Raw genomic sequence first — 57,671 nt, 5'->3', positions numbered from 1 at the left:
GGTTCGTCGGGCGAGGGGGCTGCTGCGGGGCAGGCCGACGCTCAGCGTGGTCGTGCCGGTCTACAACGTGGCGGAATACGTCGAGAAGAGCCTGCGCAGCATCCTGGACCAGCCGCGGAACGAGATCTCGAAGCTCGAGGTGGTCGTCGTCGACGACGGCTCGACCGACGGGTCGGCGCAGATCCTGCGGCGGCTTGCCGCCGAGGAAGCCTGCGTCACCGTCATCACCCAGCCGAACTCGGGAGTCTCCCGCGCGCGTCACACCGGGATCGACGCGGCGACAGGAGAACTGCTGACGTTCGTCGACCCTGACGACACCCTGCCGCACGATGCCTGGTCGGCGATGGTGCGGTCGCTGCGACGTACGGGCTCGGACTTCGCGGTCGGTGCGGCCGAGCGGGTCGCGGTCGAAGGCGGGGTGGAACGCAGGTTCACGACACCGCTGATGCGTCGCAACCACGCGGAAGAACGGCTCAGGTGCCGGATCGAGGACGCGCCGCTGATGCTCGCCGACATCTTCGTCTGGAACAAGATCTTCCGGCGGTCGTTCTGGACGGAGAACGCGATCGCCTTCCCCGAGCGCACTCGCTACCAGGACCAGGTCGCGCTCACCCAGGTGTTCCTCGCCGCCGACTCCTTCGACGTCATGACGGAGATCGTCTACGACTGGCAGGTCCGGTCCGACCGGTCCTCGGCGACGCAGCGGCGTGCGCAGATCGCGAACCTCGTCGAGCGGATCGACACCAAGCGCCAGACCGTCGAGCTCGTACGCGCGGCCGGCTCGGCGAAGCTCATGGAAACCCTGCTCGTCGAGGTCCTGCCGATCGACATGTGGGAGCACTTCCGCGCGGCCGTCCACCCGGACACCGAGGACCCGAGCCGCTACTGGAAGCTGCTGCGCGGCGCCGTCCTGGAGTTCTGGTACGACGCCGGCGTTCCGTTCGAGAACACGGCGGTCCCACGTGCTCAACGGCTGATGGCATGGCTGGTCGCCCAGGACCGTGCCGAGGACCTCGTCGCGCTGATCGCGATGATCGACAGGTACGGCGCCCGGGCGGCCTTTCGGCAGCATCCGTGGCGCAACGACCCGGCGCTGCCCCCGGATCTGGGCAACATCGAGCAGGTCGGTGGGAGTGCCCTGCTGACGCGGCAACCAATGCGTGGATAGGCTCGGCCCCGTGCGAGAACGTTTCCGGTTGACCCCAGGCGGTCGTTACCCCCACGAGCCTTGGTTCCACATCGGTTCATTGGGGGTGACCACGACGTGGCTCGTGGTCTTCGCGAGCATCGTCGGGCTGATTCTCTTCGCCGTGATGGGTGGACAGGGTGTGCTGGCCGGGCTGGCCCTGATCCAGCCCAACCTCGCCGAGCTCAAGCTGTGGACGCTGTTCACCTGGCCGTTCGCCTACCCGCAGTTCAGCATCTTCGACGTCCTGGCGATCTTCTTCTTCTGGTACTTCGGCTCCGACCTCGAGCGCAACGAGCTCGGCAAGGTTCGGTTCGCCTGGCTGCTGGTGGCGTTCACCGGGGTGCTCTCGTTCCTGGCTGTCCTCTTCGGCGCGGTGCTGGACCCGACGTACGTTCTCGCCGGTCTCGGGATGCTCGAGATGATGGTGGTGCTGCTGTGGATCGCGCAGTGGCCCGACCGGATGTTCATGTTCAACATCCCGGCCTGGCTCTTCGGTGTGATCCTCGTCGGCATCCAGCTGATCCAGTACCTCGGCTACCGCAGCTGGGTGATGCTGCTGGTCTTCGTCGTCGGCCTCTTCGTCAACGCCTTCGTGGCGCGTCAGTTCGGGCTGCTCGACCGGTTCCCCTGGATCCCGCAGGTGGCTGGCGGCCCCGGCCAGCCGAAGCCGGCGAAGCCCGCCAAGGCCAAGAAGCGTAAGTCGGGCCCGACCGTTGTCACCGGTCCCTGGGAGTCCTCGACCGTCTCCAAGGACGACCAGCGGATGGATGAGCTCCTCGACAAGATCCACGCCGAGGGGGCCGACTCGCTGACCAGCAAGGAGAAGAAGGAGCTCATGCAGCTGCGGGAGCGCCGACGCCGCGGCTGAGGCGGAGATCAGCCGAAGTTGAGTGCGGTCCACTCAAGTTTCGGCCGTATTCGCGGTGAATGCATGGTCGGAGGTCCCGGCTTTGGACGCGTGACGTTGACGCTTGTCGATAACGGTGTCACTCTTGTAGACGGCCCGGTATCGCGGGAACTTCTAGTGATTCCAACGAAGGAAACGTATTCATGGCGAAGGCGCTGATCGGTTACATGAGCAGCGACCTGCGGACTCCCGCCCACCTCACCGCCGAGAATGCTCGGTTGCGTGCACGTGTGCGTGAGCTCGAGGATCTCGTTCTCACTCTGAAGACGGAGAACGACGCTCTGGTCGCGGCTCACACCGCAGACCTGGACACCTCGATGCAGGAGATGCAGCCCGCCTGACCTGCGGGCAACTCTGCAACACCATGAGCGAGAGCCATTTCTCGTTCAGGGGGAACCGACTCTGGTATTCAGGGTCGGTTTCAGCCTTTTTCGGGGTCTCGACGAGCTCGACCACCGGGGTAGATGGTCGCCGAGCGTTCACCTCAGGTTCGGCCGATGGGCGTCGGGGACAACCCGGCGTCGCTACGCTCGCGCGGTTCGCCGCCGTCGGCGGCCCGTTTCGTGATCCCCCAGGAGCTCTCCGTTGTCCTCGTTGCGCCATCACCCGGTCCTGCGGTCCGCGGCTCGCCGCCTTCCCGCCCCGCTCAAGGAGCAGATCAGGGCGGCGCTGGCCCGCCGTGAGCGACGGGGCCGCAAGCCGGTCATCGGTCTCGCCGGGTTCTTCGGGGCGGGCAACTACGGCGACGAGCTGTTCCTGTCGGTCTACGAGCAGTACTTCGGCGAGGAGTTCGAGCTGCGGGTGCTGGCCGACAACATGACCAAGCCCTACTACGACCGGCCGCTGCCCGAGATCGTCGACGAGGTGGACGCCATCCTCATCGGGGGCGGGGACATCCTGCAGTCGTGGCAGGCGGACCCGCGCTACTTCAACCACAAGATGCTGGCCAAGCCGGTCTTCGTGGTCGGTGTCGGGGTCCCGATCTACCGCAACACCGAGATCAAGCCCCACATCATCGAGAGGCACAAGAAGTTCCTCGAGCACCCGAACGTGAAGTTCATCGGCGTACGCGACCAGCCGACCGCCGACTGGATCCTCGACAACATCTCCGCCGACCTCGACATCAAGGTCGCTCCCGACATGGTCTGCTCGCTGGACCTCCCTCCGGCGACCAAGCCCGAGGGGGCGCCGATCCTCGGCGTGGTCACCCGCTACCGGCCCAACCTGGACGAGCCCGACGACTACTCACGCGTCGAGGAGATGGCCGGCAAGGCGATCGCGGAGGGGTGGCGCGTACGCCACCTCATCCTCGGCACGATGGAGGTCGGTAGCCGCGACGTGGCCAACGCCGACGACCTCGACATCCCGGGCAAGGAGGTCGTCTACACCGAGGACCTCGACGAGCTCACCCGGGCGATCGGGGAGTGCACCGCGTTCGCGAGCATGAAGTTCCACGGCTCGGTGGTGGCCACGATGTACGGCGTGCCGTCGATCGTGATGATCGCGACCAACAAGAACCGCAACTTCATGAAGCGCATCGGGCTGGAGGCCAACGTCTCCGCCTTCGACGCCGCCGACCTGGCCGAGCGGTTCACCGAGCGCGTCATCCCGGACCCCGAGGCGGTCGCTGGTCTGCGTACGGCCGCGGACGCCCATCTGCGGGAGCTGCGGGCCGAGGTGAAGCGGACGTTGGGGCTCTGACTCCGACTGTCGTGGGGGCCGAGGTCCCCAGATCGGCAGGCCCGGCGGGTTATCCTCGACCCGCTGGGGTTCCCCTGAGCAGCGGCGATTAGATTTGCTGGCTCACCTCAGCCACGCTGATGTGTTGCGAACTGTGTACGACCACGTGGTCCTGAGCCGGGGGAGAAGCCGATGTACCTCAAGCGTCTGACGCTGAAGGGTTTCAAGTCGTTCGCCTCCGCGACGACCCTCGAGCTCGAACCGGGGATCACCTGCATCGTCGGCCCCAACGGCTCGGGCAAGTCCAACGTGGTCGACGCGCTCGCCTGGGTCATGGGTGAGCAGGGTGCCAAGAGCCTGCGTGGCGGCAAGATGGAGGACGTCATCTTCGCCGGTACGGCCGGCCGCGCCCCGCTGGGCCGCGCCGAGGTCTCGCTGACCATCGACAACACCGACGGGGCGCTGCCGATCGAGTACGCCGAGGTCACCATCTCGCGCACGATGTTCCGCAACGGCGGCTCGGAGTACGCCATCAACGGACAATCCTGCCGGCTGCTGGACGTCCAGGACCTGCTCAGTGACTCCGGTATCGGCCGCGAGATGCACGTCATCGTCGGCCAGGGCCAGCTCGACACGATCCTGCGCGCGACCCCGGAGGACCGCCGCGGCTTCATCGAGGAGGCCGCCGGCGTCCTCAAGCACCGCAAGCGCAAGGAGAAGGCGCTGCGCAAGCTCGACTCCACGCAGGTCAACCTGGACCGGCTCCAGGACCTGCTCGTCGAGATCCGCCGCCAGCTCAAGCCGCTCGGCCGCCAGGCGGAGGTCGCCCGGCAGGCGCAGACGGTGCAGATGGACGTACGCGACGCCAAGGCCCGCATCTACGCCGACGACCTGGTCACCGCCAAGACCGAGCTCGACAAGGAGCTCGCCGACGAGGGTGCGCTGCTGGCCCGGCGTGCCGAGGTCGAGGAGACCATCACGGAGGGACGGGAGCAGGAGGCCGTTCTCGAGGCGGCGCTGCGCGAGGACCTCCCGGCGCTGGCCGCCGCCCAGGAAACCTGGTTCGCGCTGAACTCGCTGCGCGAGCGGCTGCGAGGCACCCAGTCGCTGGCCTCCGAGCGGGTGCGCAACGCGGCCGGCTCCGAGGACCTGGAGGTGCGCCAGGGGCGCGACCCCGAGGAGCTCGAGGCCCAGGCCGAGGTGGCGCGCGAGCAGGAGGAGACCGCCGACGCCGAGGTCGAGGAGCTGCGCTACTCCCTCGAGGAGGCCGTCGAGTCTCGTAAGGAAGCAGAAGATGCGGCGGCCGAGGAGGAGCGCCGGGTCAAGGGGCTCGAGCGCGCCGCCGCCGACCGTCGCGAGGGGCTGGCCCGGTTGACCGGTCAGGTCAACGCGCTCAAGTCGCGGGCCGCTGCCGCCGATGACGAGGTCGGGCGCCTGACCGCTGCTCGTGAGGAGGCGCTGGCGCGCGCCGAGCGGGCCCAGCGCGACTTCACCGCCCTGGAGACCAAGGTCGCCGGGCTGGACGCGGGGGAGGAGGGCCTCGACGCCGAGCACGAGGCCGCCGCCGCGGCCCTCGACGACATCGAGGAGCGACTGGCCAAGCTGCAGGCCGAGGCGCAGCAGGCCGACCGTGACCGCTCCACCCTGGCCGCCCGCAAGGACGCGCTGGAGATGGGTCTGAACCGCAAGGACGGCGCCGGCGCGCTGCTCGGTTCCGACCTTCCCGGGGTGCTGGGGTCGGTCGCGTCGCTGCTGGCGGTGCGCTCCGGCTACGAGGCCGCGATCGCGGCGGCGCTCGGCACCGCGTCGGATGCGGTCGTCGTCGAGTCCGCGGAGCGTGCCGTCGGGGCGATCGAGCACCTCAAGGCCGAGGACCTCGGCCGCGCCGGGCTGCTCCTGGGCGGCTCGCCCGGGGAGACCGGCGGCTGGCCGGCGCTGCCCTCCGGCGCCGAGTACGCGCTGGACGTGGTCGAGTGCCAGCCGGTGCTTCGGCCCGCGGTGGCGCGGCTGCTCGACAAGGTCGCGGTGGTCGAGGACCTCGCCACCGCTCAGGCGCTCGTGGGGGAGGACCCCGAGGTCACCGCGGTGACCCGTGAGGGCGACCTGATCGGCGCCCACGTCGCCTCCGGCGGCTCCTCCAGCGTGCCCAGCCTGATCGAGGTGCAGGCCGCGGTCGACGAGGCCACCGCCCAGCTCGCCGAGGCCCACGCGGTCTCCGAGCGGGCCACGTTCGAGACCTCCCGGCTCGAGGCCGAGCGGCTGGCCGCGCAGAAGCGGGTCGATGTCGCGCTGGCCAAGCTGCACGAGTCCGACGCGACCCTGGCCGCCGTGGCCGAGGAGCTCGGCCAGTTCGGGGCGCAGTCGCGTGCGGCTCGCGGCGAGGCCGAGCGGCTGCTGGCCGCCGTCGAGCAGGCGCAGGAGGCGCGCGAGAACGCCGTCGCCGGGCTCGCCGAGCTCGAGGAGCGCCTCGCGATGGCCGAGGAGGACCCCGAGGACGAGCCCGACATCGGCGCCCGCGACGAGCTGGCCCAGGCCGCCCGCGACGCACGACAGCGCGAGATGGACGCGCGGTTGGCGCTGCGTACCTCCGAGGAGCGCGCCCGCGCGCTGGCAGGCCGCGCCGAAGGGCTGCTCCGCGCCGCCCGTCAGGAGCGTGAGCAGCGCGCCAAGGCGGCCGCCCGCCGTGAGCAGATGCGTCGCGAAGGCGAGGCCGCGCGAGCGGTCGGCACCGCGGTGGCGTACGCGCTGGACCGTCTGGAGCTCTCGGTGCAGCAGGCCGCCCGGGCCCGCACCGAGATCGAGGAGTCCCGCGCCGGGCGCGAGCAGGCGCTGCGCGAGTGCCGCTCGCTGCTGCGCAACCTCGGCAAGGAGCTCGAGGAACTGGTCAACTCCGTCCACCGTGACGAGATGGCCCGCGCCCAGCAGCGGATGCGGATCGAGCAGCTCGAGGAGCGGATCCTCGAGGAGCTCGGCCTCGACGCCGAGGCGATCGTGAAGGACTACGGCCCCGACCAGCTGGTCCCGCAGCACCCCGACGAGGACGGCAACGAGCGCGAGCCGATCGCCTACGTCCGTGCCGAGCAGGCCAAGCGGCTCAAGATCGCCGAGAAGAACCTGCGCGCGCTGGGCAAGGTCAACCCGCTGGCCCTGGAGGAGTTCGCGGCCATGGAGGAGCGCCACAAGTTCCTCACCGAGCAGCTCGAGGACCTCAAGCAGACCCGCAAGGACCTTCTCGACATCGTCAAGGAGGTCGACAACCGCGTCGAGCAGGTCTTCACCGAGGCCTGGGAGGACGTACGCGTCGCCTTCGACCACGTCTTCGCGCGGCTCTTCCCGGGAGGTGAGGGCAGGCTCGTACTTACCGACCCGGACAACATGCTCACCACCGGCATCGAGGTCGAGGCCCGGCCGCCGGGCAAGAAGGTCAAGCGGCTCTCGCTGCTCTCCGGTGGCGAGCGGTCCCTGGTGGCCGTCGCGTTCCTGGTCTCGCTCTTCAAGGCGCGCCCCTCGCCGTTCTACATCCTCGACGAGGTCGAGGCCGCGCTCGACGACACCAACCTCGGCCGCCTCCTGGAGATCTACGAGGAGCTGCGCGAGTCCTCACAGCTGCTCGTCATCACCCACCAGAAGCGCACCATGGAGGTCGGCGACGCCCTCTACGGCGTCACCATGCGCGGCGACGGTGTCACCACCGTCATCTCGCAGCGCCTCCGCGACGCCCAGCCTGCCTGAGGGTTCCCGCTCGTCGAGCCGAAAGCGGCGAGCGAGCAGAACGCTTGATCCTGAAGGGCCGACCAGCGGCGACTGCGAGACCGTCCTCAACATCGAGGAGGCATGGCTGCACCGACCTCGAACGGATGAATGGCATGCTTCCGTGAGCGCATGAAGCCGGGACACCGCGGCGCACGCGCGCTGACCTCAGCCGCACTCGCCGGGTCAGGGGTTCTTGCCTACGTGGCAGCGTGGCAACGCTGGTCTGGGGTGTGCCCGCGTGGCAGCTTCGACGAACCTGCCTGCCTCAAGCGGCAGGACCACCTCTACGACTACCAGTGGCCGGCCAGCCCGTGGCATCCGATCGGGCATGCGGCTGAGCTCTACGGGCTCTCGGTCCTGTTGCTGGCCGTCGCGGCGTTCGCACTGCCGTTTCTGCTGATGCCCACCTTTCGTCGCCTCATCCTGTGGCCACTCGCCGTCATCCCGGCTGCCGTGCTCGCCGGCACCGGCGTGCTGGTCTTGGCTTCTGGGATCGCGGGCAGGCCGGTCACCGTTCCGCACTTCGACCTGACGGCGCTCATTGTCGTTGGCGTGCTGTGGCCCACCGCGCTGATCGTCGCTGCCGCGATCGCAGCGGGTGGGTACATCCCGACTGGATGGCCCGAGGTTTCCGAAGACCGGCCGTCCACCGCACGGTCCGTGAGCACGGTGGTGACAGCGCTGCTGATCGCCGCGACGACTGTGCTGCCGACATACTTCCTCGTTGGTCCAATCGCTGCCGGCTATGTCTCCCACGACACAGCCCCCTGGTCTGAAGCTCCCGCTGGCGCGCTTCTGGTCCTTGCCGCCATAGTCATGTGGCCGGCGACGACGCGCGTCACGGCTCGGAAGTCGACCAAAGGTGTGTCGCGGCTGTCCGCTGAGCGCCTGAACGTGTCTGACTGACGCGAGCCGGACCTCTGTCCGGCGGTGAAGGATGGCGAGGACCGGCACCAACGCCGGCTCGACTGTCAGGAGACTTCGATGTTCATCGCCGTACTCGACCTGCGCACCGCACCCATCGACCGGCCCGTTGTCCTTGCCCATCTCGACAACGTGCGCGAGGAGATCCGTGCCATGCCGGGCAACCTCGAGTTCAGGGTGTATGCCGCTCGCGACGACGAGGAGGGCGTGGTCGTCATCCACGAATGGGACGACGAGCCGTCCTTCGTCGACTACCTCGCCACTGATGTGTTCGATCGCTCAGGCACGGTGCTCCGGCCGTTGCTCTCCGCACCTCCCGTGAGTCGCCGGTTCCGGGCCACTCTTCTCGAGACCGTCTGACCCGCAGCGTGGTCTAGGGTGAGCGTGTGCGAGGCCGTTCTTGACACGCGAGGCGTACGCGTTCGCGCGGGACTTCGCGGCAGCACCGGCAGCCGAGCTTCGCGTCGACCGGCACTATCTGCTCTGCGCCTCCCGGGGCGCCTTGCGGCTGGAGGCGCACGGCAGCTCGTGGGTGCTGCCTCCTGCACGGGCCGCGCTCATTGCTGCGGACGAGCCGATCTTGGTCGCCATCCCGCAAATGGTGAAGACGTCCTCCGTGCTGTTCGACGTCGGCTTTGTGCCGCCGCCGCCCGCACCACTGACCGTGTTCGACCTCAGCCCCTTGGGTCGGGCCCTGGTGTCGGAATGCGTCGATTGGCCCGACGCTGCCGAGCCGCTGTCATCGTACGCACGCAGCATGTTCGGCGCGCTGGCTGCGGTGGCGTGGCGGCTGGCGCAGGATCCCAGCCCCGTCACGGTGCCCGCCGGCCGGTCACCGGAGCTGCGTCGGGCGTTGGCGGTGACCAACGACCGGCTGGCCGAGGACGTCCGGTTCGAGGACATCGCCCGCGACGTGGGGCTGGCGCCGCGGTCGCTGGCCCGCCGGTTCGAGGCCGAGTGCGGGATGACCTGGACTGCGGTGTTGCGCCGGATGCGGGTGGTGCGTGCGATCGAAAGACTCGCTGCCGGTGAGGACTCCGTCGCGACCATCGCGCACAGCATCGGGTACACCTCCCTGTCAGCGTTCAACGCCGGCTTCCGTGACCTGACCGGTCACACCCCGACGCAGTACCGTGCGACCTTCCGTCTCTGACCGGTCGGACTGCGCCCGGGGCATCAAGACCTGGTCGCGGCGGAGTGATGCTCCTCCTGTCACCCCTGCTCGCGGCTCAGCGGCCGCGGCGGCAGGTGCGGGTGAGGCTGGAGGTCGACGCGGCGTACGCCGCAGAGTGCGCAGCGCACGTAGACGACTTGGCCCTCCGAAGTCTGATGGCTGGACTCGGTGAGCCAGCCGTGGTCGTGGGTGGCGTCCGCGCGCCGGGACTCCTCTGTTGCGCTGTCGGTCATGATCACCACTCTGCTGTAATGGTCTTATGCATCTCAACCCTTACGGTGAGTACGCCGTGCTGATGGCCGCTTCGCTGGCCGACGACTGGCCCGAGGACCGGGTCGGGATCGAGGCCCGGACGCGGGAGTTCGGGATGACGATGGACTTCGCTGAGTCTCCAGACGACCACAGGCGTACCCGGCTGGTGATCGATGAGTGGCTTCGCGTCGTCGATGCGTCGGAGCCGGGCGAGAGGGCGCGGTTGCTCAACGAGCTGATGGCGCAGGCGACTGCGTATCCGAGGCTGACCGATCACGGGCGGGAAGGGTGGCACATCCACTACCGCGACGACGTCAACGATTCGCTTCCCGACGTGCTGCGAGCGGTGATCAGCGTGGGCACGGCGCTGCACCTGACCACTCGGGGCATCCATCGCCTGAGCCGGTGTGCTGCCGGGGAGGCCGAGGGGGATCCATGCGCTGCGGTGGTCGTGGACGTCACCCGCAACGGACGGCAGCGCTACTGCTCGGTCCGCTGCGCCAATCGCGCCGCGGTCCGCCGGCACCGCGCCCGGCGCTCGCTGACCCCCCACTGATCAGAGCTGTCAGGTCGAGTCGCTGACGGCTGGGGCTGGCGCGAGGCACACTGACCCCATGAAGTCCGTGTCCGACGGAGGCCGCCCCGAGCTGCGGGTGCGCCTTGCGGCGGAGACCGCGAGCGTGCCTGGTGCGCGCAGATTCGTCACCGACGGGCTCGTGGAGTGGGGGCGCGGGCATCTCGTCGACGATGCCGCCCTGTGCGTCACCGAGATGGCGGCGAACTCCGCCCTGCACAGCGGCAGCCCCTATATGCACGTCCGTCTGCGTGACCTCGAGCCGGGCGTACGGCTCAGCGTCGAGGACGACGGCGCGCTGGTCCCGCTCCCGGCAGTGGCCCCTCCTCCCCTCGAGAGCCAGGGCACCACCGGGCGCGGGTTGGCGATCGTGTCGGTGCTGGCGGAGTCGTGGGGGATCGAGGAGCGCGTCGACGGGCGACGGATCTGGGCCGAGCTCGCCGGCGACGGCGTCGAGCACGACGTACGGCCTCCGATGGTGGAGTACGGCGAGCAGGCGATGCCGGAGCCGGCCGCCCTTCCCGCGGACTGGGTCACCGTGCGGCTCCCCGCCTGCCCGGTGCAGCTGGGGCTCCAGATCGACCAGCGCCTCGACGATCTCGTCCGTGAGCTCCAGCTCATCGACTCCAAGGACGGCCCGACCCCGCCGCGCGAGCTCGGCGAGCTCATCGAGCGGCTGGTGACGCGGCCGGCTTTCGCGCGGCACATGGGCCGGCGTACCGCCCTGGATGCAGCCGCTGCGGGCCTGGAGTATGTCGACATCGAGATGACGCTCCCTCGTGAGATGGCCCCGATGCTGCGTGAGCTGCTGGCCGCGGACAACCTGGCTGACGAGCTCAGCGAGACCCACCAGCTGCTCACCCTGCGCTCCACGCCGGAGATGGTGTCGCTGCGGACCTGGTTCACCGAGAGCATCGTCGGCCAGGCGGAGAACGACGCCGACCCGGTGCCGTACGACGAGTGGGCGAAGGCGCGAGACGGCGCTGGGTGACGGTTGATCAGGCCTTTGGGCCCGACGACGGTTTCCGCCGAGGCCGAAGGGCAAGAGCGGATTTTGACGAGGTTCCCGCGCTTGTCTACTCCACTGGGCGCGGGGACGCCATAGCCAGGCTCTGGGTACCTGTGAATGCAGGTGCGGCGATCTCCGAGTCTGGCGCGGGACAAGCCGCGATGCCGACCTCGAGCAGAGCGCCCAGCCGTCCGTCAAGATCGGGGCTGGCGCTCGCCACGACCCCATCGACGGCGCACTGGACCATCGTCGGCGCGCAACGCCTGGCGAAGGTCTTTGCGTCGATCCGGCTTCGGATCCCAAGACGATCGACCCAGGCAACCGCGCCAGGAACCATCGCGAGCGCGAGCTGGGTCTCCCGCCGGGTGGCCGCCAGATCGGGCTCGGCATCCGCGCACAAGCGCTCAGCTTGAAGCAGGCCGGCTGCCAGCGGGCGCTGCTTCGCTTCGGGGACGTCGGAGATGGCCTGCGCCGCTACTGCAACCGCGACCGCGAGCCACGTCCGGTCGTTTCCGCGTCGGCCCACGACCGAGGGGATGAGTGGTGCCAGCTGCTGCCGTCCGCCGTCGCTGGTGTGATCGTTCACCAGCCTTGCTAGATGGGCGAGCAAGGGATGAGTGCAGGACGGATGATCGCTCCACCGCTCACCGGCGAGCACCGAGGCGAGCTCCATGAAGCATGCGCCGCGTCGTGGCGTTCGATGCCGGCCAGGTGACAGGACCGGGATGCCGTCGGGAATGCGTGAGGGCTTCATCGCAACCTCCTACTCCGAGCATGCGCCGACGCGCGGCCGCGATCAACCCCGGCTCTCAGGGTCGGGTGTTACCAGCGCACCGACGTACGGTCTCCTGGTTTCGATGAACCGCGGTGCGGGTTGGCCCGTGTACCTGGTATGAGACCTTCTACTTTCTTCCTGGCTAGGGCCGTACTTGCGGCTGCTGCCACGGCACTCTTCGCCGCGGGTTGCGGCAGCGACGACGGCGCGGATGGATCGGACGCCGGCGGCGGATCAGCGCTCGTCTCTGTGGCCGAGGTCGACGACACCGACGTGCTCACCGATGCCGAGGGGCACACGCTCTACACCGCAGAGGTCGAGAAGGATGGACAGATCCACTGCGTCGACACCTGCGCGGAATTCTGGGAGCCGATCGTCGCGTCCGACGCCGACGTCGACGCGGCGAACTCCACGCTTGACGGCAAGTTCGGGATGGTGGAGCGTCCCGACGGATCGTCACAGCTGACGTACGACGGCCTGCCGCTGTACACCTTCGCCGAAGAGGGCGCCGGCGAACTCCAGGGTGACGGCTTCACGGATGATTTCCAGGGCACCCAGTTCGTGTGGGCGGCGGCGCGGACCGACGGGTCCTCGGCCCCGTCGGAATCGTCCACGCCGGATGACAACGGAGGCGGCTTTGGCTACTGACGTGTAGCCAAGGACGGACGTCCGCTCGAGGGCCACCAGGAGGGGTGGGTTCGATGAACCATCGGTGAATCCGTGATGAAGGCATTCGGGGAGGCCTTGTGAGTGGTCAAAATCGGTTCTTTTGCCTGCCTAGAATCCTCCGGTCACCGGCCAACCGGGGCACCGGCGAGACGTGGTCTCGGCGTTCGGGGGATCGTCACGGTTAAGTACTTTGAGGACCCCCCACATGCCTTCGACCCTGCTGTCGTTCCCCTACTACCGGAGCAACCCCTACCTCACGATGCTCACCGTGGCACCGCGGGCGGCGGGCTGGGACGTGGTCGAAGGAGTGCAGGGGCTGCACCGGCTCGAGGCGCGCGCGGAGCACATGGGGCGGGGAGACGTGCTCCACGTCCACTGGACCTCGCCGGTGACCGCCGGCTGCGAGAGCCTCGAGGACGCGTGGGCCAACGCGGCCCGGTTCGAGGACGTGCTGAGCGGCCTGCGCGACCGTGGCGCCGACGTGCTGTGGACGGTGCACAACTCGATCGCCCACGAGGCCGACTACGTCGATGTCGAGCTCGCGGTCGCCAAGGCGCTGGCGAGCTACGCGTCCCGGATCATCCAGCTCAACCCGGCGACCGTCGAGGAGACCGCGGCCTACTACGCGCTCCCGCCGGACAAGGTCGTCGACCTGCCGCACTCGTCCTACCTCGGCGTCTACCCCGACGGCGGTGACGACGCCGCCTCGCGCGAGCGCATCGGGGTCCCGCAGGGGGTGCCGACGGTCGGCTTCATCGGTCAGATCCGGGCGTACAAGGGCCTTGACGTGCTCTGCCGGGCGGTGGAGATCGCGGCCGAGCAGGTGCCCGACCTGACCTTCGTCGTGGCCGGCAAGGTGGTGCCCGCCTCCGACGTGGAGACGGTCGAGGCGATGCTCTCGGCGCCCAACATCGTCAAGCGGCTCGGGTTCGTCGAGACGGCCGACTTCTCCGACTGGATGCGGGCCAGCGACGTCGTGGCGCTGCCGTACCGGCGCATCCTCAACTCCGGTTCGTTGCTGGCCGCCGGCACCTTCGGCCGCACTGCCCTCATCCCCGAGGACACCCCGGTCGCGCGGCAGTTCGCCGACCAGCCGTGGGTGGTGACGTACGCGCCGGAACCTGATGAGCCGGTGGCTCTGGCCGCGGCGATCCTGGAGGCCCTGGACGGGCAGGAGTCGCGGCATCGGGCCGCTCATGAGTTCACACGGGCGTACACGCCCTATGACATGTCGCGCGACTACCTGCGGCTGCTCGACGGGCTGGCAAACGACCTGTCCGGCGTTCTGGAGGGTGCAGCCCGATGACCACACCTGAGCTCTCCGTCGTCGTCCCGACGCACGATGTCGGCCTGTGGGTCGGCGAGTTGCTCTCCTCGATCCTCGAGGACCAGTCCACGCCTGCCGAACCGGTGGACCTGGAGGTCATCGTCGTGGACGACGGCTCGACCGACGAGACGTTCGAGATCGCCGAGGCGTACGCCGCCCGCGACCCGCGCCTGACGGTGGTCCGTTCGCCCGGGAAGGGCGGGGGACAGGCGCGCAACCACGGTGTCTCGCTGGCGCGCGGCCGCTTCCTCGCGTTCGCGGACGGTGACGACCTGGTGCCCCGCGGGGCGTACGCCGCGATGCTGCGCAAGACGCGGGAGACCGGCTCCGACATGGTCGTCGGCCGGTTCTTCAAGCTCTTCAGCGACCGGGTCTGGTGGCCGGTGCGGGCGTGGCCGGCGTTCGACGAGGAGCGCACACTGGTGAGGCTGGCCGATGCGCCGTCGGCCCTGCGCAACCGCGCCTGCTGGAACCGGGTCTTCCGGCGCGACTTCTGGGACGCGGCCAAGATCTCGTTCCCCGACGCCTCGCGGTCCAACGACATCGAGCCGATGGTCCACGCGCTGACCGCGGCCCGCTTCGACATCGTGACCGAGACGGTCTATGTCTACCGCGACCGGCCCGGACCGGGATCGATGACCGCGAAGTCGCACTCGCCGGCCGGGATCATCAGCTATCTCGAGCAGGAGCTGCGCTGCGCCCGCCGGATCATCGAGCTCGGCGACCCGCAGGTGCGCGCGGAGTACGCCTCGCTGATCTTCGACGCCGACGGCTGGATGGCGATCGTCCGGGCGCTGCGGGGGATGGCGGCGATCGACCCAGCCGCGCTCGAGCCGGCGCGGGTCCTGGTCGCCGAGCTGATGGCGCTCTTCGACGACGGCGTCGTCGACGACCTGGAGCGCGACAAGCGGTGGGGCTGGCGGCTGGTCGAGTCGGGCCAGTGGGCGACCGCCGCCCGGCTGATCGGCGAGGACGTCCGCTGGGGCGACCGGGCGGTCGACGACATCCTCGAGACGCTGCAGCTGGTCGCCGACAGCGGCGTGGTCCCGCTGCGTACGCTCCAGCGGCCGCTGGTCAACGCCGTCGCGACGATCTCACTGGGCGACGAGACGCTCGTCGGGGACGACCTCGCCGACCTGGTGCTCAAGCACCGCGACCTGTTCACCGCGGTCGCCGAGGCGGTCAGGGCCGGCGACGCCGGTGAGGCGCCGGGCTGGCGGCTCGTCCGGATCATGGCAGCGCTCGACGAGGGCCCGGAGCTGCTGCGCCGGGTGGTCTCGGGCGCGACCGACCCGGTGACGGCCACCTCGCTCTCGCTCGTCGACGGCCGCGCGCACCTGCACCTGGCTCACACGATGGTGGGGCCCGCTAGGCTCCGCGTCGTGTTTCTCCACGACCGCCGGCGCCGGACGCTGGACTACGACGCCACAGAGCTCGCCTCCGGCAGCCTCGAAGTCGCGCTGCCGACCGCCGCGCTCTCGGGCGGTCGCTGGCGGATGCGGTTCGAGGGCCGCGACGCGCTGGGCGAGTTCGACGGGCCGGTGGTCATCCATGAGGACGTCATCGGCGAGCGGATCGGCGAGCGTGCTCAGATCGTCGAGCTCGACGGCCGCCCGCGCCACGGGATCGAGATCCCGCTGACCTTCGGCGAACGGGGCGTCCGCAAGGCCCGCCGCGTGGCGGGCCGGATCGTCCGCGGGGTGCGCCGGTGACCGCAGTCGCCGTCGCGCCCGCCAAGGACGGGCAGCCTGGGCAGGCCGGGCAGCCGGTTCGGGACAAGCGGCTCGAGATCCAGGCGCTGCGTACGACCGCTGTGCTCGGTGTCGTGCTCTTCCACCTGTGGCCGGGGGCGATCCGCGGCGGGTATGCCGGGGTCGACGTCTTCTTCGTCATCTCGGGCTTCCTGATCACCTCCCACCTGGTGCGGGAGGCCGCCAAGCCCGGCGGGGTACGGCTGGGCGCATTCTGGGCGCGCCGGATCCGGCGGCTGCTTCCGGCGGCGCTGCTGGTGCTCTTGTGCAGTGCGGCGGCGACGTACGTCCTGGTGCCGGAGGCGCTGTGGCAGCAGTTCCTGCGGGAGACGGTCGCGGCCGCGTTCTACGTGGAGAACTGGCAGCTGTCCTGGGCCGCGGTCGACTACCTCGCCGCCGAGGACCCGCCATCGCCGGCGCAGCACTACTGGTCCCTCTCGGTCGAGGAGCAGTTCTACTTCATCTGGCCGCTGCTGATCGTCGCCATGGCGCTCCTGACCCGGCGACGGCCGACGGCGCGGCTGACGGCGATCCGGGCGGTCTTCCTCGCCGTCTTCGTGGTCAGCCTCGCGGCCTCGGTCTATGTCACCGCGATGGACGGCGCCGACTCCTACTTCGTCACCTACGCGCGCGCCTGGGAGTTCGCGGTCGGCGGTCTCGTCGCTGTGCTGCCGCTCTCCCTCAAGCGCGTGCCCGGGCGCTGGGCGCCGTACGCAGCGGTGGCCGGCTGGCTCGGGGTGCTCGGCGCGCTGCTGCTCTTCAACGACTCGCTGCCGTTCCCGGGCTGGGTGGCGCTGCTGCCGGTCGTCGGCACCGCGCTGGTCATCTGGGCGGGCGCGCCCCGCGGCCTCGGGCTTTGGGTCGTCGGCCATCCGGTCGTGCAGTGGATCGGGACGGTCTCCTACTCGCTCTATCTGTGGCACTGGCCGCTCGTGGTCGTGCTCCCCGAGACCGGCCCCGTGCTCGGCACCTGGCTCCGCGAGCCGCTGATCCTCCTGGTCACCATCGGCCTCGCGGCCCTGACCTACCGGTTCGTGGAGACGCCGTTCCGCACCGGACCGATCCTGGGGACCACCCCGCGGGCCCTCCTCTTCGGGGTGCTCGGAGCGGCCCTGGTCGCCGCCGTCGCGGTTCCCGGGATCCTGCATGGACGCAACCTGGTCGAGGAGAGTCGCGCCCAGGCTGAGGCGCTCGCATCGGGAGACACCGAGTGCTTCGGTGCCGCCGACCTGATGGAGGGGTGCCGGAACCCGGAGCTCGACGGCGTGCTTCTCCCTGCGCCGATCGCCCGTAAGGATGACACCGGCCGGGCCTACCGGTGCTATCTCCCCGAGATCGAGACGTACGCCGCCGACGCCCGCCCCAAGGTCTGCCACCTCGGCTCCGACGACCCGGATGCGCTCCGGGTCGCGCTGGTCGGTGACTCGCACGGCGCTTCGCTGATCCCCGGCCTGACCCGGGTCGCCGAGAGCTCAGGTTGGTCGGTCGACACGTTGGTCGCCAACGGCGGTGGGCTGCTCCCGGCCACCGCGGGTGACCCGCGCCGCGCCTACCGCGAGGCGCTGATCGAGCAGCTCGACCAGGAGGCGTACGACGTCGTGCTGGTCACCCAACGCCGCAATCCGAACCTCGCGGCCGGCAAGCCGGACCCGGCCGCCGACCAGCTCGCGCAGGCCTGGAAGCCGATCCTCGAGCGGGGCACGAAGATCGTCGCGCTCGCAGACAACCCGTACCTCACCCCCGAGGCGGCGACCTGCCTCGACGAGATCGAGACGCTCGCGGACGCCGGCGCGTGCGAGATGACCCGCCAGGAGGCGTACGCCACCTCTGACCCGCTCGCCGAGGCGGTTCGCCTGGCAGGGCCGGGCGCTTCGCTGATAGACCTCTCTGCGGCCTACTGCGACGAGGACCGGTGTCCCCTGGTGGTCGGCCACGTGCAGGCCTATCGCGACCGGAGCCACATCACCGCGACCTTCTCGATGACGCTGGCGCCCTATCTGGTCCGTGCGGTCGAGGACGAGCTCTAGGATCTAAGATCAGCGGCGATGAGCACTCCTGACCGCAAGGCCCCGACCCGCGCCGACTACGTGCACTGGCGCACCATCACCACCCGCTGGCGCGACGACGACGCGTACGGTCACCTCAACAACGCGACCTACTACGAGTACTTCGACACCGCCGTCAACGCCTACCTGTTCGAGACGACCGGCGTGAACGTGCGGAAGCTGCCGAAGATCGGGATCGTCGCGGAGACCTCGTGCCGCTACCTGCGCGAGATCGGGTTCCCCGAGCCGGTCGAGGCCGGGCTGGTCGTCGACAAGGTCGGGAGCTCGTCGGTCATCTACCGGATCGGGCTCTTCCAGGGGCCGGGCGAGGAGGCCGCCGCCGAGGGCCGGTTCGTGCACGTCTACGTCGACAACACCGACGCGTCACGTCCGGTGACGCCGATGCCAGACGAGATCCGGGAGGCGGTCATGCCGCTGTGGCGGCAGAACTGACCGTGACGCCTCGCTAAATCTTGCGTGGCGCCATTCACCGTTGTCCGGCACTGTGACAGGCTGATCCACCGCCGTAGCACGATCTAGAGCGTCTTGGGGGACCTCTGTGGACGAAGAGTTGAAGCGCATCGCACGTGGCGGACTGCGCAGGGGGCGAGATCTTGCTCGCAAGGTCTACAACGACTCGCCCCTCTACAGCCGGGCCGACGACGTACGTCTGCTCGTCGACTGCCCGCTGTTCGACCACGAGTGGTACGCCGAGCAGGTCGGTCAGCGCCTCGACCGCAAACGGGCCGCCCGGCACTATCTCGAGCAGGACCCGGCCAAGCCGCTGGCGCAGCCCAGCCCGCTCTTCGACCCGGAGTTCTTCCTCGCGCGGCTGACCCCGCGGCTGCGCAAGCAGATGGGCGACCAGGACCCGTTCCTCTACTGGCTGCGCGCCGAGCTGTGGCTGCAGCCGACGCACCCGCTCTTCGACACCGACGGCTACACCGAGCGGCGCAAGACCGAGAACTTCTACGGCGGCGCGATCGGTCACTACGTCGACCGCGGCGCCCGCAACGGACGCCGCGCCAACGACTGGCTGGAGCAGGTCGACGGCCGGTTCCCCGACCTGCGCGACTGGATCCGCGACCGGCGCGCGGAGTGGCAGGCCCGTCAGGGCGGCCCGAAGACCTGGCGGCCGGACATCGACCGCGCCCCTGCCCCGCTGGCTGGTCGTGAGCCGGCAGGCACGGTCACCGTCATCGTCGATCTGGGCGCCTCCGACGAGCTCGCCCGCGCGACGCTGGACGGCGTCGCCGCCCAGACCGGGGTGAGCACCGAGATCATCGTCATCGACCGCGGCCTGACCCCGTCGGTCGCCGAGGTCATCCCTGAGGTCACCCCTGGCGCCCGGGTGGTGCTCGGCGACCCGGACCGCGGCGAGCCCGGTGTGGTCGCGGCGTTCTCGCAGGTGAGCGGCGACTTCGTCGCGTACGTCGCTGGGGGAGACGTCTGGACGCCCGGCCGTCTCGCGCGGCTGGTCTCGGTGGCCGAGGCGGCCGGGAGGCCGCTGGTCGCCGACGTCCTGGAGCGTCCCTGGCAGGAGGAGCAGCGGTTCGCCGTCGACGTACCTCCGGCCTCGCCGGGGACTGACGTGCCCGGTCCGCTGATGCGGACCCTGCTCTCGCGACTGCTGTTCTCCGCGCCGCTGCTGGCGGAGATCGGCGGTCCCCGTGACGACATCGGCTTCGGCTGGGCCTACGACCTCGCGCTGCGGCTGACCTCCAAGGCCACCGTCGAGGTCGTGCCCGAGGTCGGCGTCGAGCGGCGTCAGGGCATCAACCCGCGCCGCCCGCGCCAGGACCGGCTTCCGCTCGACCCCTTCGACCTCGAGTCGTGGGAGGACGTCGTACGCAACCGGACCTTCATCGACTGGAACGCGCTCGGCTCGCGCACCCCTGACCCCGACGTGGTCTCGGTCGTCATCCCCACCTACGACGACTCGCTGCTGACCGTGGACGCGGTAGAGGCCGTGATGGAGCACGGCGCGGGGGAGAAGCGGCTCGAGATCGTGGTCTGGGACAACGGCTCCTCGGCCCGCGTCTCGGCGGTGCTCGACTCGCTGCCGCTGCGGTTCCCCGAGGTGAAGGTGGTCCACAGCACCGTCAACCACAACTTCGCGCTCGGCAACAACCTCGCCATCCCGTACGTCACCGGCGAGACCGTGGTCTTCCTCAACAACGACACCACGGCCCTGGCCGGCTGGCTGGAGCCGCTGGTGTCGGCTCTCGAGGACCCCGAGGTGCTCGCGGCGCAGCCGCTGCTGCTCTACCCGAGCGGGTCGGTGCAGTCGGCCGGGGTCGTCTTCCCGCCCTACGGCGGGCTGCCCTACAACATGCTCGCCGAGTACCCGCCCGAGGACGCCGCCGGTCTCGACGGCCACCCGTTCTCCGCACTCACCGGCGCGGCGCTGGTGATGCGCTACCGCGACGTCGTCGCATGTGAGGGGTTCGACCCGATCTTCACCAACGGCATGGAGGACGTCGACCTGTGCCACCGGCTCGCCGCGCTGCGTCCGGGCTCGTTCCGGGTCGTGACCTCCTCCGAGGTCGTCCACCACGAGTCGAAGTCGAAGGGTCGCTTCGCCCGCGCGCCGCGCAACCGGCTGATCTACCTCGACCGGTGGGCCGGGCGCACCGAGCCTCGCGACGACGTGGCCGCCTGGGCGGCCTGCGGCTACCAGGTCGTCGGCCGCGCGGCGGCCGGGAACCCGACCGGCCCTGCGAAGACGTACGCCGCCACTCGCCCGATCCTCGCCCCGATGCCGCGCGCCTCGGTCGTCGAGGGCGTCCCGCAGCTCCGCTGGTCGATCAAGATCTCCGCGCCAGGAGCGCCGGAGGGCGAGCGGTGGGGCGACACCCACTTCGCCCGCGCGCTGGCCCGATCGCTGCGTAGGCTCGGCCAGTCGGCGGTCGTCGACCACCACTACGAGTGGGAGCGGCCGAGCGCGCTCGACGACGACGTCGTGGTCACTCTGCGCGGTCTCTCGCGCTACTTCCCGGCGCCCGACGGCCGGATCAACATCGGCTGGGTGATCTCCCACCCCGACGCGGTCACCCGCGCCGAAGCAGCCTCGTTCGACCGGTTGCTGGCAGCCGGGCCGATCTGGGCCGAGCGGATGTCGGCACGGTGGGGCATCCGCATCGACCCGCTGCTACAGGCCACCGACCCCGAGCTGTTCAACCCCGACCGGGCGCTGCCCGACTCCGGTCACGCGGTGCTCTTCGTCGGCACCTCGCGCGACGTCGAGCGCCCGATCATCCACGATGCGGTCTCGGCAGGACTGCCTCTGTCGGTCTACGGCCACGGCTGGGAGCCCTACATCCCGCGCCACTACGTCAAGGCCCAGTTCATGTCCAACACCCGGCTCGGCGCCGAGTACCGGGCCGCCGGGGTCGTGCTCAACGACCACTGGGCCGACATGCGCGACTACGGCTTCATCTCCAACCGGCTCTTCGACGCCGTCGCCTCCGGTGCCCGGGTCATCTCCGACGACGTCGTCGGCCTCCGCGAGGTGTTCGGTGACACCGTGCAGGTCTACGAGACCCCCGATGACCTGGTGAAATGGTCCTCGATGCCCGACCCCTCGGTCGTCTTCGGCACCGACGAGCACATCCGCGCCGAGGCCGCCCGCATCCACCGCGACCACGGCTTCGACGCCCGCGCCCGATCCCTCCTCGACATCGCGCTCGAGGAGCGCGCCAAGCGTGACCGCTCCTAGCGACCTGTCAGAGTGTCCGCATGACGAAGCTGTCGGTGATCCAGCTGCGCGAACGGGACGCACTAGTCGATGACCTGAGGTCGCTCTCGCCCGAGCAGTGGCGCTCGGCCACCCTCTGCGGGGAGTGGGACGCGGAGGAGGTGGTGTCGCACCTCGGTGCGGCCTCACGACTCTCGTTCCCGGCCTGGCTGCGCAGCATGATCGGGGCGCGGTTCGATCCGGACGTACACAACCGCAGGCGGCTCGAGGAGTTCCGCGGATCCTCGCCGGAGGAGACGCTCGAGATGTACGCCGTGATCGGGCCCATCCGGCTGCCGCGGACGGAGAGCGTCGGCGGGCTGGGGGAGATGGTCGTGCACGGCGAGGACATCCGGCGGCCCCTCGGCATCCGGCACGATCCCGACCCCGAAGGGCTCGCTGCGGTCGCCAGGTTCTTCGCCACCAAGGACTTCGCGGTCAACAGCAAGTCGCTGGTCGAGGGACTCCGGCTCCGAGCGGTCGACGCCGAGTTCGTGACCGGCGACGGCCCCGAGGTCAACGGCCGCCTGCTCGATCTCGTCATGGCGATGGCCGGAAGGCGCGAGGTGCTCGAGGACCTCAAGGGAGCCGGCGTCCCCGAGCTGCGACGCCGGCTGGGCTGAGCGCTCCGGACCATCTGGGTTCGCCCAGGTGGCCGTATGGTGTCTGAAGCGATGACGGCACCACGGCATGGGGGAGACGGTTTGGCCAGCGACCGGAGCCGGCTCGAGCGGTTGATGCAGGAGTCGATCCGGATCTCACCGGCGCCAGGAAGCCGCTCGCCCGCGTGGCGCGCGAGCGCGACGCTGCTGGTCGGGCTGGTGGCACTGGCCGGGATCGGACACATCGAGCTGGCCGCGTACGCCTGCTTCGGCACCTTCGCCTCCATCTACGGTGGCCGCCAGCCGCTGCGAGGACGCTGGCGGACCCAGACTGCCGCCGGGGCGCTGATGTGTGCCGCGGTCCTGTGCGGCGCACTCGTCGCGACCTCCCCGCACCGGGCCTGGCTCGTCATTCCCGTCGCCGCGGTATGGGCCGCGGCCGGGTCGATGCTCTCGGACCGGTTCGTGCTGCGGCCGCCGGGACCGATGTTCCCGGTCTTCGCGGTGGCGACGTGTGCCGCGCTCCCGGTGACCCTGTCGGGTGTCTGGGTGGCCGTCGGCGTAGCAGCCGCCGCGGCCCTGGTCGCCGTGCTCCTCGGGCTGCTCGAGGAGCGGCTGGTCGGCAGCGGAGCCTCGGTCGAGGCCAGCCGCGGTGAGGTACGCCTCGACCACGCGACCGCGGTCGTCGTCGCGGTCGTGGTCGCCGGCACGATCTCCACCGCGCTCGGGCTCAGTCACACCTACTGGGCGATGGTGGCTGCGGCGGTGCCGTTCGGCGTCACCGGGCTGCTGGCGCAGACGACCCGCGGGCTGCAGCGCGTGGCCGGCACCCTGGTCGGCCTGGTCCTGGCAGCGGTGCTGCTCTCGGTATCGCTCCCCGCCCTCGTCGTCGCGGTGGTCGTCGCCGCGCTCCAAGGGATCACCGAGCTGCTCGTCGGGCGTCACTACGGCCTCGCCCTCGTCGCCATCACCCCGCTCTCGCTGCTGATGGTCCAGCTCGGCCACCCGCAGCCCGTCGACGCCCTGCTCTGGTCCCGCCTCGCCGAGACCCTCCTCGGCGTCGTCGTAGGCCTCGCCGCCGCCCTCGCCCTCCGCGAGTTCCGTCGCCGCTGACCCGCCGAGGCGTCACGTACGTCGGCCGAAACGTCACGTACGTCGGCCGAAACGTCACTTACGTCGGTCGAGACGTCACGGCAGTGCCGAGTCGGCCGACCGGGCTGACGTCTCGGCCGACGGGAGTGACGCCTCGGCTACTTCTCGAAGACTGCCTGGTCGAGAACGCGGCGCTCGTCGTCGGCCAGGACTACGAGCTCCTCGCGGGTGAGGCCGGTGCCTTCGCCGGTGGGGGAGAGGTTGATGAAGAACTCGTGCTTGACCGTGTCGTGGAAGGACGTCTCCCGCATCGAGATGAAGCCGAGGTCGGCGAGGTCCTGGAGCAGCAGGCGGAGGTGGTTGGGGGTGCAGACCCAGTTGTGGGTGTCGATGTAGCGATCCCCGCGCCGGGCCTCCTCGCCACTTGCCTTCACGGCCTCCAGGGCGTGAGCGAAGGTGTAGTCGCCCTTGTGGCGCGGACCCCAGGCGGTGATGCCGCCGTGCTTGGCGGCGTTGAGCCGCTCCTCGATGACCGCGCCCATGGTGTGCACCGACGACGGGTAGAGCGAGGCGTCGATGACCCGCGAGAGCGAGGCGCGTTCGCGGAAGCGGTCGAAGCAGTAGCGGTGGTCGGGGATGACGAGGGCGAGCACGCCTTCGGGGTTGAGCAGCTTCTCGCACTCGTTGATGAAGTCGATCATCGAGGTGGTGTGCTCGATGACGTGGGAGGCGACGACGAGGTCGAAGCGCTCCGGGATCACGTCTGACCAGGGAGTTCCCGGCCGGAAGACGTAGTCGACCTCCTCGATGTCATCGGGGTCGTACTGGGAGAAACCAGCGTAGCGCTGAACCAGACCCTCGCGGTCGAGATAGTCGACGATGCGTACGTCATAGCCGTCCCGCTTGGGCAGGATCGCGTTGTGCGCGGGGCCGATCTCCAGGATCAGGGCGTCGGGCTTGACCCCGGCGAGCACCTGCTCGCGACGCAGCTCGAGCCGGTCCAGGCCCGGGATGGCCGGCACCGCGGTGGTGCGGTTTCGGTCGCCCTGCAGCCCCTCCACCTTCGTACGCAGCTTCTGGTTGCGCTGCTTGAGCTCGTCGATCCGGTCGTGCAGGCGCGCGGCCTCGGCATCGGCGGCACGGACGGTCTGCAGACCTGCGGCGGCGAGGCCGCGGCGTACGGCGCCCCTGAAGGTGGGCAAGACAGGTCCTCCTGAGAAGAGAGTTTCAGCTGGTGCGGGGTGGGATGTAGGGCTCGGCCGCCAGTGCGGCCCGGCCGCGCTCGGCACCAAGAGCGTGCTCGTCGTCGGGCACGGCCTTGTCGTTCTCGGGGTCGAGCACGTCACGCATGAGGTCGAGGACGAGCGCGCGGCCGAGCACGATGTGCAGGTGGTAGGTCAGCCAGTCGTCGAACGAGTAGTCCCCGGAGAAGGCGCCTGCGGCGAGCTCGGCCCGGGTCGGCGTGCGCGCGAGGTAGGCGTCCTGCAGGGTGCCGCTCAGGTAGCGCTGGTAGTCGCGCATCCCGTGGTGGCGCGGGCTCGGCTTCAGGTCGGGGTTGGCCTCGTAGCCCTTGCCGGCGTTGATCACCTTGCGCTCGAGCTGGGCCCAGGAGCGCCAGGGGAGGTGGAGCACCTCGAGTGCGACCTCGTCGGGCGGCTGGCCGTTGCTCATCAGCGAGACGAAGTGGTTGCCCTGGACGACCTTGATGTCCGACTCGCCGCGGTGGATCGCGTTGGGCGTCGGATGCGCGTGGAGCCCGACCGCCTCGAGGCGCTCGTCGGAGCGCCGGTCGCGCCACTGGAGCCGATTGATGCCGCCGCCGGTCCATGCGGGCGGGCCGACGAGGTTCTCGACCTCGACGGTGAACGCGTTCAGCGACAGGGGAGTGGCCTCGAGCGCCTGGCGTACGGTCAGGCCCTTGTCCTTGGGCACCAGGAACTCGTCGGCGTCGAGGTTGAGGACCCAGTCGGCGCGGAAGTGGGTGCGGGCACGTCGGGCCATCGAGGTGACGACCTTGCCCTGCTGCTTCTCGTGGACGGGGTCGTGGTGGAGCTCGACCCGTCCCGTGGCGGCGTAGCGCTCGAGTACCTCGGTGGTGCCGTCGACCGACGCGTTGTCCGTGACGATCAACGTGTCGACACCCTGGTCCAGGTGGTGCTCGATCATCGCGGCGACGATGTCGACCTCGTCCCGGACCATCATTGTCCCGATGATCCTCATGCCGTGAAACACTACCGGCCCGGTGTACGTTGTCGAGATCCCGCGCCGTACGACGGGACACCCCGGGCGCGGGCGCGCGTGCCCGCGCGTGCCGTTGTGTGCTCCGGGGGCGAGGTGTGCGAGGGTGGACGCCGTCCGTGAGTATCCAGAAGGGGGCTGGCCGAGCCAGTGACGACCATCCTTGTCATCTTCGTGGCGATGTTCGTCATCGTCGCGCTGGCCGGACTCGTGATCGTCTACACGGTCTTCCCCCACCGCGGACAGAAGATGCCGTACGCCACCAAGCTCGGCAAGGCGATGGAGCGGGCCGTCGACACGGCCCCCACGCTCAGCCCGGCCACGCGCCTGCAGACCCGCCGTGAGGACCGTCTCACCGAGCTGCTCGGTGAGCGCAAGCCAGGAACTACGGAAAAGAACGCCTAGTTTGATTGGATGAGGCCCATGGACATGGTCACCCTCATCGTCATCATCGCGGTCGCCGCTGTCGCGATCATCGGCGGCGGCATCGCCGGTCTGGTCACCAGCACCCGGCGCCGCAAGGAGCGTTCGCTGCCGACCCAGGCGGGGACCGATGTCATCACCCGCCCGGAGGAGCCGACGGTCGGGGAGGCCGAGCCGGAGACGGTGCCGGCGGAGCCCGCCGCGCCGGTCATCGAGAAGCCGGAGAGCACCGCCTCCCGTCTGGTGCGGCTGCGCCAGCGCCTGGCCGGCTCCAACGCGCTGGGTCGCGGGCTGCTCAACCTGCTCTCGTCCGACAAGCTCGACGAGGACACCTGGGAGTCCATCGAGGATCTGCTGCTCACCGCCGACATCGGCGTCACCCCGACCCAGGAGCTGGTCGAGGGGCTGCGCACCCGGCTGCGCGTCGAGGGCGGCAAGTCCGACGTCAAGGCGGCGCTGCGTGACGAGCTGATCAAGCTGGTCGACCCCGGCATGGACCGCCGGCTCCAGGTCAGCGGCGCCGACGGCGCTCCCGGCGTGGTGCTGATGGTCGGCGTGAACGGCACCGGCAAGACCACCACCACCGGCAAGCTCGCCCGCATCCTGGTCTCCGAGGACCGCAAGGTCGTCCTCGGTGCCGCCGACACTTTCCGTGCCGCTGCCGCCGAGCAGCTGACCACCTGGGGCGAGCGCGTCGGCGTCGAGGTCGTACGCGGCCCGGAGGGCACCGACCCGGCCAGCGTCGCCTTCGACTCGGTCAAGGAGGGCCTCGACACCGGCGTCGACACCGTCATCGTCGACACCGCCGGCCGGCTGCAGAACAAGGCCGGCCTGATGGACGAGCTCGGCAAGGTCAAGCGCGTGATCGAGAAGCAGACCCCGGTCACCGAGGTGCTGCTCGTCCTCGACGCCACCACCGGCCAGAACGGCCTCATCCAGGCCCGCGTCTTCAGCGAGGCCGTCGCGGTCAGCGGCATCGTCCTCACCAAGCTCGACGGCTCCGCCAAGGGTGGCATCGTCGTCGCCGTGCAGCGCGAGCTCGGTGTTCCGGTCAAGCTCGTCGGCCTCGGTGAGGGCCCCGACGACCTGGCCCCGTTCACCCCTGAGGCCTTCGTCGACGCGCTCCTGGGCTAACTCCCTGTGCCACATGGCAGGATCGCCGGTATGCGCCATTCACTCGCCGGCCGGGCCGAGACCTCCATGCAGGCACGACTGCTCGCCCAGCTCCGTGACGAGGGCCCGCTGTCGCGGGTTCAGCTCGCTGACCGGCTGAACGTCTCCCGCACCACGATCGCGGCCGAGGTCGGTCGCCTCACCGAGCTGGGCATGGCCCACGAGGTCGGGCCGGCGGCCTCCCGGGGCGGCCGGCGCTCGACCCTGGTCGACCTCGCGCCGGACATCCGGTTCGTCGGCATCTCGATCGGCGCCACCAGCATGTCGGTGGGCCTCACCGACGGCCGGCTGTCGGTGATCGCCACCCGCACCCGGGCGTGCGACATCCGCAGCGGCCCGGAGAAGGTGCTCGCGACCGCGCTCGACGAGGTACGCGCCCTTCTGGACGAGCACGACGTCACCGAGCCGATGGGCGCGGGCGTCGGCGTACCCGGGCCGGTCGACTTCCACCGCGGCGTCTCGGTGTCCCCGCCGATCATGCCGGGCTGGGACGGCTACCCGGTGCGCGACGCGGTCGCCCGGGAGCTGGGCTGCCCGGTCGTGCTCGACAACGACGTGAACGTCCTCGCGGCGGGGGAGCAGCACGCCGGCGTCGCCCGGACCGCTCGTGACTTCCTCTACGTCAAGATCGGCACCGGCATCGGCTGCGGGATCGTCGTCGACGGGGAGCTCTACCGCGGCGTCGACGGCTGCGCCGGCGACATCGGCCACATCCGCGTCGAGGACTTCGGGCCCACCTGCGCCTGCGGCAACACCGGCTGCCTGGAGGCGTTCTCAGGAGGGGCGGCGCTCGCTCGCGAGGCGCTCGCCGCGGCCCGTTCCGGACGCTCGCCCGTGCTGGCCGAGCTGCTCGCGGAGAAGGGCGAGCTGAGCGCCGAGGACATCGCCATCGCAGTGGCCCGTGGCGATGCCCAGGCGGTCCAGCTCATCCGGGAGAGCGGACACCGCATCGGCCAGGTCCTGGCCAGCCTGGTCTCGTTCTTCAACCCCGGCCTGATCGTCATCGGCGGCCGGGTCAGCAAGCTGGGCCATGGCCTGCTCGCCGAGATCCGCAGCGTGACCTACCGTCGCTCGCTGCCGCTGGCGACCGGCAACCTCCCGATCGTGCTCAGCGAGCTGGGTGACGAGGGCGGCGTCATCGGGGCCGCCCACCTGATCAGCGCCTCGGTGTACGCGCCCAGCAGCGGAGAGGCGTAGACCCGGCTCCCGGGCCACCTCAGAGGCGGACTAACGTCCCATCTTTCGAAATCATCTTGCGAAAGTACGCAAGTCACTTGACGTGACCGGCGTCACATCGATACGTTCGCGGACGATCTCGCTCCCCTCCCATGCAGCGAGAGAAGGAGATGGACCGTGCGCAGATTCACCCTCTGGAGCGTCGCCACCACCGTGGTCTCCGGCCTCCTGGTTCTCCCCCTCACGACGTCCGCGGACGCGGCCCCCACGGCTGCCCCGCCGCCTGACACCGACTTCGAGAAGGTGACCCTCAACGACCGCCCCGGTGAGCCGATGGACCTCGCGGTCCTGCCCGACGGGGACGTCCTCCACACCACCCGCGCCGGGAAGGTGTGGCTCAACGACGCCGACACCGGCGTCAACAGCGTCGCAGCCCAGTTCGACGTCTACCAGCACGACGAGGAGGGCCTGCAGAGCATCGCGCTCGACCCCGGATACAACGGCCGGACCAACAAGTGGGTCTACGTCTACTACTCACCGCCGATGAACACCCCCGTCGACGATCCGGCCACGCCGGACGTCAACGAGGGTGACGCCCCCGAGTACGGCACGCCCGCCGACTTCGAGCCCTTCAAGGGTGCGATCCGGCTCTCGCGCTACAAGTTCGCCGGCGGCAAGATCGACCTGTCCACCGAGCAGCAGATCATCGACGTACCGGTGGACCGGGGGCGCTGCTGCCACGTCGGCGGCGACATCGTCTTCGACTCCGCGGGCAACCTGATCCTCGCCACCGGCGACGACACCGACCCGTTCCAGTCTGACGGGTATGCCCCGCTCGACGACCGCGAGAACCGCAGCCCGGCCTTCGACGCGAGGCGTACGGCCGCCAACACCAACGACCTGCGCGGCAAGCTCGTCCGGATCAAGCCGGGACGTTCGGGCGGCTACACCGTCCCGAAGGGCAATCTCTTCAAGAAGGGCACGCCCAAGACCCGTCCGGAGATCTACGCGATGGGCCTGCGCAACCCGTTCCGGATCGAGATCGACCCGCAGACCGACCGCGTCTTCGTGGCCGACTACTCGCCCGACGCCTCCGCCGCGAACCCGGAGCGCGGGCCTGCCGGCCAGGGCAAGTGGACCGTCGTCACGGAGCCGGCCAACTACGGTTGGCCGCTGTGCGCGACCGCCGAGCTGCCCTACCGTGACTACGACTTCGCGACCGGGACCTCAGGGCCGGCGTTCGACTGTGACGCCCCGGTCAACGACTCTCGGCACAACACGGGTCTGACCCAGCTGCCGCCGGTCACCCAGCCGACCGTGTGGTATTCCTACGGCCAGTCCGAGGAGTTCCCCGAGCTCGGTACGCAGGGCGGCATCGGGCCGATGGCGGGCCCCGTGTACGACTTCAAGAAGTCCGTGGCGTCCGGGCCGCGGTCTGGTGCGTGGCCGCAGTACTACGACGGCGTCCCGCTGCTCGCCGAGTGGACCCGCGACTACATCAAGGGCATGCGCTTGGACGCCGACGGGAACCTGACCGGGATCGAGTCAGTCCTCTCCTCGTTCGCCACGGACAACGTGATGGACCTGGAGTTCGGCAAGGACGGCTCGCTCTACATGCTCGAGTACGGCGATGGGTTCTTCAGCGAGAACGAGGAGGCCCAGGTCTCCCGGATCGACTACATCGCCCGCACCGGCAACCACAGCCCGAAGCCGGTCATCAGCGCCGACAAGACCGCCGGTCAGCCGCCGCTGACCGTCGCCTTCGACAGTGCCGGGACGACCGATCCTGACGGCGACCGCCTCGTCTACCAGTGGGACTTCGACGGTGACGGCACCTTCGACGCCACCGGGAAGACCGCCACCCACACCTACGACGAGCCGGGGGCCTACCGTGCGACCCTGACCGTCACCGACAAGGGCAAGGCGGGTCGTGGCAAGCACGCCTCGGCGGACGTCGACGTGATCGTCGGCAACGACGTTCCGGTGGTGACCCTGACGACCAGCCCGGCGCCCGGCGAGGCGTTCCACTTCGGTGACACCGTCCAGTTCCAGGTCGAGGTGACCGACGACCAGGCTGTGGACTGCGACCGGGTCTCGGTGACGTACGTCCTGGGCCACGACGAGCACGGGCACCCGCAGTCCACCGCGAACGGCTGCAGCGGCTCGATCGTGACGACCGTCCCCGGTGGCCACGACCCCGGGCAGGACGACCTGAACGCCGTCTTCGTGGCGGAGTACACCGACCCCGGTGACGGCGACATCCCGGCGCTCACCGGCACCGACGAGGTGGTGATCGCACCCAGCGAGTGACCCTCGCGATCGACCCTGAAAGGGGCATTCGGCCAACTCTGGTCGGGTGCCCCTTTCGGCTACTTTGTCCAATCACTTTTCAAAGTTCGACAGAAACTTTGCAGAAACCGCCGCGAAAGGGTTGTACAACGTGAGAAAGGTCACTAGTTTGTCTCTCAGTCACCGAATTCTGTGACTGCCATCACAGGCTGCCCACGATGGGCGACCCACCCCGGACAGGAGGCAACCGTGCGCGACGCAGACATCACCGTGCGGGTCTCCGCCACCGCCGACCCGGCCGCCGTCCGGACCGCGCGGATGGGGCTGCTCCTGCGGTCGCTCCGCGACCGTGGCCCGCGCTCGCGCGGGCGCCTGGCCGAGGAGACCGGGCTGACCCGCACGGTTGCGACCGGACTGATCGAGGAGCTCGTCGAGCTCGGGCTGGTCACTTGCGAGGACGCCGACCGCCGCGGCGCCGGCCGCCCCGGCGTCCAGGTCCGGCTCGTCGGCAGCTCGGTGTGCGGGATCGGTGCGGAGATCAACGTCGACCACCTCGCCGTCGTCGCCGTCGACCTCGCCGGGACGGTGATCGCCGAGTTCCGCCGCGGCATCGACGGCCGGCGCCTTCCGCCCGAGGGCGTGCTGGCCGAGCTCGCGGGTCTCGTCGAGGACGCCCTCGCCGAGGCACGGACCGCCGGCGCCACCGTCGCGGGTATCACCGTCGGCGTCGCGGGCCTCGTCGACACCGCCACCCAGCGCGTCACGCTCGCCCCCAACCTCGGCTGGCGCGACATCGACGCCGCCGAGGAGGTACGCCTCCGGCTGGCCGCCACAGCCGCGCCGGTGCCACCGGTGCGCGTGGCCAACGAGGCCACCCTCGCCGCCACCGCCGAGCTCGACCCCGCCGACGCCGACCGCGCCGACATGGTGGTGCTCTACGGCGAGGTCGGCCTGGGCGGCGCGATCGTCAGCGGTGGCCGAGTGGCCCCGGGGCGGCACGGCTGGGCCGGCGAGATCGGCCACTTCCCGATCGACCCTCGCGGGCGCCGCTGCGGCTGCGGCCGCGCCGGCTGCTGGGAGACCGTCGTCGGCCTGCGGGCGCTGCTCGAGGCGGCCACGGACCCCGACGACCCGGTTCGCGACCCCGTGCTGACCCTGGAGGAGCGGCTCGCCACCCTGGTCGAGCGGGCCAGGCTCGCCGACGGCCGCACCTTGGCCGCGCTGGACGAGGTCGGGACGTGGCTCGGCACCGGCGCCGCCGTCCTGGTCAACACGCTCAACCCCGGCACCGTGGTGCTCAGCGGCTACTACGCCGTGCTCGGCGAGTGGCTGCGCCCGGCCGTCGAGGCGCGGCTCGCCGCGGACGTCCTCGCGCCGCGTGCCGGTGGCACCCGGGTCGCGATCTCCGCCTTCGGCCCGACCGCCGCGGTACGCGGCGGCGCACTGGTCTCCCTGGAGCCGGTGCTCTCCGACCCCACCGCTCTCGCCGACCTGCACGGAGGAACCCGATGACCCAGACCCCGAAGCCGTCGCCGGACGGCCCCGCCGCCAGCGCAGACGGGGGTGACGTACTGCTCGAGATGACCGGGATCGTGAAGCGGTTCCCCGGCGTGCTCGCCCTCGGCGGCGTCGACCTCGACGTCCGCGCGGGGGAGGTGCACTGCCTGCTCGGGCAGAACGGCGCCGGCAAGTCGACCCTCATCAAGGTGCTCTCGGCGGCGTACCAGCCCGACGAGGGGGAGATCCTCTGGGATGGCGAGCCGGTCCGGCTGACCACGCCGGTCGCCGCCATGAAGCGCGGCATCTCGACGATCTACCAGGAGCTCGACCTGGTGCCCGGGCTCACCGTCACCGAGAACATCTTCCTCGGCCACGAGCTCGCCACGGCCGGGTTCAGCCGCCGCGGCGAGGCGACCCAGCTGGTGCGTACGCTCCTGGCTCGGCTCGGCCACAGCGAGGTCGACCCGAACAAGCTGGTCGGCGACCTCTCGCCGGCCGGACAGCAGATCGTCAGCATGGCCCGGGCGCTGTCCCACGACACCCGCCTGCTCATCCTCGACGAGCCGTCGGCGGTCCTCGACCAGGAGGAGGTGGACAACCTCTTCCGGGTGATGCGCGGCCTCACCGCGGAGGGCGTCGCGATCATCTACATCTCCCACCGCCTCGAGGAGATCCGCCAGATCGGCGACCGGATCACGGTCCTCAAGGATGGCCGCACCGTGGCCACCGGGCTCCCGGTCGAGGAGACCCCGACCCGGGACCTGATCACGCTGATGACTGGCCGCCAGATCGAGTACGTCTTCCCCGAGCGCCCCGCGATCGCACCCGGTCGGGACGGCACGCCGGTGCTCGAGGCCACCGGCCTGTCCGGTGACCGCTTCCACGACATCGATCTCCGCGTCCACGCCGGCGAGATCGTCGGTCTGGCCGGCCTGGTCGGCTCTGGCCGCTCGGAGATCCTCGAGACGGTCTACGGCGCCCGCCGCTCCAGCGCGGGCACGGTCACCGTCAACGGCCGTCGCCTGCGCCGTGGCTCGGTGCGTGCCGCGGTGGCCGCAGGGATCGGCCTGGCTCCCGAGGAGCGCAAGAGCCAGGCGCTGCTGCTGGACCAGGCGGTCTACCGCAACGTGACCGTCTCGTCCCTGAGCCGGTTCTCCAAGGGCAGCTTCCTCGACAGCGGCGCCGAGCGCCGCGCCGCCGAGGAGCTCAGCCGCTCGCTCGACGTACGTCCGGCCGGGGTGGACCGGCCGGTCCGCAACCTGTCGGGCGGCAACCAGCAGAAGGTCGTGCTCGCCCGTTGGCTGCTGCGCGACTGCAAGGTGCTGCTCCTCGACGAGCCCACCCGGGGCGTCGACGTCGGGGCGCGCACCGAGATCTACAACCTCGTCCGCCGCCTGGCCGACGAAGGTGTCGCCGTGGTCGTGGTGTCCAGCGAGGTGGAGGAGGTGCTCGGTCTCGCCGACCGGGTCCTCGTCATCAGCGAGGGCTCCGTCGTCCACGAGGGACCCGCCACCGAGATCGACGAGTCGAAGGTCCTGGACCTCGTGATGGAAGGAGAGGTCGCATGAGCGACACCAACCCGACGAACGCTGCTGTGGCCCAGGAGGACACGGCTCGGGTCGAGAAGGAGGCGGCCCGCCGGGCCGAGCCCGGTGGTCTCGGCCAGCTGCTGCGCAGCGGCGCGGGCCACAACCTGGGCCTGGTCCTCGCGCTGGCGCTGCTGGCCCTGGTCGGCGTCATCACGGGCGGTGAACGGTTCGCCTCGGTCGACAACGTGATGACGATCCTGCGCCTCGCGGCGGTGATCGGCGTGGTCAGCATCGGGATGACGTTCGTCATCACCGGCGGTGGCATCGACCTCTCGGTGGGCGCGCTCGTCGCGCTCTCCTCGGTCTGGTGCACGACGTTGTCCACGCAGGCGATGGCCAACGACTACCACTGGATCTTCATCGTCACCACGGCGCTCCTGGTCGGCGCGGGCGCCGGTCTGATCAACGGCCTGCTGGTGGCGTACGGCGGGGTGGTGCCGTTCATCGCGACGCTGGCCATGATGGCCAGTGCCCGGGGTCTGGCCGAGATCATCTCTGCCCGCAAGACCCAGATCGTCAGCGTGCCGGGTTTCACCGATGCGCTCTCCCGCGACGTGCTCGGGGTCTCGGTGCTGATCTGGATCTTCGCCATCGTGGCCGTGATCGGCTGGGTGCTGCTCAACCGCACCACCTTCGGCCGGCGCACCCTGGCCATCGGCGGCAACCCGGAGGCCTCGCGCCTGGCCGGCATCAACGTACGCCGCCACACCGTGCTCCTCTACGTGCTCGTGGGTCTCTGCTGCGGCATCGCGGCGGTCATGCTGGTCAGCCGCACCACGACCGGCAGCGCCACCCACGGCCAGCTCTACGAGCTCGACGCCATCGCCGCGGTCGTCATCGGCGGCACCCTGCTCTCCGGCGGGCGCGGCACCATCGTCGGCACCGTCTTCGGTGTGCTGATCTTCATGACCCTCACCAACGTGTTCGTGATCAACAACCTCTCGATCTCGGCTCAGGCATTCACCAAGGGCCTGATCATCATCGCCGCCGTGCTGCTGCAGAAGCGGTTCTCACGACAGCCCGGGTCATGACCGCCCTACGCCGTCCAGCCAGCCGTCCTCGGGTCTCGGACCAATCCCTTCTCCACCTCGCACGATCTAGGAGCACTTCCATGAAACTGAAGTCCACAGCAAAAATCGTCGTCGCCGGCCTCTCGGTGCTTGCCCTCTCGGCGTGCATCAGCAACACCCCCGAGGAGTCCGACAAGGGCGGGGGTACGTCCAACGCCGAGGCCGGCTCCAACGACGAAGCGGGCGACCAGGTCGTCATCGGCTTCTCGGCCCCCGCCGCCGACCACGGCTGGATGGGCGCGATCAGCGAGCAGGCCAAGGCAGCCGCCGATTCCTACGAGGACGTCGAGCTTCGCCTGGCGGAGGGAACCAACGACGTCAGCCTGCAGATCAGCCAGGTCGAGACCTTCATCAACGACAAGGTCGACGCCATCGTGCTGCTGCCCTTCGACGGCGCCGCGATGACGCCGGTCGCGCTCAAGGCGATGGAGGCCGGCATCCCGGTCATCAACGTGGACCGTGAGTTCAACGACCCCAACGCCGCCCGCGTCACCGTGCTCGGCGACAACTACGGCATGGGCGTCTCGGCCGGGACGTACGTCTGCGAGCAGGCCGACGGCAACGAGAACGCCATCGTCGCGGAGATCGCCGGCATCGACTCGCTGCCCCTGACCCAGGACCGGAGCCAAGGCTTCAAGGACGCGCTGGGCGAGTGCGGCCTCGACGTCGACAACCGGGTCGCCGCCGACTTCACCGTCGAGGGTGGCGAGAAGGCCGCCGGCAACCTGCTGCAGGCGGCCCCGAAGATCGACTTCCTGTGGAACCACGACGACGACCAGGGCGTCGGCGTCCTCGCTGCGATCAACAATGCCGGCCGCGACGAGTTCACCATGGTCGGCGGCGCCGGCTCGGCGAACGCGATGCGCGAGATCGAGTCCGGTGACAGCGTCCTCAAGGCGACGGTCATCTACCCCTCCACGCAGGCCGCGGACGGCATCAAGCTCGCCCGGCTCCTGGTGCAGGACAAGGCGATGTCCGACCTGGTCGAGGTGACCGTGCCGCGAACCATCCAGCTGGACGCGCCGGTGGTCACCGAGGAGAACGTGGGCGAGTTCCTCGACACGGCATTCGAGTCCTGATCGAGCCCGACCCAGCCAGACCGCAAGATCGCTCCGCGCTCGGGCGCGGAGCGACACCACCGAAACACAGGATCGAGTTCCGATGACCGAGCAGAACGCCACGCTCGGGGTGGGGATGATCGGCTATGCCTTCATGGGTGCCGTCCACTCCCACGCCTGGCGCAGTGCCCACCGCTTCTTCGACCTTCCCCTGACCCCGCGGATGCAGGTTCTCTGCGGCCGTGACGCGACCCGCGTGGCGGAGGCCGCCACCCGGTTCGGCTGGGAGGAGAGCGTCACCGACTGGCGCGACGTGATCGCCCGCGACGACGTCGACCTGGTCGACGTGTGCACGCCCGGCGACACCCACGCGGAGATCGCGATCGCCGCGCTCGAGGCCGGCAAGCACGTGCTCTGCGAGAAGCCGCTGGCCAACAGCGTGGCCGAGGCCGAGCGGATGGCCGAGGCCGCCGCGGTGGCCGCCGAGCGTGGAGTGCGGGCGATGGTGGGGTTCACCTACCGCCGGGTGCCCGCCATCGCCTTGGCCCGGAAGCTGGTCGCCGACGGTCGTCTCGGGGAGCTCCACCACGTGCGTGCGCAGTATCTCCAGGACTGGCTGGCCGACCCCGAGACCCCGCTGAGCTGGCGCCTCGACAAGACGAAGGCCGGCTCGGGTGCGCTCGGCGACATCGGCGCGCACGTCATCGACCTGACCCAGCACATCACCGGCGACCGGATCCTGGAGGTCTCCGGGATGCTGGAGACCTTCGTCAAGGAACGTCCCGTGGCCGAGACCTCATCCGGGCTCTCCGCCACCGCCGGGGCCGAGCGCGGTCCGGTCACCGTCGACGACGCCGCGGTGTTCCTGGCTCGGTTCGCCGGGGGAGCGGTCGGCTCCTTCGAGGCCACCCGTTTCGCCACCGGCCGCAAGAACGCGATCCGGATCGAGATCAACGGGTCGAAGGGCAGCCTGGCCTTCGACTTCGAGGACATGAACGTCCTGCACTTCCACGACGCGACCCTGCCGGCCGCCGAGGGCGGCTTCCGCCGGATCGTCGTCACCGAGCCCGAGCACCCGTGGGTGGCCGGCTGGTGGCCCCCGGGCCACGGCCTCGGCTACGAGCACGGCTTCACCCACCAGGTCGTCGACCTCGTCCGAGCGCTCGGCGACGGCACCGAGCCGACGCCGACGTTCGCCGACGGACTCCAGGTGCAGCGCGTGCTCGCCGCTGTCGAGACCAGCTCCGACACCAGGACGTGGCAGGAGATCCCCACCTGACCCACCCGGGGCCGCTCGGCCGATTCCAGCCTGTTCAAACCGTTGAGCACAGAAGGGATACGCATATGAAGCACGGATCGAGAAGGTTCCGGACACTCATCGCGGGAATCGGGCTGGTGGCGGTGGCCGCCTTCGCCCCGGGCCTGTCACCGACGCCCGCCGCGAGCGCCGACCGCCCCGGCGGGGGCGAGGGGGCTGGGACGTACGACGTCCTGGTGTTCTCCAAGACCGCCGGGTTCCGGCACGGCTCCATCCCTGACGGCATCGCGGCGATCGAGAGGCTGGGGGCCGAGAACGGCTTCACGGTGACCGCAACCGAGGACGCGGCGGTGTTCAACGACACCGACCTGGCGGCGTACGAGGCGGTGCTGTGGCTCTCGACCACCGGTGATGTGCTCGACGCCGGCCAGCAGGCCGCGTTCGAGCGCTACATCCAGGACGGTGGCGGCTATGTGGGCGTGCACGCCGCCTCCGACACCGAGTACGACTGGCCCTGGTACGGAGGCCTCGTCGGTGCCTACTTCGCCGGTCACCCCGCCCAGCAGACCGCGACGGTGAAGGTGCACGGGCACAACACCGCGGCGACGGCCGAGCTGCCGAAGCGGTGGACGCGTTGGGACGAGTGGTACAGCTTCCGCGACCGTCCGGCCGACTCGATCCGGGTCCTCGCCGACCTCGACGAGCGCAGCTACGACCCGGGCCAGCACGCCATGGGGAACCCGCACCCGATCGCCTGGTGCCACCGCTACGACGGCGGCCGGGCCTTCTACACCGGCATGGGCCACACCTCGGAGTCGTTCACCGAGCCGGAGTTCCTCTCCCACGTGCTCGGCGGCATCGAGATGGTCGCCGGGGTCGCCCGGTTCCGCTGCGAGGCGGACAGATGAGCGGACCGATGAACGGGAGGGTCGGGCTCTGGCTGGTCGGTGCGTGCGGCTCGGTCGGTGTCACGACGACGGTCGGCGCGCTGGCAGTCCGGGCCGGGCTCGCCGGACGGGTCGGGCTGGTCGCCGAGCAGCCGGAGATCGCCGCCGCCGGGCTGCCCTCCCTGGACGACCTGGTGATCGGTGGGCACGATCTGCGGGCGGACCCGTTGCTGAAGCGGGCCGAGCGGCTCGCCGCTGGCGGGGTCGTTCCCGCCGGGATCCTGCCGGCGATCGCCGGTGAGCTGGAGGAGGTCGAGGGGCGGCTGCGTACGGGCTATGACCCAGCGGGCGCCGAGCCGCAAGGTGTCGCGGTCGAGCGGCTGACCGCCGATCTGGTGGCTTTCCGCGACGAGCACGGGCTCGAGCGCGTGGTCGTGATCGACGTAGCGAGCACCGAGCCGCCGGCCGAGGTCGTGGACGGCGGACCGCTCGCCGACCCCGACGCCCTCGACGCGGCGCTGGCCGCGGGGGAGTCCCCGCTGCCGGCCAGCTCCGTCTACGTCCTGGCCGCCTATCGGGCGGGCTGCCCGGTCGTCTCGTTCACGCCCAGTCCCGGGCCGCGGCTGCCGGTACTCGTCACCCTCGCCGAGCGCGCGGGGCTCCCGTGGGCGGGCTCGGACGGGAAGACCGGGGAGACGCTGCTGAAGTCGGCGCTGGCGCCGATGTTCTCGACGCGGGCGCTGCAGGTCAACGCCTGGGCCTCGTACAACATGCTCGGTGGCGGTGACGGCGCCACGCTCGCCGACCCGGCCAATGCGCAGAGCAAGCTCGTCACCAAGGCCCAGGGGCTGGAGGCGATGCTCGGTCACCCGGTGGAGGGCCCGATGCACATCGACTACGTCCCCGACCACGGCGACTGGAAGACCGCCATCGACCACGTCTCCTTCGAGGGGTTCCTCGGGGTGCGGATGTCGCTGCAGTTCACCTGGAGCGGCTGCGACTCCGCACTGGCCGCGCCTCTGGTGCTCGACCTCGCCCGGCTCGTTCTGCGCGCGCACGAGGTGGGGGAGAGCGGACCGCTGCCGTTCGGGTTCTTCTTCAAGGACCCGGCCGGCTCCACCGAGCACCGGCTCGGTACGCAGTGGGAAGAGCTGGTCGCGTGGTGCGCTCGGGTGGGCGGATGACGTCTCGCGCCCGAGCCTTCGCCGAGCTCGTCCGGCTGCCGGCGGCCCTCACCGTGCCGGGTGACACCCTGGCCGGGGCCGCCGCGGCCGGTCCGCTGCGGGCCCGCGCGGTCGCGATGCCGGCCGCCTCGGTGGCGCTCTACTGGGCCGGGATGGCGCTCAACGACTGGGCCGACCGGGACCTCGACGCCGTCGAGCGCCCCGAGCGGCCGATCCCGTCGGGCCGGATCAGCCCACGGCAGGCGCTGGGGGTGGCCGTCGGGCTCACTGCGGCGGGTGTCGGGCTGGCCGGGCTCGCCGGCGGGCGTCCGGCCGCGGTGACGGCGGCCGCCCTGGCCGGGACGGTGTGGGCCTACGACACCGTCCTGAAGGACACCTCCGCCGGGCCGGTCGCGATGGCTGCGGCCCGTGGCCTCGACGTGCTGCTCGGGGCGAGTGCGAGCGGACGTACGCGGGCGGGGCTGGTGCCGGCCGGTCTCCTCGCCGCCCACACCGCCGGGGTCACCCTGCTCAGCCGAGGCGAGGTCCACGGCACCCGGCCTGCCACCGCGAGTCTCGCCGGCGGCGTCACGGTCCTGACCGCAGCCGCGGCGGCCGGCCACGGACGGGCGGCGCTTCCCGTCGCCCTCGCCGCGACGTACGCACGCAGTGTCGGCTCCGCCCAGCTCGCCGCGGTCTCCTCGCCGGATGCCGGGACCGTCCGGCGGGCCACCGGCGCCGGGATCCGCGGGATGATCCCGCTCCAGGCCGCGCTCGTCGCCCGCCGCTCACCGCTGGCCGCGGTCGCGCTGCTGGCCGCCGGCCCGATCGCCAAGGCCGCCTCGAAGGTGGTGTCACCGACATGAGCACGAGCACGTTGCGGTTCGGATACGGCACCAACGGCATGCACAGCCACCGGCTCGAGGACGCGCTGAGCCTCCTGGCCGCGCTGGGCTACGACGGCGTCGCACTGACCCTCGACCACCTTCACCTGGACCCCTTCCGGCCGAACCTGGCGGGCCGGGTCGCCCAGGTCGGCCGCCGGCTGGACGAGCTCGGTCTGTCGGTCGTGATCGAGACCGGAGCTCGCTACATCCTCGATCCGCTCCGCAAGCACTACCCGACCCTGCTGCACCCGGGCCCCGACGCGAGCCGCCGGGTCGACTACCTGCACCGGGCGGTCGAGGTGGCCGCCGACCTCGGCGCCGAGGCGGTCTCGTTCTGGTCGGGCACCCTGCCGGACGGCGTGGACGAGGACCGGGCCTGGGGACGCCTGTGCGACGGGGTGTGGCGGGTCCTCGACGTCGCCACCCGCCGCGGCGTCGTGTGCGCCATCGAGCCCGAGCCCGGGCACTTCGTCGCCACCCTCGACTCCGTGATCGAGCTGCGCCATCGCCTCGACGACCCGGAGCTGCTGCGGGTCACCCTCGACCTCGGCCACGTGGTGTGCAACGAGCCGCGGGGGATGGCCGAGACCATCCGCCTCGCCGGTCCGCTGCTGGCCAACGTGCAGGTCGACGACATGGTCGAGGGCGTCCACGAGCACCTGGAGCTGGGCACCGGCGAGGTCGACTTCGCCGCCGCGCTCGGCACCCTCGTCGAGATCGGCTACACCGGGCTCGCCGCGCTCGAGCTGCCCCGCCAGTCCCATGCCGCCCCGGCCGTCGCCGAGCACTCCCTCGCGTTCCTGCGCGAGACCCTCGACGACCTGCCCCGATCCGAGGAGGTGGGCGCATGAACGAGAAGCTGCTTGCCGAGTGGTGCGCCGAGATCGAAGCCGATCCCACCCGGATCAGGACCCGCTTCCCAGCCGCGGCCAGGGAGATCGGCCGCACCCCGGGCACCTCCCCGGAACCGGGCGCGGGACGGGTCGAGGACGACGTACGCGTGCGGCTGCTGCTGGCGCTGGGCCGTGGCCTGGCCGGTGACGCCGACGCGTTGAGCGCCGAGGTGCACGACCTCTACCGCTTCGGCGACGCCGACGAGCGGCGGGCAGTCCTGCTCGGCCTCGGGCACCTCGAGGAGTTGATCGGCGACCGCGCCGTCGACCTGCTCCACGACGCGCTGCGTACCAACGACCCGCGCCTGGTGGCAGCCGCCCTGGGGACGTACGCCGCTCGTCTCGATCCCGCCGCGTGGCGCCAGGCCGTCCTCAAATGCCTCTTCGTCGGCGTACCTCTGCGGCTGGTGGCCGGCCTCGACGGACCCGACGGATCCGATGACGAGCTGCGCCGGATGGTCGCCGACTACGCCGCTGAGCGGCGCGCGGCCGGCCGCGAGGTGCCCGTCGATGCCCTGCCCTTCCTTCCCGCCCCCACTCAGACCACTCGGGAGTCCTGATGCGCATCTTCGACCCGCACATCCACATGAGCTCGCGTACGACCGACGACTACGAGGCCATGTACGCCGCCGGCGTCCGCGCCCTGGTGGAGCCGGCGTTCTGGCTCGGCCAGCCGCGGACCAGCGTCGACTCGTTCGTCGACTACTTCGACGCGCTGGTCGGCTGGGAGCGGTTCCGGGCCTCGCAGTTCGGCATCGCCCACCACTGCACGATCGCGCTCAACCCGAAGGAGGCCAACGACCCGCGCTGCACGCCGGTCCTCGACCTGCTGCCGCGCTATCTTGCCAAGGACGGGGTGGTCGCGGTCGGCGAGATCGGCTTCGACTCGATGACCGAGGACGAGGAGAAGGCGTTCAGCCGCCAGCTCGAGCTGGCCCGCGAGTTCGCGCTGCCCGCGATGGTGCACACGCCCCACCGCGACAAGCTCGCCGGGACCCGCCGCACCCTCGACCTCGTCGAGGCGGCCGGGATGGAGCCCGGGATGGTCGTCGTCGACCACCTCAACGAGATGACCGTCGACGTCGTCGACGAGGCGGGGGCCTGGATGGGCTTCTCGATCTATCCCGACACCAAGATGGACCCCGACCGGATGGTCGCGATCCTCCAGCGGCGCGGGCTGGACCGGGTGCTGGTCAACTCCGCCGCCGACTGGGGCAAGAGCGATCCGCTGCGCACTCGCGCGACCGGCGAGGCGATGCTGGCGGCCGGCTTCACCGAGGACGACGTCGACCGGGTGCTGTGGCGCAACCCGGTGGAGTTCTTCGGCCAGAGCGGACGGCTGCTGCTCGACGTACCTGCGGCCGACCAGGGTGCGACCTTCGCCGGCAACTCGCTGCTGCGAGGTGAGCGGGCATGAGGTTCCGGCACCGCGACGGCACGGTCGTCCACCTCGGCTACTGCAGCAACGTGCATCCCGCCGAGGACGTCGACGGCATCCTCGACCAGCTCCGCCGCTACGCCGGCGAGGTACGTGCCCGGCTCGGCGTCCAGCGGCTCGGCCTCGGTCTGTGGCTGCCCGCCGCGACCGCGCACGAGCTGGCCGGCGACCCGGCCACCCTCGACCGGCTGCGCACCGGCCTGGACCGCCACGGCCTGGAGGTCGTCACCCTCAACGCCTTCCCGTACGCCGGGTTCCATGCCCCGGTCGTGAAGCGCGACGTCTACTCCCCGGACTGGTCGACCCGGCGCCGCCTCGACTACACCCTCGACTGCGCCCGGGTGCTGTCGGCGCTGCTGCCCGACGATGCCGTACGCGGCAGCATCTCGACCCTTCCGCTGGGCTGGCGCACCCCCTGGTTCACCGACCGCGACCGGGCGGCGCGCGAGCTGATCGGCGAGCTCGCCGACGGCCTTGCCGGCATCGAGGCCGAGCACGGCCGGCTGGTGCGGGTCGGGTTCGAGCCGGAGCCCGGCTGCGTCGTGGAGACGACCCGGGACGCGGTCACCCGGCTCGCCGGGCTGGCCCCCGACCACCTCGGGATCTGCGTCGACACCTGCCACCTCGCCACCCAGTTCGAGGACGCCACCGAGGCGCTCGACCGGCTTCGCGTGGCCGGACTGCCGGTCGTCAAGGTCCAGGTCTCCGCGGCCCTGCACGCCGACGACCCCAGCGACCCGGCGACGCGGGAGGCGCTGGCCTCCTACGCCGAGGACCGCTTCCTGCACCAGACCCGGGAGCCGCGCGGGGCGCGGGTGGACAGCCGCGACGACCTTCCCGAGGCGCTCGCCGGCCATCGTCCGCTGCCGGCCGAGCATCCGTGGCGGGTGCACTTCCACGTACCTCTCCACGCCGACCCGGCCCCGCCGCTGCGCAGCACCCGCGACCACCTCGCGGGCACGCTCGACGCGCTCCTCGGCGGTCCGGTGGCCCACACCGACCACCTCGAGGTCGAGACCTACACCTGGGGAGTCCTGCCCGAGCAGGTCCGCCCGGACGGTGACGCCGGCCTGGTCGCGGGCATCGCGGCCGAGCTGGCCTGGACCCGCGACCGGCTCCTCGAGGCCGGTCTCGAACAGCTGCAGGAGGCATCGGCATGAGCGACAACCTGGGTGAGAAGCTGCTGGTCATCGACGTGGTCGGGATGACCCCCGAGCTGCTCCAGCACATGCCGCGGGTGCGGCAGGTGGGGGAGTCGGGGTTCACCGCCGAGCTGGGCACGGTGCTGCCCGCGGTCACCTGCTCGGTCCAGTCGACCTTCCTGACCGGCGCGCTGCCGCGTGACCACGGCATCGTCGGCAACGGCTGGTACTTCCGCGACCTCGGCGAGGTGCTCCTGTGGCGCCAGCACAACGCGCTGGTCCAGGGCGAGAAGCTGTGGGACGTCGTCCGCCGCCGGCGCCCCGGCGCGAAGGTCGCCAACATCTGCTGGTGGTACGCCATGGGTGCCGACGTCGACACCACCGTCACCCCGCGCCCGGTCTACCACGCCGACGGCAAGAAGTCGCCGGACTGCTGGACCTGGCCGCCCGAGCTCCACGACACCCTCACCGCGGAGCTGGGCCCGTTCCCGCTGTTCACCTACTGGGGTCCCACGGCCTCGATCAAGAGCTCGGCATGGATCGTCGCGGCCGCCCGCAAGGTCATGCCCGACCACGACCTCACCCTCGTCTACGTCCCGCATCTCGACTACGACCTGCAGCGCTTCGGCCCCGACAGCCCGCAGGCCGTCCAGGCGGCCTGCGACGTCGACGCGACCCTGGCGCCGCTGCTCGACGACGCCGAGGCGGCGGGCGTACGCGTCGTGCTGCTGAGCGAGTACGGCATCACCCGCGCCACCCGCCCGGTCGACGTCAACCGGCTGCTGCGCCGCGAGGGCCTCCTGCACGTCCACCACAACGCCACCGGCGAGCTGCTCGACCCGTGGACGTCGCGGGCCTTCGCGGTCGCCGACCACCAGATCGCCCACGTCTACATCAAGGACCCCGCCGACCTGGACCGGGTGCGCGACCTGCTGCAGGGTCTGGACGGTGTGGCCGAGGTCCTCGACCGCGCCGGCCAGGCGGCGTACGGACTCGACCACGAACGCGCCGGCGAGCTCGTCGTGGTGGCCGAGCCGGACGCCTGGTTCACCTACTACTACTGGCTCGACGACGCGAACGCACCCGACTTCGCCCGCGGCGTCGAGATCCACAAGAAGCCCGGCTACGACCCCGCCGAACTGTTCCTCGACCCCGAGGACCGCTGGGTCAAGCTGCGCGCCGCGACCACGCTCGCCCGCAAGACGGCCGGGCTGCGCTACGCCATGAGCGTGGTGCCGCTCGACCCCGCCCCCGTCTCCGGCAGCCACGGCCGGCTGCCGGACGACCCCGAGCACGGCCCGGTGCTCGTCTGCTCCGACGCCTCCGCCAAGCGCGACCGGTTCGAGGCCACCGAGGTCCGCGACCTGCTTGCATCCCTGCTCCCCTGAACCGCTCCCCTGAGGAAGGACAAACACCATGACCCGACCGATCACGCTCTTCACCGGCCAGTGGGCCGACCTGCCGTTCGAGGAGGTCTGCCGCCTCGCCTCCGAGTGGGGCTACGACGGCCTCGAGATCGCCTGCTGGGGCGACCACCTCGACGTCTGGCAGGCCGCCGAGGACGAGACGTACGTCCAGGCGAAGCTGGACCTGCTGGCCAAGCACAACCTGAAGGTCTTCACGATCTCCAACCACCTCAAGGGCCAGGCGGTCTGCGACGATCCCATCGACCAGCGCCACAAAGACATCCTGCCCGCGAAGATCTGGGGCGACGGCGACCCCGAGGGCGTACGTCAGCGGGCCGCCGAGGAGATGAAGATGACCGCCCGGGCGGCGAAGAACCTCGGGGTCAAGACGGTCGTCGGCTTCACCGGCTCCTCCATCTGGAAGTACGTCGCGATGTTCCCGCCCGTCTCTCAGGCGATGGTCGAGGCCGGCTACCAGGACTTCGCCGACCGCTGGAACCCGATCCTCGACGTCTTCGACGAGTGCGGGGTGCGGTTCGCCCACGAGGTCCACCCCTCCGAGATCGCCTACGACTACTGGTCGACGGTCGCGACGCTGGAGGCGATCGGTCACCGCGAGGCCTTCGGGCTCAACTGGGACCCCAGCCACATGGTGTGGCAGCAGGTCGACCCGGTCGGGTTCCTGTGGGACTTCCGCGACCGGATCTACCACGTGGACTGCAAGGACACGAAGATGCAGACCGGCAACGGCCGCAACGCCCGCCTCGGCTCCCACCTCGCCTGGGCCGACCCGCGCCGCGGCTGGGACTTCGTCTCCACCGGCCACGGCGACGTGCCGTGGGAGCAGTGCTTCCGGATGCTCAACTCCATCGGCTACGACGGCCCCATCTCGGTCGAGTGGGAGGACGCCGGCATGGACCGCCTCGTCGGTGCCCCTGAGGCGCTCGAGTTCGTCCGCCGACTCGCTTTCGACGCCCCCGAGGCGGCCTTCGACGCGGCGTTCTCGACCGCCGACTGACCCGCTACACCCAAGAAGAAGGAGTTACGAGATGTGTTTTGGATTCGACGGTGACGGTGCGCTGCAGCGCTCACTCGAACAGCGCGGGCTCAGCCGGCGCTCCCTCATCCGCGGCGCCGCCGCGGGTGCTGCCGCGCTCGGAGTCAGCGGTGCTCTGGCCGCACCGGCAGCCGCTGACGGCGTACGTTCCGGTCGTGGCCACGGTGGCGGCCGCCGGGTCCCTGCCGACAAGATCAGCATCCAGCTCTACACGCTGCGGTCGATCATGACCGGAGCAGGTGTCGACGCGACGCTGGCGAAGCTGGCGCAGATCGGCTACGACCGCGTCGAGCTGGCCGGTCTCTACGGGCGCACCGCCGAGGACATCCGAGGCGTCCTCGACGGGCTCGGGATCCGCTCCAACTCGAGCCACGACGGTCTGAGCAGCAGCTTCGCCGCGCTCGAGACGAAGTTCGACAACTCTGAGACGCTCGGGGTCCGCTACCTCAACGTGCCCTACCTGGCCTCCAGCTCGCTCTCCGACTGGCAGGCCTGGGCCGACCAGATGAACAACGAGGCGGCGGCGGCGAAGCGGCGCGGCTTCCGCTATGGCTACCACAACCACGCCCATGAGTTCACCACTGATCTCGGTGGCGGGGTCACGCCCTGGGACGTGTTCATGCGGGAGCTCGACCCGGCCTACGTCCACCTCGAGGTGGACCTCTACTGGGCCGTCACCGGCGGCGTGAACCTCGGCATGTCCAGTGACGAGGCCATCGACTTCGCGATCGACGTCGTCGACCGGTCTCCGCTCCAGGTCCGCCAGTACCACGTCAAGGACCGCAACGAGGCCACCGGCGACCACGTCGACCTCGGCACGGGGTTCATCGACTTCGCCAAGATCTTCCGCGCCCACCAGGTGGAGGACTACATCGTGGAGAACGACAGCCCTGACGTCACCCCGATCCAGACCGCGGAGGTGGGTTACTCCTACCTGCGTGGCCTGCGCTACTGACGTACGCCATCTGAAGTTCGTCAGGCAAGACTCGGCAGCCGCCCCCGACCCTCCCTGCGGGGCGGCTGCCGTCGCCTTCCAGACGCTCGGTGAACCCTCCGAGAAGTCGGGATGACGACCATCCCCCAAACGGGCGAGTGCCCCGTGTCGGGTTCCGCGAACCCTCGGTGAGGGTCATAGGCTGAAGACCATGCCATCGCCCCGGGTATCGCTGATCACCGCTGTCTACAACCCGCCCGCCGATGCCTTCGAGGACACGATCGCGTCGGTTCTCGGCCAGACCCACGAGGACTGGGAGTGGGTCCTCAGCGACGACTGCTCGCCCGCGCCCTGGGTGCTGCCGCGGCTGCGGGAGTTGGCCGCGACGGAGCCGCGGGTGCGTATCGTGGAGCGTGCGGCGAACGGTGGCATCGTGGCCGCCTCGAACACGTCGCTGGCGGAGGCGACCGGCGAGCTGATCGCCCTGCTCGACCACGACGACGTACTCGAGCCGAACGCGCTGGAGAAGATGGTCCGCGCCTACGACCGGTTCGAGGACCTCGACTACGCCTACAGCGACCAGGACCTGATGTCGGATGCGGGCGAGCTCCGCGACGCCTACTACAAGCCCGACTGGTCCCCGGAGCGGCTGCGGCACCACAACTACTGCACCCACTTCTCGGTGTTCCGCCGCTCGGTCGTGGAGGAGGTCGGCGGCTTCCAGGAGGGCTTCGACGGCTCCCAGGACCACGACCTCGTGCTGCGGGTCAGCGAGCGCGCGCGGCGCATCGTCCACGTCCCCGGCGTGCTCTACCACTGGCGCCAGGTACCGGGCTCCGCCGCGGCGGACAACCACGCCAAGCCGTACGCCTGGGACGCCGGCGTACGCGCCGTGCAGGCCCACCTCGACCGGCTCGGGATCCGGGCCACGGCCTCGCGCGGCGTCTCGCCCGGGCTCTACCGCGTCGAGCGGGAGCCCGACCTGGACACCCCTGTCAGCGTGATCATCCCGACCATCGGCACCAGCGCGATCGTATGGGGCGAGAAACGTGCGATGGTGGTCGAGACCGTTCGCTCCGTGGTCGCCTCCACCAAGCACCGCAACGTCGAGTTCGTGATCGTCTACGACACCCCGACCCCGGCCCCGGTGCTGGAGGCGCTGCGGGCGATCGAGGGTGCCGACATCAAGCTCGTCGAGTTCAAGGAGAAGTTCAGCTTCAGCGCCAAGTGCAACGTCGGCGCCGCCCACGCCACCGGTGACGTCCTGATCTTCCTCAACGACGACATGGAGGCCTACTCCGAGGGCGTCATCGAGAACCTGATCGCGCCGCTGCGCGAGCCGGACGTCGGCATGACCGGCCCCAAGCTCCTCTTCGAGGACTACCGCATCCAGCACGCCGGCCTGGTCTACGGCAGCGGCACCATCACCCACGCCTACTACCGCGCGCGTCCCGAGGAGCGGGGCAACCACGGCGAGCTGCACATCAACCGGGAGACCTCCGCGCTGACCGGCGCCTGCGTCGCGATGCGGCGCGAGGTCTTCTTCGACGCCGGTGGCTTCAGCGAACGGCTTCCGGTCAACTACAACGACGTCGACCTGTGCCTCAAGGTACGTCGCTCACTCGGCCTGCGCCTGGTCTGGCTCCACGACGTCACCCTCTTCCACTTCGAGTCCGTCAGCCGCGACAACGCGGTCCACGACTGGGAGAAGAACCTCATCAACAACCGCTGGGGCAACTACAAGGACGTACGCGAGGCGTACTCCAACGGCGTCCGCTGACTCGGCGGTCAGCCCTGGGCCGCTCGGCGGAGGCGGCGTACGACCCGTCGGCCGAAGTTCCGCACCGGGTGGCGGGTGGCGTAGGTCAGGTCGGCCTCGAGGCCGGCGACCTTGCCGCGCAGTCGCTCGATGCGCTCGCGGCGGCGCCGGTTGACCTCGCGGGCCTCGCGCAGCTGCTTGGAAAGCGTGCCGACCCGGGCCTGGGCGGAGTTGGCGGAGGCCTGGATGCCGAGGATGTGGTCACGGGTGGCCAGCCGGGAGCGGGTGACCTCCTCGAACCTCTGGGTGTGTACGTCGCGGAGCCGGACCTCGTCGGCCGGGGCGGCCTGGGCAAGCTCGGGGCCGGCCGGCGCGACCTCGCCGTCGGCGAGCGGCCGGGCGGCCAGCTGGAACTGGTAGACCAGCGCGTCGGGTTGCTGGCGTACCCACTCCACGGCCACCTCGGGAAGCAGGCCGGGGTCGACCGAGACCTCCACGTTGAGAGGGTCGGCCGTGGTGCCGCGCAGGTCCTCGACCGCGTAGCCCGCCTCGGTGAAGAGCTGCAGCAGTCCCTCGCGTGAGTAGAACTTGATGTGGGTGCGGTCCAGGAGACCGGTGTCGGTGGTCTGCCAGCGGCCCTGGAGCAGGGCGAGGCGGACCGAGCCGTGGGTGACGTTGGGGATCGAGATGACCACCTGGCCGCCGGGGGTGAGCAGGTCACGGGCCTGCTCGAGTGCCGCGCGCGGGTCGACGAGGTGCTCGAGGACGTCGGCGAAGATCACCACGTCGAAGGAGCCGGGCTCGACGATCTCGGTCAGCGGGGTCACATCCAGGTCGGCGACGACCACCTTGTCCAGGACCTTATCGGCCAGGCTCGCCGCCTCCGGGTCGATCTCGATCCCGGTGACGGTGCAGCCGCGCTCGGTGAGGATCCGGCCGATCTCGCCGGTCCAGCAGCCGACGTCGAGGACCCGCTTCCCACTGCCCGCCGCGACGGCGGACTCAGCCAGGTCGATGACCTGCACATGGCTGGTGTTGCGGTGATCGAGGTCGATCTCGACGGCGTAGTGCGACATGCGACGAGGGTAGCGACCTTTGGCGGCGCCGCGCGGCTTCGGCACGGGTGATTTACAGGCTGTTTCGACGCTTCGGCGACGTACGGTGAAATGGTCTGTTACACAGTGGAAACAGACGCCTCGGGGTGTCGAAACGTCCCCGGGTCAAGGTGGCGGCGAAGATGACAGGATCAAGGACCTCTGGAGGCGCCCTCTCGTGAAGCTCGTGACCGCAGTGATCAAGCCCCATAAGTGGGAGGACGTGCGCGAGGCCCTCGAAGCCTTCGGCGTGACCGGCATGACCGTCTCCGAGGTCTCCGGCTACGGCCGGCAGAAGGGTCACACCGAGGTCTACCGCGGCGCCGAGTACGACATCGCCCTGGTGCCGAAGATCCGCATCGAGATCGTCGTGGAGGACGAGGATGCCGCGGACGTCGTCGGCATCGTCGTGAAGACCGCACAGACCGGACGGATCGGCGACGGGAAGGTCTGGCTCAGCCCGATCGAGTCCGTCGTCCGTGTTCGGACCGGTGCACGTGATGCCGAGGCGCTCTGACTAGGCTTCGTCCGAGTGCCGGTCCATCGAATCCCACCGGAGGAGAGAAATGAAGCTCGTCACCGCAGTGATCAAACCCCACAAGTGGGAGGACGTTCGCGTCGCCCTCGAAGCTGTCGGTGTCACCGGCATGACCGTCTCCGAGGTCTCCGGCTACGGCCGGCAGAAGGGTCACACCGAGGTCTACCGCGGCGCTGAGTACGACGTCGCCCTGGTGCCGAAGATCCGCATCGAGATCGCCGTGCCCGACGAGGAGGTCGAGTCGGTGGTCAGCGCCATCGAGACCTCGGCGAAGACCGAGCGCATCGGCGACGGCAAGGTCTGGGTCTCCCCGCTGGAGACCATCGTGCGGGTCCGCACCGGCGACCGCGACGACGCCGCGATCTGATTCTGCGTTAGCGAGGGGGCGGCGTGACCGCTGAGGGTCGGGCGGAGCGCACAGCCGAGGCAGACGAGCAGTGCGCGAAGGCGTACGCCGCCGCGGGCGGCCCCGACGTCGGGGTCGCCCTCGTCGCGGTCGGGGGATACGGGCGCGGGGAGCTCGCGCCCTTCTCCGACTGGGACGTGGTGCTGGTGCACGACGACGCCGTCTCGCCGGGTTCGGTGGCCGAGCAGGTCTGGTATCCGCTCTGGGACACCGCGCCCAAGCTCGACCACTCGGTGCGGTCGTTCTCCGAGATGCTCTCGTCCTCGACCGGTGACCTCCGGGTCGCCCTCGGGCTGCTCGACATCCGGCACCTGGCCGGCGACCGCGGGCTGGTGCTGCGGTTGCGTACGACGATGCTGGCGCACTGGCGCAAGCACGCCCGGGCCCTGCTGCCCGAGCTGAGGACGATGAGCGTGGAGCGACACCGGCGCGCCGGTGAGCTCGCGCACGCCTCGGTGCCCGATCTGAAGGAGATGTACGGCGGGCTGCGGGATGCGGTCGTGATCAAGGCGATCGTGGCCACCTGGCTCGTCGACGTGCCCGCGGTCGACCTGGAGAAGTCGCGCCGCGCCCTGCTCGACGTACGTGATCTCGTGCAGGAGATCGGCGGCCGGGCCACCGACCGGGTCGTGCCGGAGATGTGGGACCAGCTCGCCGAGCGGCTGGAGCTGGCCGACGCCCGCACGGCACAGGCCCACGTACGCACCATCGGCCGCCGCCTCACCCATCTCTCCCGCCTGGCGTGGCGACGGGTGGACGGTGTCCTGGAACGCTCGCGCCCCGGAGCACCGCGCCGCCCGCGGCTGACGCCGCTGGGCAACGGTCTGGCGCTCGCCTCGGGCGAGGTGGTGCTGGTGCCGGGCGCCCGCCCGTCGCGGGATCCGCTGATGCTGCTGCGGGCCTCGGCGCTCGCCGCCGAGCACGGGGTCGCGCTGGCGCCGCCGACTGCTGCGCGACTGGCCCGGGACACCCCGGCGCTGGCCGAGCCGTGGCCGGAGGAGGCGCGGCATCTCTTCGTACGCCTCCTGGGTGCCGGGCGCGGGCTGCTCGCGGTCTGGGAGACGCTGGAGGAGACCGGCGCGGTCTCCCGGATCCTGCCCGAGTGGGAGCGGATCCGGCTCCTCCCGCACGCCTCGATCATCCACCGCTTCACCGTCGACCGGCACACCATCGAGACCTGCATCGAGGCGGTCGCTCTGCTGCCGCGGGTGGCCCGCCCGGATGTGCTGCTGGTCGCGGCGCTGCTCCACGACATCGGCAAGGGGTCGCTGACCGAGCACAGTGTGGCGGGGGAGCCGATCGCCCGCCGGATCGCTTCGCGGATGGGGTTCCCGGACGAGGAGGTCGACCTGATCTCGCAGCTGGTGCGCTGGCACCTGCTGCTCTCCACGACCGCGACCACCCGTGACCCCGACGACCCGGCGACCGTCGACCTGGTGGTGGACACGATGGGCGACGCCGAGGCGCTTGCCCTGCTCACCGCGCTCACCGAGGCCGACGCCCGGGCGACCAGCAGCCAGGCCTGGAGCACCTGGCGGGCCCGGCTCATCCTCGACCTCGCCCGGCGCGCCGCTCGGGTCCTCGACACCGGCGTCGCCGCGGGGGAGCGGCCGCAGGCCGCGGTGGAGATCCCCGAGAGCGTACGTTCGGGCTCGACCTCCTTCCGTGCCGAGCCGCTCGCCGACGGCGCCCGGGTCTGGGCGATCGCGCCCGACCGGCTCGGCCTGCTCGCCGACCTGGCCGCGACCTTCGCGGTCGCGCGGCTGCCGGTCAGAGCGTGTCGTGCCTGGCAGCAGGGCGGTTTCGGGGTCAGCGTGTGGGACCTCGACGACTCCTATGTCGACGCCGCCGTGCTCCGCACGCGCTTCTCCGCCATCACCGAGGGCCGCCTCGACCCGGCGACCCGGCTGGCCCCGAGCGCGGCTGCGCGGGGGAGCGAGCCCTCGGTCGTCGTACGTCCCGAGGCATCCAGCAAGGCCACCGTCCTCGAGGTGCGCACCATCGACCGTCCCGGGGTCGTCTACACCGTCGCCGTCGCGCTGGCGCGGATGGAGATCGCGGTCCGTTCCGCCCACATCTCCACCCTCGGCCCGCAGGCCGTCGACGTCTTCTACCTCCAGGAGGCCTCGGCCGGAGTCCTCGCCGAGCATCGCGCGGCCGAGGCGGCCCATGCGGTCCGTGCGGCCCTCGAGTGCTGACCGAGGCAGCTCGGTGAGCATCGGACCCCCGATGGCGCCTGCCGAATAGCACCCCACACACAACAGTTCGTTAGTCTTGGCAGGACAACCACTCTGCTGAAGGACCGCTTTGTTCGCCACGCTCTCCGACCGGCTCGCCACGACGTTCAAGAACATTCGGGGCAAGGGCCGCCTCACCGATGCCGACATCGACGCCACCGCTCGCGAGATCCGGATCGCGCTGCTCGAGGCCGACGTCGCGCTGCCGGTGGTGCGCGAGTTCGTCGGCCGGGTCAAGGAGCGGGCACGCGGCGAGGAGGTCAGCCAGGCGCTGAACCCCGCTCAGCAGATCGTCAAGATCGTCAACGACGAGCTGGTCACGATCCTGGGTGGCGAGACCCGCCGGCTCCGCTACGCCAAGACCGGCCCGACCGTCATCATGCTCGCGGGTCTGCAGGGTGCCGGTAAGACCACCCTGGCCGCGAAGCTCGCGCTGTGGCTGAAGGAGCAGGGCAAGGCCCCGCTGCTGGTCGCCGCCGACCTGCAGCGGCCCAACGCGGTCAACCAGCTCCAGGTCAACGGTGAGCGCGTCGGGGTCCCGGTCTACGCGCCCCAGCCGGGCAACGGTGTCGGAGACCCGGTCGATGTCGCCCGTGACGCCGTCGAGGAGGCCAAGCGCAAGCTCCACGACGTGGTCATCGTCGACACCGCCGGCCGTCTCGGCATCGACGAGGAGCTGATGAAGCAGGCCGCCGACATCAAGGCGGCGGTCAACCCCGACGAGGTCCTCTTCGTCGTCGACGCGATGATCGGTCAGGACGCGGTCAACACCGCCCAGGCCTTCCTCGACGGCGTCGGCTACGACGGCGTGGTGCTCACCAAGCTCGACGGTGACGCCCGCGGTGGTGCGGCGCTCTCCATCGTCCAGATCACCGGCAAGCCGGTCATGTTCGCCTCCAACGGCGAGAAGATGACCGACTTCGACCTGTTCCACCCCGACCGGATGGCCGGCCGCATCCTCGACATGGGCGACATGCTCACCCTGATCGAGCAGGCCGAGAAGACCTTCGACCAGGGGCAGGCCGAGAAGGACGCGGCCAAGATCGCGACCGGCGAGTTCACGCTCGAGGACTTCCTCAAGCAGATGCAGCAGCTGCGCAAGCTCGGCTCGATGTCGAAGCTGATGGGCATGCTGCCGGGCATGGGCCAGTTCCGCGAGCAGCTCGACAACTTCGACGAGCGCGAGATCGACCGGATCCAGGCGATCATCCAGTCGATGACGCCGGCGGAGCGCGCCAACCCGAAGATCCTCGACGGCTCCCGCCGCGCCCGCATCGCGAAGGGCTCGGGTCGCCAGGTCTCCGACGTCAACCAGCTCATCCAGCGCTTCACCGAGGCGTCGAAGATGATGAAGCAGCTCGCCTCCGGCGGCGGCATGCCCGGGATGCCCGGCGCGCCCGGTGCGAGCTTCGGCAAGCGTGCCGGCGCCAAGCAGGTGGCCCAGAAGAAGAAGGGCAAGGGGGCGCGCAAGTCCGGCAACCCGGCCAAGGCCGCTCAGCAGGCGAAGGCGGATGCCGAGAAGAAGCCGGCTGCCGCCAACCCGTTCGGGATGCCGGGTGGCGAGGAGATCGACTACGAGAAGGCCGCCGCCGATCTCAACCTGCCCTCGGACTTCTCCAAGTTCCTCAAGTAGGAGTCCTTCAAGGTGAGCACGGTGCTCGTCGTCGACGGCGCCAACGTCGTCGGCGCCCGCCCGGACGGCTGGTGGAAGGACCGGGCCGGCGCCGCGCGCCGGCTTCACGAGTCGCTGCTGGTCGCCGATCTCCCGCAGGACCGGATCGTCCTGGTCCTGGAGGGACAGGCCAAGGGCGGCGTACGTCCGGGCAGGGACGCCCACGTGCACACGGTCCACGCGCCCAAGGACGGCGACGCCGCGATCGTCGGTGTCGTCCGTGAGGCGCTGGAGAAGGGCGACCGGGTGACGCTGGTGACCGCCGACCGTCTGCTCCAGGCCCGCTGTGGCGGCGCTACAGCTCTGGGACCGTCCTGGTTGCTTGACCAGATCTGAGGAAATCGAGGGGTTACGCACGCGTAGCCATTGACCGCGATTGTGATCGCCGTCACGCTGGGAGCGCTCTCACGAGCCGCGGCACCCCAACGCCGAGGTGCCGACAGATCACTCTCAGGAGGCCTGTCCCGTGCGAACACACAGACAGCGCGGCGCGATCGGCGGAGCCTCGGCTCTCGCCGGCCTGCTCTGCGCCACGCTCCTCGTAGCCCCAGCGTCAACCGCAGCGTCACCCAGCGTGTCCGCCACCGATGCGCTCACGCGCTCGGGCCACGCGCTGCCCTACAAGAACCCACGCCTCGCCACCAAGACCCGCGTCGCCGATCTGCTGGCCCGGATGACGCTGGCCGAGAAGGTCGGCCAGATGGCCCAGGCCGAGCGCGCGGACGTCGCCGCCAACCCCGGCCAGATCGCCGAGCTCGGGCTCGGCAGCGTACTGTCCGGCGGCGGCTCGACCCCCGCCGAGAACACCCCGGAGGCCTGGGCCGACACGGTCGACGCCTTCCAGGAGCAGGCGCTCTCGACGCGGCTGGGGATCCCGCTGCTCTACGGCGTCGACGCGGTCCACGGTCACGGCAACCTCAACGGCGCGACCGTGTTCCCGCACAACATCGGACTCGGCGCGACCCGCGACCCGAAGCTCGCCGAGCGGATCGGGCACATCACCGCGGAGGAGACCCGCGCCTCCGGCCCGCAGTGGAACTTCGCCCCGTGCATCTGCGTCGCCCGCGACGACCGGTGGGGGAGGACGTACGAGTCCTTCGGGGAGAGCCCGAAGCTCGCCGCCCAGATGGCGCAGATGATCGAAGGGCTCCAGGGCGACAAGGGTGAGCTCGACGATCCCGACCGCGTCCTGGCCACCGCCAAGCACTTCGCCGGCGACGGGTTCACGACCTTCGGGACCGGCGAGGGCGACTACACCATCGACCAGGGCATCACCCAGGCCTCGCGCGCCGAGTTCGACAAGCTGGCGCTCTCGCCGTACGTCACCGCCATCAAGAAGCACGACGTCGGCTCGGTGATGCCGTCCTTCTCCAGCGTCGACTGGACCGAGGACGGCCTCGGGAACCCGCTCAAGATGCACGCCCACGAGGAGCTCGTCACGGGCTGGCTCAAGGAGAAGCAGGGCTTCGACGGCCTGGTGATCTCCGACTGGCGGGCGATCCACCAGATCCCGGGGACGTACGCCGAGCAGGTCGCCATCTCGGTCAACGCCGGCGTCGACATGTTCATGGAGCCGTTCTCCGGTGACACCGTCGGCTACCCGCAGTTCATCGAGACGCTGACCGCCGCGGTCGAGGACGGTGCCGTCCCGATGGCCCGCATCGACGACGCGGTCTCCCGGATCCTCACCGCGAAGTTCGACCTCGGCCTCTTCGAGAAGCCGTTCACCGACCGGCGCAACATCGACGAGATCGGCAGCGCCGACCACCGTCGTGTCGCGCGCGAGGCCGTGGCCAAGTCGCAGGTCCTGCTCCGGAACAAGCACACGCTGCCGCTCTCCGGGCGCGACGACGTCTACGTCGCGGGCAGCAAGGCCGACAGCATCGGTGACCAGGCCGGCGGCTGGACGATCACCTGGCAGGGCAACTCGACCCACCAGATCCCCGGCGACACCATCCTCGACGGCATCGAGTCCGCTGCCCGTGGTGAGGTGACCCACTCGCCCGACGCCTCCGCGCCGGTCCCGGCCGGCTCACACGGCGTCGTGGTCGTCGGCGAGCACCCGTACGCCGAGGGCTTCGGTGACGTCGGCGGTCCGCGCTGGGGCTACGACCCCGGCGAGGGCGGCGTGCAGCGGCCGGCGCTGACGATGCACCTCAGCGACGCCGACACCGCGGCGATCGACACGGTCTGCGCGGCCGCGGCGACCTGCACGGTGCTCGTCGTCTCCGGGCGTCCGATGATCATCCCGCCCGAGCTGCTCGGGCAGATCGACGCCCTGGTCGCCTCCTGGCTGCCCGGCAGCGAGGGCAAGGGCGTCGCCGACGTGCTCTTCGGCAAGCGTCCGTTCACCGGCAAGCTCCCGGTGACCTGGCCCCGCTCGGTCGACCAGGAGCCGATCAACATCGGCGATTCCGACTATGACCCGCTGTTTGCGTACGGACACGGTCTGAAGACCCACCGCTAGCGAAAAGGCCCGGTCCGAGTTGTGCGAATCTTCGATTCGCGACACTTGGATCGGGCCATTTCGGTGCATGATTCGTGCATGCAGACGCTTCGCGTAGACGTATCGGGACGAGCGCTCAGCTTCCCGCCCGACAAGATCGTCCGAATAGGGCGTTCGATTGATGCCGACGTGGTGCTCTCGTCATCCTCCGTCTCCCGCGCTCATGCGGAGCTGCGCCCGGACCCGTCCGGGTGGAAGCTGGTCGACGTCGGCTCCGCCGGAGGGACGTACGTCTCCGGCAGCCGCGTCACCGAGGTGCCGTTGACCGGGGCGACCGAGATCCAGCTCGGCCCGGTGGGGCCGGGCTCGACGATCACCGTCACTCTCGACGACGCGCCGGTGGCGGCGGGTGCTCCGCCTGCTCAGGCGCCGGCTCCGCCGCCTCCGCCGGCGACGGCGGGCGCCACCGCGGCGCCGTC

Annotated in this window: 50 protein-coding genes (1 of these 50 running past the window's edge); 45 read left to right on the top strand and 5 right to left on the bottom strand. The window is 70.5% G+C overall.

The annotated features are described in order from the left end of the window. The 8 genes from ABZU72_RS17500 to ABZU72_RS17465 form a co-directional block, all read left to right on the top strand. A protein-coding gene (locus ABZU72_RS17500) for a glycosyltransferase family 2 protein (protein ID WP_355020104.1) crosses the window boundary here: on the top strand, positions 1-1,168 show its 3' portion. It extends 59 nt beyond the left edge of the window; only the last 1,168 of its 1,227 coding nucleotides appear in the window; its start codon lies off the left edge, out of view; it ends in the stop codon at positions 1,166-1,168. Between the two features lie 85 nt (positions 1,169-1,253). After that, the gene (locus ABZU72_RS17495; RefSeq protein WP_355020103.1) at positions 1,254-2,057 is read left to right on the top strand and encodes a DUF6576 domain-containing protein; all 804 of its coding nucleotides are present in this window, start codon (positions 1,254-1,256) and stop codon (positions 2,055-2,057) included. 182 nt (positions 2,058-2,239) lie between these two features. Next, entirely contained in the window at positions 2,240-2,437 is a 198-nt protein-coding gene (locus ABZU72_RS17490; RefSeq protein WP_141803713.1) for a hypothetical protein, read from the top strand. A gap of 244 nt (positions 2,438-2,681) precedes the next feature. Next, a complete protein-coding gene (locus tag ABZU72_RS17485; protein WP_355020102.1) occupies positions 2,682-3,797 on the top strand; it encodes a polysaccharide pyruvyl transferase family protein in 1,116 nt (371 codons plus the stop codon). A 171-nt stretch (positions 3,798-3,968) separates the two neighbouring features. Beyond that, entirely contained in the window at positions 3,969-7,508 is a 3,540-nt protein-coding gene (gene smc, locus ABZU72_RS17480) for a chromosome segregation protein SMC (RefSeq protein WP_355020101.1), read from the top strand. Positions 7,509-7,658: 150 nt separating this feature from the next. Further along, positions 7,659-8,435, top strand: a complete 777-nt coding sequence (locus ABZU72_RS17475) for a hypothetical protein (RefSeq protein ID WP_355020100.1) — start codon at positions 7,659-7,661, stop codon at positions 8,433-8,435. A gap of 78 nt (positions 8,436-8,513) precedes the next feature. Beyond that, positions 8,514-8,813: an antibiotic biosynthesis monooxygenase family protein gene (locus ABZU72_RS17470; protein ID WP_355020099.1), complete on the top strand. Its 300-nt coding sequence runs from the start codon at positions 8,514-8,516 to the stop codon at positions 8,811-8,813. 40 nt (positions 8,814-8,853) lie between these two features. Then, on the top strand, positions 8,854-9,606 hold the full coding sequence (locus ABZU72_RS17465; protein WP_355020098.1) for an AraC family transcriptional regulator: 753 nt from the start codon (positions 8,854-8,856) through the stop codon (positions 9,604-9,606). A gap of 59 nt (positions 9,607-9,665) precedes the next feature. Here the strand turns inward: ABZU72_RS17465 and ABZU72_RS17460 are convergent, their stop codons facing one another. Next, positions 9,666-9,860, bottom strand: coding sequence for a hypothetical protein (locus tag ABZU72_RS17460; RefSeq protein WP_355020097.1), 195 nt, complete (start codon positions 9,858-9,860; stop codon positions 9,666-9,668). A 26-nt stretch (positions 9,861-9,886) separates the two neighbouring features. Between ABZU72_RS17460 and ABZU72_RS17455 the strand changes: the two genes are divergently transcribed. Further along, positions 9,887-10,435: a CGNR zinc finger domain-containing protein gene (locus ABZU72_RS17455; RefSeq protein ID WP_355020096.1), complete on the top strand. Its 549-nt coding sequence runs from the start codon at positions 9,887-9,889 to the stop codon at positions 10,433-10,435. A gap of 58 nt (positions 10,436-10,493) precedes the next feature. Then, positions 10,494-11,444 carry an ATP-binding protein gene (locus ABZU72_RS17450; RefSeq protein ID WP_355020095.1) on the top strand — a complete coding sequence of 317 codons (951 nt, stop codon included), beginning with the start codon at positions 10,494-10,496 and terminating at the stop codon, positions 11,442-11,444. An 85-nt stretch (positions 11,445-11,529) separates the two neighbouring features. On the opposite strand, the gene ABZU72_RS17445 is transcribed toward ABZU72_RS17450, so the two are convergent. After that, positions 11,530-12,216, bottom strand: a complete 687-nt coding sequence (locus ABZU72_RS17445) for a hypothetical protein (RefSeq protein WP_355020094.1) — start codon at positions 12,214-12,216, stop codon at positions 11,530-11,532. Positions 12,217-12,486: 270 nt separating this feature from the next. Here ABZU72_RS17445 and ABZU72_RS17440 point away from each other — a divergent pair, with 270 nt between their 5' ends. The 8 genes from ABZU72_RS17440 (at position 12,487) to ABZU72_RS17405 (ending at position 23,480) form a co-directional block, all read left to right on the top strand. Beyond that, the gene (locus tag ABZU72_RS17440) at positions 12,487-12,885 is read left to right on the top strand and encodes a hypothetical protein (protein ID WP_355020093.1); all 399 of its coding nucleotides are present in this window, start codon (positions 12,487-12,489) and stop codon (positions 12,883-12,885) included. A gap of 226 nt (positions 12,886-13,111) precedes the next feature. Then, on the top strand, positions 13,112-14,212 hold the full coding sequence (locus ABZU72_RS17435; RefSeq protein ID WP_355020092.1) for a glycosyltransferase: 1,101 nt from the start codon (positions 13,112-13,114) through the stop codon (positions 14,210-14,212). Next, the gene (locus ABZU72_RS17430) at positions 14,209-15,945 is read left to right on the top strand and encodes a glycosyltransferase family 2 protein (protein ID WP_355020091.1); all 1,737 of its coding nucleotides are present in this window, start codon (positions 14,209-14,211) and stop codon (positions 15,943-15,945) included. The genes ABZU72_RS17435 and ABZU72_RS17430 overlap by 4 nt, the downstream gene beginning before the upstream one ends. After that, positions 15,942-18,011 (top strand): acyltransferase family protein, encoded by a 2,070-nt coding sequence (locus ABZU72_RS17425; RefSeq protein WP_355020090.1) that lies wholly within the window; start codon positions 15,942-15,944, stop codon positions 18,009-18,011. The genes ABZU72_RS17430 and ABZU72_RS17425 overlap by 4 nt, the downstream gene beginning before the upstream one ends. 18 nt (positions 18,012-18,029) lie before the next feature. Continuing rightward, a complete protein-coding gene (locus ABZU72_RS17420; protein WP_355020089.1) occupies positions 18,030-18,482 on the top strand; it encodes a thioesterase family protein in 453 nt (150 codons plus the stop codon). Positions 18,483-18,600: 118 nt separating this feature from the next. After that, on the top strand, positions 18,601-21,747 hold the full coding sequence (locus ABZU72_RS17415; RefSeq protein ID WP_355020088.1) for a glycosyltransferase: 3,147 nt from the start codon (positions 18,601-18,603) through the stop codon (positions 21,745-21,747). 20 nt (positions 21,748-21,767) lie between these two features. Then, positions 21,768-22,388: a maleylpyruvate isomerase family mycothiol-dependent enzyme gene (locus ABZU72_RS17410; RefSeq protein WP_355020087.1), complete on the top strand. Its 621-nt coding sequence runs from the start codon at positions 21,768-21,770 to the stop codon at positions 22,386-22,388. Positions 22,389-22,469: 81 nt separating this feature from the next. Continuing rightward, positions 22,470-23,480 (top strand): FUSC family protein, encoded by a 1,011-nt coding sequence (locus tag ABZU72_RS17405; RefSeq protein ID WP_355020086.1) that lies wholly within the window; start codon positions 22,470-22,472, stop codon positions 23,478-23,480. A 137-nt stretch (positions 23,481-23,617) separates the two neighbouring features. Here the strand turns inward: ABZU72_RS17405 and ABZU72_RS17400 are convergent, their stop codons facing one another. Both ABZU72_RS17400 and ABZU72_RS17395 read right to left on the bottom strand, forming a co-directional pair. After that, complete coding sequence (locus tag ABZU72_RS17400) at positions 23,618-24,661, bottom strand: methyltransferase domain-containing protein (RefSeq protein ID WP_355020085.1); 1,044 nt, start codon at positions 24,659-24,661, stop codon at positions 23,618-23,620. 25 nt (positions 24,662-24,686) lie between these two features. Then, a complete protein-coding gene (locus ABZU72_RS17395) occupies positions 24,687-25,679 on the bottom strand; it encodes a glycosyltransferase family 2 protein (RefSeq protein ID WP_355020084.1) in 993 nt (330 codons plus the stop codon). A gap of 168 nt (positions 25,680-25,847) precedes the next feature. On the opposite strand from ABZU72_RS17395, the gene ABZU72_RS17390 reads away from it, so the two are divergent. The 20 genes from ABZU72_RS17390 to ABZU72_RS17295 all read left to right on the top strand — a co-directional run bounded on the left by ABZU72_RS17390 (position 25,848) and on the right by ABZU72_RS17295 (position 48,820). Continuing rightward, positions 25,848-26,102 (top strand): hypothetical protein, encoded by a 255-nt coding sequence (locus tag ABZU72_RS17390; RefSeq protein ID WP_355020083.1) that lies wholly within the window; start codon positions 25,848-25,850, stop codon positions 26,100-26,102. Between the two features lie 18 nt (positions 26,103-26,120). Further along, on the top strand, positions 26,121-27,254 hold the full coding sequence (ftsY, locus tag ABZU72_RS17385; protein WP_355020136.1) for a signal recognition particle-docking protein FtsY: 1,134 nt from the start codon (positions 26,121-26,123) through the stop codon (positions 27,252-27,254). A 30-nt stretch (positions 27,255-27,284) separates the two neighbouring features. Continuing rightward, positions 27,285-28,490, top strand: coding sequence for an ROK family transcriptional regulator (locus ABZU72_RS17380; protein ID WP_355020082.1), 1,206 nt, complete (start codon positions 27,285-27,287; stop codon positions 28,488-28,490). A 156-nt stretch (positions 28,491-28,646) separates the two neighbouring features. After that, positions 28,647-30,779: a PQQ-dependent sugar dehydrogenase gene (locus ABZU72_RS17375; RefSeq protein ID WP_355020081.1), complete on the top strand. Its 2,133-nt coding sequence runs from the start codon at positions 28,647-28,649 to the stop codon at positions 30,777-30,779. A gap of 228 nt (positions 30,780-31,007) precedes the next feature. After that, on the top strand, positions 31,008-32,270 hold the full coding sequence (locus ABZU72_RS17370) for an ROK family transcriptional regulator (protein WP_355020080.1): 1,263 nt from the start codon (positions 31,008-31,010) through the stop codon (positions 32,268-32,270). Then, positions 32,267-33,826 (top strand): sugar ABC transporter ATP-binding protein, encoded by a 1,560-nt coding sequence (locus tag ABZU72_RS17365; protein WP_355020079.1) that lies wholly within the window; start codon positions 32,267-32,269, stop codon positions 33,824-33,826. Before ABZU72_RS17370 ends, ABZU72_RS17365 begins: the two co-directional genes overlap by 4 nt. Beyond that, positions 33,823-34,878 (top strand): ABC transporter permease, encoded by a 1,056-nt coding sequence (locus ABZU72_RS17360; protein WP_355020078.1) that lies wholly within the window; start codon positions 33,823-33,825, stop codon positions 34,876-34,878. The genes ABZU72_RS17365 and ABZU72_RS17360 overlap by 4 nt, the downstream gene beginning before the upstream one ends. Before the next feature lie 80 nt (positions 34,879-34,958). Continuing rightward, the gene (locus tag ABZU72_RS17355) at positions 34,959-35,996 is read left to right on the top strand and encodes a substrate-binding domain-containing protein (protein WP_355020077.1); all 1,038 of its coding nucleotides are present in this window, start codon (positions 34,959-34,961) and stop codon (positions 35,994-35,996) included. Positions 35,997-36,078: 82 nt separating this feature from the next. Beyond that, on the top strand, positions 36,079-37,254 hold the full coding sequence (locus ABZU72_RS17350) for a Gfo/Idh/MocA family oxidoreductase (RefSeq protein WP_355020076.1): 1,176 nt from the start codon (positions 36,079-36,081) through the stop codon (positions 37,252-37,254). A 65-nt stretch (positions 37,255-37,319) separates the two neighbouring features. Further along, entirely contained in the window at positions 37,320-38,141 is an 822-nt protein-coding gene (locus ABZU72_RS17345) for a ThuA domain-containing protein (protein WP_355020075.1), read from the top strand. Then, positions 38,138-39,304 (top strand): inositol-3-phosphate synthase, encoded by a 1,167-nt coding sequence (locus ABZU72_RS17340; RefSeq protein ID WP_355020074.1) that lies wholly within the window; start codon positions 38,138-38,140, stop codon positions 39,302-39,304. The genes ABZU72_RS17345 and ABZU72_RS17340 overlap by 4 nt, the downstream gene beginning before the upstream one ends. Continuing rightward, entirely contained in the window at positions 39,301-40,149 is an 849-nt protein-coding gene (locus ABZU72_RS17335; protein ID WP_355020073.1) for an SCO3242 family prenyltransferase, read from the top strand. The genes ABZU72_RS17340 and ABZU72_RS17335 overlap by 4 nt, the downstream gene beginning before the upstream one ends. After that, positions 40,146-41,021, top strand: a complete 876-nt coding sequence (locus ABZU72_RS17330) for a sugar phosphate isomerase/epimerase family protein (protein ID WP_355020072.1) — start codon at positions 40,146-40,148, stop codon at positions 41,019-41,021. The genes ABZU72_RS17335 and ABZU72_RS17330 overlap by 4 nt, the downstream gene beginning before the upstream one ends. Then, positions 41,018-41,623 (top strand): EboA domain-containing protein, encoded by a 606-nt coding sequence (locus tag ABZU72_RS17325; protein ID WP_355020071.1) that lies wholly within the window; start codon positions 41,018-41,020, stop codon positions 41,621-41,623. The genes ABZU72_RS17330 and ABZU72_RS17325 overlap by 4 nt, the downstream gene beginning before the upstream one ends. Then, positions 41,623-42,480 carry a TatD family hydrolase gene (locus tag ABZU72_RS17320; protein WP_355020070.1) on the top strand — a complete coding sequence of 286 codons (858 nt, stop codon included), beginning with the start codon at positions 41,623-41,625 and terminating at the stop codon, positions 42,478-42,480. Before ABZU72_RS17325 ends, ABZU72_RS17320 begins: the two co-directional genes overlap by 1 nt. After that, entirely contained in the window at positions 42,477-43,661 is a 1,185-nt protein-coding gene (gene eboE, locus ABZU72_RS17315) for a metabolite traffic protein EboE (protein WP_355020069.1), read from the top strand. The genes ABZU72_RS17320 and eboE overlap by 4 nt, the downstream gene beginning before the upstream one ends. Continuing rightward, positions 43,658-45,031 carry a nucleotide pyrophosphatase/phosphodiesterase family protein gene (locus ABZU72_RS17310; RefSeq protein WP_355020068.1) on the top strand — a complete coding sequence of 458 codons (1,374 nt, stop codon included), beginning with the start codon at positions 43,658-43,660 and terminating at the stop codon, positions 45,029-45,031. Before eboE ends, ABZU72_RS17310 begins: the two co-directional genes overlap by 4 nt. 28 nt (positions 45,032-45,059) lie before the next feature. Continuing rightward, a complete protein-coding gene (locus ABZU72_RS17305) occupies positions 45,060-46,067 on the top strand; it encodes a sugar phosphate isomerase/epimerase family protein (protein ID WP_355020067.1) in 1,008 nt (335 codons plus the stop codon). Between the two features lie 31 nt (positions 46,068-46,098). After that, positions 46,099-47,061, top strand: coding sequence for a sugar phosphate isomerase/epimerase (locus tag ABZU72_RS17300; protein WP_355020066.1), 963 nt, complete (start codon positions 46,099-46,101; stop codon positions 47,059-47,061). 190 nt (positions 47,062-47,251) lie between these two features. Further along, positions 47,252-48,820, top strand: a complete 1,569-nt coding sequence (locus tag ABZU72_RS17295; RefSeq protein ID WP_355020065.1) for a glycosyltransferase — start codon at positions 47,252-47,254, stop codon at positions 48,818-48,820. A gap of 8 nt (positions 48,821-48,828) precedes the next feature. Here the strand turns inward: ABZU72_RS17295 and ABZU72_RS17290 are convergent, their stop codons facing one another. Continuing rightward, on the bottom strand, positions 48,829-49,875 hold the full coding sequence (locus ABZU72_RS17290; RefSeq protein ID WP_355020064.1) for a class I SAM-dependent methyltransferase: 1,047 nt from the start codon (positions 49,873-49,875) through the stop codon (positions 48,829-48,831). 196 nt (positions 49,876-50,071) lie between these two features. Here ABZU72_RS17290 and ABZU72_RS17285 point away from each other — a divergent pair, with 196 nt between their 5' ends. From ABZU72_RS17285 to ABZU72_RS17255, 7 genes are all read left to right on the top strand, one after another. Continuing rightward, the gene (locus tag ABZU72_RS17285; protein WP_141803747.1) at positions 50,072-50,410 is read left to right on the top strand and encodes a P-II family nitrogen regulator; all 339 of its coding nucleotides are present in this window, start codon (positions 50,072-50,074) and stop codon (positions 50,408-50,410) included. Between the two features lie 49 nt (positions 50,411-50,459). Next, the gene (locus tag ABZU72_RS17280) at positions 50,460-50,798 is read left to right on the top strand and encodes a P-II family nitrogen regulator (RefSeq protein ID WP_008363338.1); all 339 of its coding nucleotides are present in this window, start codon (positions 50,460-50,462) and stop codon (positions 50,796-50,798) included. Between the two features lie 23 nt (positions 50,799-50,821). Beyond that, positions 50,822-53,035, top strand: a complete 2,214-nt coding sequence (locus tag ABZU72_RS17275; protein ID WP_355020063.1) for a [protein-PII] uridylyltransferase — start codon at positions 50,822-50,824, stop codon at positions 53,033-53,035. Between the two features lie 109 nt (positions 53,036-53,144). Beyond that, positions 53,145-54,707 carry a signal recognition particle protein gene (gene ffh, locus ABZU72_RS17270; RefSeq protein WP_355020062.1) on the top strand — a complete coding sequence of 521 codons (1,563 nt, stop codon included), beginning with the start codon at positions 53,145-53,147 and terminating at the stop codon, positions 54,705-54,707. 12 nt (positions 54,708-54,719) lie between these two features. Then, positions 54,720-55,082, top strand: a complete 363-nt coding sequence (locus ABZU72_RS17265; RefSeq protein WP_355020061.1) for a hypothetical protein — start codon at positions 54,720-54,722, stop codon at positions 55,080-55,082. A 238-nt stretch (positions 55,083-55,320) separates the two neighbouring features. Then, positions 55,321-57,213: a glycoside hydrolase family 3 protein gene (locus ABZU72_RS17260; protein ID WP_355020060.1), complete on the top strand. Its 1,893-nt coding sequence runs from the start codon at positions 55,321-55,323 to the stop codon at positions 57,211-57,213. Positions 57,214-57,291: 78 nt separating this feature from the next. Beyond that, on the top strand, positions 57,292-57,671 hold a 380-nt coding region (locus tag ABZU72_RS17255; protein ID WP_355020059.1), incomplete at its 3' end, for an FHA domain-containing protein.

Origin of the sequence: Nocardioides sp. NPDC004968 (genome assembly GCF_040608935.1) — a bacterium.
Taxonomy (GTDB): Bacteria; Actinomycetota; Actinomycetes; order Propionibacteriales; family Nocardioidaceae; genus Nocardioides.
This window is presented reverse-complemented; position numbering and strand designations above follow the sequence as displayed.

Excerpts from the sequence above, each read along its gene's own strand:
- ABZU72_RS17420 (WP_355020089.1), top strand. The coding sequence starts at position 18,030 with ATGAGCACTCCTGACCGCAAGGCCCCGACCCGCGCCGACTACGTGCAC.
- ABZU72_RS17335 (WP_355020073.1), top strand. The coding sequence starts at position 39,301 with ATGACGTCTCGCGCCCGAGCCTTCGCCGAGCTCGTCCGGCTGCCGGCG.
- ABZU72_RS17435 (WP_355020092.1), top strand. The coding sequence starts at position 13,112 with ATGCCTTCGACCCTGCTGTCGTTCCCCTACTACCGGAGCAACCCCTAC.
- ABZU72_RS17340 (WP_355020074.1), top strand. The coding sequence starts at position 38,138 with ATGAGCGGACCGATGAACGGGAGGGTCGGGCTCTGGCTGGTCGGTGCG.
- ABZU72_RS17320 (WP_355020070.1), top strand. The coding sequence starts at position 41,623 with ATGCGCATCTTCGACCCGCACATCCACATGAGCTCGCGTACGACCGAC.
- ABZU72_RS17470 (WP_355020099.1), top strand. The coding sequence starts at position 8,514 with ATGTTCATCGCCGTACTCGACCTGCGCACCGCACCCATCGACCGGCCC.
- smc (WP_355020101.1), top strand. The coding sequence starts at position 3,969 with ATGTACCTCAAGCGTCTGACGCTGAAGGGTTTCAAGTCGTTCGCCTCC.
- ABZU72_RS17475 (WP_355020100.1), top strand. The coding sequence starts at position 7,659 with ATGAAGCCGGGACACCGCGGCGCACGCGCGCTGACCTCAGCCGCACTC.
- ABZU72_RS17455 (WP_355020096.1), top strand. The coding sequence starts at position 9,887 with ATGCATCTCAACCCTTACGGTGAGTACGCCGTGCTGATGGCCGCTTCG.
- ABZU72_RS17360 (WP_355020078.1), top strand. The coding sequence starts at position 33,823 with ATGAGCGACACCAACCCGACGAACGCTGCTGTGGCCCAGGAGGACACG.
- ABZU72_RS17365 (WP_355020079.1), top strand. The coding sequence starts at position 32,267 with ATGACCCAGACCCCGAAGCCGTCGCCGGACGGCCCCGCCGCCAGCGCA.
- ftsY (WP_355020136.1), top strand. The coding sequence starts at position 26,121 with ATGGACATGGTCACCCTCATCGTCATCATCGCGGTCGCCGCTGTCGCG.
- ABZU72_RS17330 (WP_355020072.1), top strand. The coding sequence starts at position 40,146 with ATGAGCACGAGCACGTTGCGGTTCGGATACGGCACCAACGGCATGCAC.
- ABZU72_RS17280 (WP_008363338.1), top strand. The coding sequence starts at position 50,460 with ATGAAGCTCGTCACCGCAGTGATCAAACCCCACAAGTGGGAGGACGTT.
- ABZU72_RS17350 (WP_355020076.1), top strand. The coding sequence starts at position 36,079 with ATGACCGAGCAGAACGCCACGCTCGGGGTGGGGATGATCGGCTATGCC.
- ABZU72_RS17490 (WP_141803713.1), top strand. The coding sequence starts at position 2,240 with ATGGCGAAGGCGCTGATCGGTTACATGAGCAGCGACCTGCGGACTCCC.
- ABZU72_RS17450 (WP_355020095.1), top strand. The coding sequence starts at position 10,494 with ATGAAGTCCGTGTCCGACGGAGGCCGCCCCGAGCTGCGGGTGCGCCTT.
- ABZU72_RS17305 (WP_355020067.1), top strand. The coding sequence starts at position 45,060 with ATGACCCGACCGATCACGCTCTTCACCGGCCAGTGGGCCGACCTGCCG.
- ABZU72_RS17355 (WP_355020077.1), top strand. The coding sequence starts at position 34,959 with ATGAAACTGAAGTCCACAGCAAAAATCGTCGTCGCCGGCCTCTCGGTG.
- ABZU72_RS17345 (WP_355020075.1), top strand. The coding sequence starts at position 37,320 with ATGAAGCACGGATCGAGAAGGTTCCGGACACTCATCGCGGGAATCGGG.
- ABZU72_RS17325 (WP_355020071.1), top strand. The coding sequence starts at position 41,018 with ATGAACGAGAAGCTGCTTGCCGAGTGGTGCGCCGAGATCGAAGCCGAT.
- ABZU72_RS17380 (WP_355020082.1), top strand. The coding sequence starts at position 27,285 with ATGCGCCATTCACTCGCCGGCCGGGCCGAGACCTCCATGCAGGCACGA.
- ABZU72_RS17295 (WP_355020065.1), top strand. The coding sequence starts at position 47,252 with ATGCCATCGCCCCGGGTATCGCTGATCACCGCTGTCTACAACCCGCCC.
- ABZU72_RS17310 (WP_355020068.1), top strand. The coding sequence starts at position 43,658 with ATGAGCGACAACCTGGGTGAGAAGCTGCTGGTCATCGACGTGGTCGGG.
- ABZU72_RS17410 (WP_355020087.1), top strand. The coding sequence starts at position 21,768 with ATGACGAAGCTGTCGGTGATCCAGCTGCGCGAACGGGACGCACTAGTC.
- ABZU72_RS17460 (WP_355020097.1), bottom strand. The coding sequence starts at position 9,860 with ATGACCGACAGCGCAACAGAGGAGTCCCGGCGCGCGGACGCCACCCAC.
- ABZU72_RS17430 (WP_355020091.1), top strand. The coding sequence starts at position 14,209 with ATGACCACACCTGAGCTCTCCGTCGTCGTCCCGACGCACGATGTCGGC.
- ABZU72_RS17290 (WP_355020064.1), bottom strand. The coding sequence starts at position 49,875 with ATGTCGCACTACGCCGTCGAGATCGACCTCGATCACCGCAACACCAGC.
- ABZU72_RS17300 (WP_355020066.1), top strand. The coding sequence starts at position 46,099 with ATGTGTTTTGGATTCGACGGTGACGGTGCGCTGCAGCGCTCACTCGAA.
- ABZU72_RS17445 (WP_355020094.1), bottom strand. The coding sequence starts at position 12,216 with ATGAAGCCCTCACGCATTCCCGACGGCATCCCGGTCCTGTCACCTGGC.
- ABZU72_RS17395 (WP_355020084.1), bottom strand. The coding sequence starts at position 25,679 with ATGAGGATCATCGGGACAATGATGGTCCGGGACGAGGTCGACATCGTC.
- eboE (WP_355020069.1), top strand. The coding sequence starts at position 42,477 with ATGAGGTTCCGGCACCGCGACGGCACGGTCGTCCACCTCGGCTACTGC.